We start from the raw sequence: 56,408 nt of genomic DNA on the forward strand, positions 1-56,408 counted from the left end.
ATGGCGCCGATCGATCGGCGAACGCCCGATTACCCGAATGCGCAGCCGACCTATAACATGGACAGCTGGGCCGCCTATCCGGGACCGCGCGAACGAATACTGGCCCTGTTCGACCGGCACAAGGGCGGCAATGTCGTCGTGGTTACCGGCGACGAACATCAAAATTGGGCGATCGACCTGCAACGCGACGGCAGGACCGTGGCGAGCGAATTCGTCTCCACATCGATCACCAGTGGCGGCGATGGCCACGACCTGCGCCCGGGCAATGAAGAGATCATGCGCGACAACCCGTTCCTGCACTGGACGAACGACCGGCGCGGCTATCTGCTCAGCGATATTACCCGCGATGCGTGGACCGGCCATTTCCGCGTGGTCGATGCGATCACCCGCCGCGACGCGCCGATCGCCACCGCCGCGCGCTGGGCGGTGCAATCCGGACAAGCAGGGTTGGTCAGCGCCTGATCGGGAACGGGCGCGAATGAAAACGGCGTGCCGGGGTTTCCGACACGCCGTTTTTTTTACCCTGTCGCCCGGGGAGGCTGCGATCAGATATGGATCGGCTTGCCCGTCACCGCCATCGCCGCTTCCTTGACCGCCTCGCTATGCGTGGGATGCGCGTGGCAGGTATAAGCGATATCCTCGCTCGTCGCGCCGAATTCCATCGCCTGCGCGGCCTGAGCGATCATCGTGCCCGCGACCGATGCAATACACCACACGCCCAGCACGCGATCGGTTTTGGCATCGGCAATTACCTTCACGAAACCGTCGGGTTCGTGATTGGTCTTGGCGCGGCTGTTCGCCATCATCGGGAACTTGCCGACCTTCACCTCGCCCTTTTCCTTTGCCGCTTCCTCGGTCAGGCCGACGCCAGCGATTTCGGGCCAGGTATAGACCACCGACGGGATGATGTCGTGGTTCACGATGCCCGTTTGCCCCGCGATATTTTCGGCAACCGCGATGCCCTCATCCTCGGCCTTATGCGCGAGCATGGGGCCGGGAACGACATCGCCGATCGCCCAGACGCCGTCGACGCCGGTGCGGAAGTCGTGATCAATCGCTATCTGGCCGCGCTGGTTGGTCTTCAGCCCCGCCTTGTCGAGCGCAAGGCCATCAGTGTTCGGACGCCGCCCGATCGAGACGAGCACGCAATCGGCCTCCATCGTCTCGGCATCGCCGCCCTTGGCAGGTTCGAGCGTGAGCGTCGCCTTATCGCCCTTCACCGCGACCTTGCTCACCTTGGTGCCGAGCTTGAAATCGATGCCCTGCTTCTTGAAGATCTTGTTCGATTCCTTGCGCACATCGCCGTCGAAGCCGGGGAGGATCTGGTCGAGAAACTCGATGCAGGTGACCTTCGCGCCAAGCCGCCGCCACACGCTGCCAAGCTCAAGGCCGATCACGCCGCCACCGATAACCACCATGTGTTCGGGCACCTTGGGCAGTTCCAGCGCGCCGGTCGAATCGACAACCACCTTCTGGTCGATCTCGACACCGGGAAGCGGGGTCACCGACGATCCGGTCGCGATGACGATGTTCTTCGCGGTGACGGTGTCGTCGCCGACCTTCACCTTGTGCGCGTCCTCGAACGCGGCGCGGCCCTTCAGCCAGGTGACCTTGTTCTTCTTGAACAGATATTCGATACCGCCGGTAAGCTGCTTGACCGCATCCTTGCGCTGGCCGTGCATCGTGTCGAGATCTAGTTCGGGCGTCACCTTGATGCCCAGCTTCGCCATCCGGCCCGAGGCGGCTTCGTCGTACAGTTCGGAGGCGTGAAGCATCGCCTTGGACGGAATGCACCCGACATTGAGGCAGGTTCCGCCCAGCGTTTCGCGGCTTTCGGCGCACGCGGTCTTCAGGCCAAGCTGTGCCGCGCGGATCGCCGCGACATAGCCGCCGGGGCCGGCACCGATCACCAGAACGTCATAGTCGTACTTGTCTGCCATCATCTACCTCCTTTGCGCTCCTGCGTCCGCAGGAGCCCAGGGTTCCAACAAGGCACCGTTTGCGGCTCTGGTCTCCTGCGTTCGCAGGAGTACGGCGCTTCAAAACAGCGTCTCGTACAAGTCCCTCCACTGCGGATTGTCAGCCTCGATCAGTTCGAGTTTCCAATCGCGTTTCCACTTTTTCATATGCAGTTCGCGGCGGCGCGCTTCCTGCAGATCGTCATGCGTTTCGAACCAGACAAGCCGTGTGCACCCGTACCGCTTCGAAAAACCGTCGACCAGCCCGTTGCGATGCTGATGAATGCGGGCGATCAGGTCGCTGGTTACGCCAAGATAAAGCGTTCCGTTTCGTCTGCTGGCCATCAGATACACAAAGCCGGTCTTCGTTTGCCTTCTCGCTTTCGTATTCCTGCGAAAGCAGGAATCCAGAATTCGGATTCAAGCCTTCGCGTTTAACGCTCTGGGCTCGTGCTTTCGCAGGAACACCGGTCTTACAGATCGATCAGGATGCGGGTCGGGTCTTCGATCGCGTTTTTCAGCGCGACGAGGAAGGTCACCGCTTCGCGTCCGTCGATCAGGCGGTGGTCATAGGTCAGCGCCAGATACATCATCGGGCGCGCCACGATCTGACCGTCGCGAACCACCGGACGTTCCTCGATCCGGTGCAGGCCGAGCACCGCCGCCTGGGGCGGGTTGACGATCGGGGTCGACATCAGCGAACCGAACACGCCGCCGTTCGAAATGGTGAAGGTGCCGCCCTTCATTTCGTCCATTTTCAGGTCGCCCGACTTGGCGCGCTTGCCGAAATCGCCGATCGTCTTTTCGATCGTTGCGACGCTCATCTGATCGGCGCTGCGGATCACCGGCACGACCAACCCCTGCGGCGCGGACACCGCGACCGAGATGTCGGCATAGTCGTGATAGACGATTTCATCGCCGTCGATCTGCGCATTGACCGCCGGAACGTCCTTCAGCGCCATGCACGCGGCCTTTACGAAGAAGCCCATGAAACCCAGTCGAACGCCGTGCTTCTTTTCGAACAGTTCCTTGTACTTCGACCGCGCTTCCATGACCGCGGTCATGTCGACATCGTTGAAGGTGGTGAGCAGCGCCGCCTCGTTCTGCGCGCCCTTCAGCCGCTTGGCTATCGTCTGGCGCAGACGCGTCATGCGCACGCGTTCTTCGTTGCGCGCCCCGCCCTCGGCCGGGGCAGGGACTGGCGTAGCGGCGGGAGCGGGTGAGGGGGCAGGCGTGCCAGCGCCCTTGTTCTCCGCCGCTGCCATCACGTCTTCCTTGGTGATGCGCCCGTCCTTGCCGGTGCCCTTGATCGTCGAGGGGTCGACGCCGGTTTCCAGCACCGCGCGGCGCACCGAAGGCGACAGCGCAGCAGCTTCGACATCGCCGTCCGCCGGCGCCTGCTGCCCCGCTTTTTCGGGCTTTGCCGCATCGTCCTTTGCCGCGGGCTTGGCTTCGGGGGGCGTGGGCGCGGACTTCGCGCCGCCTTCGCCGCTTTCGATCGATGCGATCACCGCGCCGACCTCTACCGTATCGCCGACCTGAACGCTGTAATCGCCCATCTTGCCCGCCACCGGCGATGGCACCTCCACCGATACCTTGTCGGTTTCGAGGCTGGCGATCGGTTCGTCGACCGCGACATCATCGCCGGGCTGTTTGAGCCATTCGCCAAGCGTCGCTTCGGTGATCGATTCGCCCAGAGTGGGGACTTTGACTTCGGTTGCCATTTCCTACCTCGTCATTCCGGCGGAGACCGGAATCTCCAAATTATCAATGCGTCCCCGACCTGCGCCGGGGCATGGTTGCAACATCAACCCTGCCGCGTGCGGCGGATTTCTTCCTTGGCGCTATGACCCAGCGCTTCGGCGACCAATGCGCCCTGTTCGGCCTGATGCCGTTTCATCAGGCCCGTTGCGGGCGACGCCGCAGCCGCACGGCCGGCATAGCTTGCGCGCGCCGGCTTCACGCCGGCATCGCCAAGGCACTGTTCGATATAGGGTTCGACGAAGAACCACGCGCCGTTGTTCTTCGGTTCTTCCTGACACCAAACGACCTCTTCGAGATTTTCCATCGCCTTCAGCCGCTTGGTCAGCGGCTCGCCGGGGAAGGGGTAAATTTGCTCGATCCGGATGATCTGCGTGTTCTTGTCGCCCGCCGCATCGCGCGCTTCGATCAGGTCATATGCGACCTTGCCGGTGCACAGCACGACGCGTTTCGTATCCTTGTCCGCCGGCGCCGACGGATCGGACAGAATGCGCCGGAAATGGCTGTCGCCCAGAAAGTCGTTCGTTTCCGACACCGCCATCTTGTGCCGGAGCAGCGATTTGGGTGTCATGATGATCAGCGGCTTGCGGAAGCTGCGGTGCATCTGCCGACGAAGCAGGTGGAAATAATTTGCCGGGGTGGTGCAGTTCGCGACCTGCATATTGTCCTGTGCGCACAATTGCAGATAGCGTTCGAGCCGCGCCGAACTGTGTTCCGGTCCCTGCCCTTCATACCCGTGCGGCAACAGCATCACCAGGCCATTGGCGCGAAGCCATTTCGCCTCGCCGCTCGCGATGAACTGGTCGATCATAATCTGCGCGCCGTTCGCGAAATCGCCGAACTGCGCTTCCCACAGCACCAGCGTTTTGGGGTCAGCAAGCGCATAGCCATATTCGAAGCCGAGCACGCCATATTCGGACAACGGGCTGTCGAGCACTTCGAACCGGCCATGTTCGATTCCGTCGAGCGGGATATAGCCATGCCCGTCCTTCTGATCGACCCAGACGGCGTGCCGCTGGCTGAACGTGCCGCGCCCCGAATCCTGGCCCGACAGTCGGACGCCATAGCCCTCCGACAGCAGTGATCCGAATGCCAGCGCCTCACCGGTCGCCCAGTCGAACCCTTCGCCGGTTTCGAACATCTTGCGCTTGGCATCGATGATCCGGCGAAGCGTCTTGTGCATCTCCAGATCGTCGGGAACGCGGGTCAGCGTGCGGCCGAGCGAATCAAACAGCTTCCGGTCCAGCCCCGAATCGACACTGCGCCGCCCGCTTTCGGCATCGGCAGGAACCGACAGTCCCGACCAGCGGCCGGCGAACCAGTCCGCCTTGTTCGGCTTATAGCTTTCGCCCGCCTCGAACTCGCCTTCGAGAAGCGTGGTGAACTGGTCCACCTTCTCGCCGACGAAATCGCCGTCGATCACACCTTCTTCGGTCAGGCGCTTTCCATAGATTTCGCTGACCGGCGGATGCTTTCTGATCTCCGAATACATCAGCGGCTGGGTGAAGCTCGGCTCGTCGCCTTCATTGTGACCGAAGCGGCGATAGCACCACATGTCGATCACGATGTCGCGCTTGAAACGCTGACGGAATTCCATCGCCATCTTGCAGGCGAAGGTGACGGCTTCGGGATCGTCGCCATTCACATGGAAAATCGGTGCCTGAACCCCCTTCGCCACGTCGGAAGGGTAAGGCGAGGAGCGCGCGAATTGCGGACTCGTAGTGAAACCGATCTGGTTGTTGATGACGAAATGGACGCAGCCGCCGGTATTATAGCCGCGAATCCCCGAAAAGCCGAGGCATTCCCACACGATCCCCTGCCCCGCAAAGGCCGCGTCGCCGTGGATCAGAACGGGCAGCACCTCCTCATGTTCGGCCAGATCGTCGCGATAGGTCTGGATCGCGCGGGTCTTGCCGAGGACGACCGGATCGACCGCTTCAAGGTGCGAAGGGTTGGCGACCAGCGACATATGCACATTGATGCCGTCGAATTCGCGGTCGGTGCTGGTGCCGAGATGGTATTTCACATCGCCCGAACCACCGACATCCTCCGGATTGGCCGAACCGCCCGAAAATTCGTGGAAGATCACGCGGAACGGCTTCGCCATCACATTGGCGAGGACGTTCAGCCGGCCGCGATGCGCCATGCCGTAGACGATTTCGCGTACGCCGTACTGACCGCCATATTTGATGACCGCTTCGAGCGCGGGAATCATCGATTCGCCGCCGTCCAAGCCGAACCGCTTGGTGCCGACATATTTGCGGCCGAGAAATTTTTCCCACTGCTCGGCTTCGATCACCTTGCCCAGAATCGCCTTCTTGCCGGTCTCGGTAAATTCGATCGCCTTGTCCTTGCCCTCCATGCGTTCCTGGAGGAAGCGGCGCTCATCGACATCGGCGATGTGCATATATTCAAGGCCGACATTGCCGCAGTAATTGGCGCGCAGGATATCGACCATCTCCCGAACGGTCGCGGTTTCCAGCCCCAGCGCGCCACCCAGATAGACGGGCTTGTCGATCTCGCTGTCAGGAAAGCCGTGATATTCGGTGCGCAGATCCTCGGGCATTTCGGACTGGTGCGCGCCCAGCGGGTCGAGATTGGCGGCAAGGTGACCGCGCACGCGATAGGTGCGGATCAGCATCATCGCGCGGATCGAATCGCCCGCGGCCTTTGCCACGTCGTCGGTGTTCGGCGCGGCGCCTGCCACTTGCCTGGCGGCGGCCTTGCTCGGCTTGGCGGCAACCGGCTGCGCTTCCATCTGGGTGGGATCGAGCGCGGCGGTCAGCGAATCGGTATCCTTTGGCGGCCAATTCGGATTGGCCCAGCTCGGCCCGCTGACGGCATTTTCCAGCCCGTCGAACCATTCGCGCCAGCCCGATTCGACCGATCCGGGATCAGCCTTGTACTTGCGGTACAGCGTCTCGACGAAAGCGGGGCTCACCCCGCCGGCGATTTCCGAAAAATCCAGGCCTTCGTAACCCATGGCCTTCACTCCATCGCCCCGGCGGAGGCCGGAGCCGTTAGAATCGTCGGCGCGTCCCTTGCGGGCGGGCGGTCCCGGCCTCCGCCGGGACGACGCGCTTTACCCCTTCAATACGTCGACCAGCGTTTCACCGAGCAGCGACGGCGAAGGCGAGACGCGGATGCCCGCTTCCTCCATCGCCGCGATCTTGTCCTCGGCGCCGCCCTGGCCGCCCGAAACGATCGCGCCGGCATGGCCCATGCGCCGTCCCGGAGGTGCGGTGCGTCCCGCGATGAAGCCGACCATCGGCTTCTTGCGGCCCCTTTTTGCCTCGTCCTTCAGGAACTGCGCGGCTTCTTCTTCCGCGCTGCCGCCGATTTCGCCGATCATGATGATCGATTCGGTCGCGTCGTCGGCGAGGAAGAGTTCGAGGACGTCGATGAAGTTGGTGCCGTTGACCGGATCGCCGCCAATGCCGACCGCGGTCGTCTGACCCAGCCCCGCATTGGTCGTCTGGAACACCGCCTCATAGGTCAGCGTGCCCGAGCGCGACACAACGCCTACCGAGCCCTTGGAAAAGATGCTGCCGGGCATGATGCCGATCTTGCATTCGCCGGGAGTCAACACGCCGGGGCAGTTCGGGCCGATCAGCCGCGATTTCGATCCCGAAAGCGCGCGCTTCACCTTCACCATATCGAGCACCGGAATGCCCTCGGTGATGCACACGATCAACGGGATTTCGGCGTCGATGGCCTCAAGGATAGAATCGCCGGCGAAGGGCGGCGGAACATAAATGACGCTCGCATCGGCGCCGGTTTTTTCCTTCGCTTCCGCCACGGTGTCGAACACCGGCAGGTCGAGATGCGTCGTCCCGCCCTTGCCGGGGGTGACGCCGCCAACCATCTGCGTGCCGTATTCAAGCGCCGCCTTGGTATGGAAGCTGCCGGTCTCACCCGTCATGCCCTGGGTGATGACCTTGGTATTCTTGTCGACGAGGATGCTCATCTGGTCCGAAACCTTCCGATTATCTACTTAATTTGCAATGAATATGAGCGAACGCGGCCGTAACGCTGGATAGTCGCGCGGACCGTACCAGCGGCCGTGGCCCAGCTCGCCGCTGCCTTATCGCCTTTGCCCTCCCAGCGCGGTGACCCCAAGCCAAGCACGGTGGCCGCTTGCGCGACAAAGGTCTGCAGGTCAGGCTTGCCTTTTGCCATGGCGGTCACCTGACACGCACGCACGCTGTCGGCGAATCGCGGGCTGGGCGTGACCAGTGCCAACATCGCTTCGCCCTTCTGAAACATCCGCGGCAATACGACATCTCCAGGCAAGCTACTGCCGTGCGGGACCGACGTAGCACGCTCGGTCCATCCGCCAGCCGCAGCGGTTCGTGCGATCGCATCGAAATCGGGGAACCCGGATCGACACGTGTCCGCGAAGCCCGCGACCACTACCTCAGGCGTGTCCACGCCCTTGGGCAACTGCGCGCTTGCCGCTGCAGCCGTTAAGGTCAGCACAACGCCAAGAGCGCCGGCAAGTCTCATGCAAGGCTCTCGTCTATGCCCTTGCAGGCAGCGACCAATTCCTTGACCGCGTCGACGCTGGTCTGGAAATTCGCTTTCGCGCTGTCGTTCAGTTCGATCTCAACGACCTTTTCGACGCCGTTCGCGCCGATCACGATCGGAACACCGACATAGAGGTCATCCACGCCATACTGGCCGGTCAGATGCGCGGCGCAGGGGAGCAGGCGTTTCTTGTCCTTCAGATAGCTCTCGGCCATCACGATCGCGCTGGTGGCGGGCGCGTAGAAGGCGCTGCCGGTCTTCAACAAGCCGACGATTTCGCCACCGCCCTTGCGCGTACGATCGACGATCGCGTCGATGCGATCCTGAGTCGACCAGCCCATTTTGATGAGGTCGGGGATGGGGATGCCCGCGACGGTCGAATATTCCACCACCGGGACCATCGTGTCGCCATGACCGCCCAGCACGAATGCGGTGACGTCTTCGACCGACACGTCGAACTCTTCGGCAAGGAAGTGACGGAAGCGGCTCGAATCGAGCACGCCCGCCATGCCGACGACCTTCTGGTGCGGCAGGCCCGAAAATTCGCGCAGCGCCCATACCATCGCATCGAGCGGGTTGGTGATGCAGATGACGAAGGCGTCGGGAGCGTGCTTGGCGATCCCCTCACCCACTGCCTTCATGACGTTGAGATTGGTCTTGAGCAGGTCGTCGCGGCTCATGCCCGGCTTGCGCGGAATGCCTGCGGTGACGATGCACACATCGGCGCCAGCGATTTCGTCGTACGAGTTCGCGCCTTTGAGGTCGGCGTCGAAACCCTCGGGCGGGCCGGCCTGTGCGAGATCGAGCGCCTTGCCCTGCGGCACGCCTTCGGCGATGTCGAACAGGACGATGTCGCCCAGTTCCTTCATCGCAGCAAGGTGCGCGAGCGTACCACCGATCATGCCGGAACCGATCAGCGCGATCTTCTTACGGGCCATTGGGATCTCCTCAACCTTAGTCGCGCGGGACTCGTGTCCGCGCCGGAAACGCACGCGACTTAGGCGCTTCGACGCGTCGGGGCAACCGCTAACACCCAAAGGTTAACGTGTTTCTTTGCAATTAGTTCGCAGTTGCAATAGACAGTGCGGTCTTGCCACATGCGACGGAAAACACCTCACTCCGCCTTTTGGTTTCCATGCCCCTGGGCAAGATATTCCTCAGACCGCATTTCGTTCAACCGGCTGACGGTGCGTTCGAATTCGAACCGCCCATCGCCTTCGCGGTACAATTCTTCCGGCATCGCATCGGCCGCGGCGAGCAATTTCACCTTATGTTCGTACAACGCGTCGATCAGCGTGACGAAGCGCGCGGCCTCGTTGCGGTTTTCCGGCCCCAGCTTCGGGATGCCGACGATGATGACGGTGTGGAAGCGTCGTGCGATGGCGAGGTAATCGGGCGATCCGCGCGCTTCGCCGCAAAGCCGTTTGAAGCTGAACACCGCAACGCCCTTCAGGCATTTGGGCACATGCATTTCGCGCGCGCCACCGATTGCGAGTTCGCAGGTCGGAACATGCGCCCTATCCTCGACCGGATAGTCGGTCAGGCGGAAAAATGCGTTCGACAGTTCCTCGGTCGCCTTCGCCCCGTTCGGCACCAGCCAGGTGTCCATCCGCCCCAGCCGATCGAGCCTGTAATCGACCGGGCCATTGAGCGGCAGCACATCCAGTCGCTCGGCCAGAAGATCGATGAACGGCAGGAACAGCGACCGGTTGAGACCATCCTTGTATAAGTCCTTCGGCGGCCGGTTCGACGTGGTCACCACGGTCAGGCCGTGCGTCATCATGCGGGTGAACAGACGCGACAGCACCGCGGCATCGGCAGTGTTGTTGATCACCATTTCGTCAAAGGCGAGCAATCGCGCCTCGCCCACCATCGCGTCGGCGACGGGAAGGATGGGGTCGCCCGCCTCCTTCTTGCGCTCCTGCGCCAGCCGTTCATGCACTTCGAGCATGAATTCATGGAAATGCACCCGGCGTTTGCGCCGAATATCGAGATTGTCGAAGAACAGGTCCATCAGCATGGACTTGCCGCGTCCGACCCCGCCCCACAGATAGATTCCCTGCGGCGGGTCGGGCGCCTTGCCCAGCGCGCGCCACAGGATGCTGCCGCGCTTGGGCACTGCCTCCAGTTCCTGCGCCAGCCGGTCGAGCCGTTCGGCGGCCGCGGCCTGTTCTGCATCGGGTTTCAACTCGCCCGCCGCCACCAGCGCGCGATACCGCTCCGCAACGCCGCTCATTTGCCAGTTACCTTGCGCACCGTGCCCGAAAAATTCGCGACATTGCCATGGTCCTGAACGATCAGTCCGCGCAGAAACAGCAACCGCCCGGTTTCGCGAAGCAGCTCAACCCGCGCCTCAATCGGCTCGGCGACGCTTCCGGCCGCCATGAACTGCACGGCAACGTCCAGCGTCACCGCGCCGCCATGATGCAGCACGTCGAATCCGCGCGCGGCAGCGAACATCGCGACATCGACAAATGCGAGCAGTGCGCCGCCATGCAGGTTGTCGGCAAGGTTCGAATGGCGCGTATCGACGGCCATGCGAACCCGCGCGATGTCGCCTTCCACCTTTACCGAAAGCGGACCGAGCGCATCGTTGAAACGGCCCTTCTGGCCCAGCTCCCAGCGCTTCCATCCCGGATGATCGGGGTCATCCGCATATAGGAACCGCGGCGCGTCCTGACGCTCGGTCACTCTCGCCCCGATCAGACGGCGCGTTCGACCATCATCTTCTTGGTTTCGGCGATCGCCTTGGCCGGGTTCAACCCCTTTGGGCAGACATTGGCGCAGTTCATGATCGTGTGGCAGCGATACAGGCGGAAGGGGTCTTCCAGCTCATCAAGCCGCTCACCGGTCATTTCATCGCGGCTGTCGGCGAGCCAGCGATAGGCCTGAAGCAGGATGGCGGGACCCAGAAAGCGGTCCGAATTCCACCAATAGCTGGGGCACGAGGTCGAACAGCAGGCGCACAGGATGCATTCGTACAGCCCGTCGAGCTGGTTGCGCTGTTCGGGCGATTGCAGCCGTTCCTTGCCAGCGGGCGGCGGCGTCACCGTCTTCAGCCAAGGCTGAATCAAGGCATATTGCGCGTAGAAATGGGTGAAATCGGGGACCAGGTCCTTGATCACGTCCATATGCGGCAGCGGCGTGATGCGAATCTCGCCCTTGATGTCTTCCATCGCGGTGGTGCAGGCGAGACCGTTCTTTCCGTCGAGGTTCATCGCGCACGACCCGCAAATGCCCTCACGGCACGAACGGCGGAAGGTCAGCGTCGAATCCTGTTCCGATTTGATCTTGATGAGTGCGTCGAGGATCATCGGCCCGCAATCATCCAAATCGACCGCATAGCTGTCGTACCGCGGATTTTCGCCCGAATCGGGATCGTAGCGATAGATTTTGAACTTCTTCACCCGGCTCGCGCCTTCGGGGGCAGGATATTTGGTGCCCTTTTTGACGACGCTGTTCTTCGGCAGGGTGAATTCGGCCATTGATCCGTTCCGGTTCTTTGATTGCTCGCCCGAAATGGGCGCGACCGCAGACGCGGTCAACCCGCAGCGGGCGATAGCCCAGCGCGCGCCGTACCGCAAATGCGAAGGCGCGCCTTTTCAGATAACGTCGAGGACCAGTTCCAGGTCGCGCGCCTCATCCGCCTCGATATACCAGTTTTCGGGCGCGCGTTCGCGCACCTTTTCGAATGCGATCTTCGATCCGGCGACGAGATCACGAAAACCCTCTTCCTCGATCCGGATCGAATGTTCGATCTCGTGCAGATTGGCTTTCAGCGTGTCGACACAGCTGCGCAAGGGGCCGGACAGGTTCACCGTTTTCGTGATGAGGCGTTCGTGAATCATGATTCGCGTGCCCTTGGTCAGGAACCGCTTTTCCACCGGAAACGCCGCCATGAAGGTCGCGCCGGCCGAATAGACCGCGACCTTGCCCAAAAACAGCGTCTCGCGCCCGGTATAATCGCGCATCAGCCGGACTTCGTCGCCCATCAACCGCGCGACTTCGGGATCGCCGCCCAGCGTCGATATCGCGACGACGAGCGTGCCCTCATCCGGCGCATTGCCCAGCTGTTCGCGAAACGACTGATACATCGCCTGATCCACCGGGCCGGAAAGGTGGACATGCGGATTGGCGAGCAGCGGGTACTGGCTGGCCTTGCTGTCGGGGGCGGTGGTTTCATCGTTCATGGTGCGCGCAACCGGTATGGGCGGCGTTCGGTTCCCGCGCCCGGCACGCAGCAGAGGTTAAAATGAAAAGGGCGGGAGATGCCGCCCCGCCCTTTCCTGTTCTCGATCGCGATGAAACCGTCTTAATATACCCGCTTCTTCGGCTTGATATAGTCGATGTCGTCGGTCAGCGTGTAATCGTGGACCGGGCGATAATCGATCGTGGTCGCGCCGCCCTTGCCGCCCCAGCCGTCGAACGTGGCGACGGTGTGCTTCATCCAGTTCGCATCGTCGCGATCGGGATAATCCTCATGCATGTGCGCGCCGCGGCTTTCCTTGCGGTTGGCGGCCGAGCGGATCGTCACCAGCGCCTGACCGATCAGATTGTCGAGTTCGAGCGTTTCGACCAGGTCGGTGTTCCAGATCAGCGACTTGTCGGTGACGCTGATATCCTCCATCCGCGCATAGACCTTGTCCATATGCTCGATGCCTTCGGCCATCAGTTCTTCGGTGCGGAACACGGCGCAATGCTTCTGCATCGTCTTCTGCATGTCGATGCGGATGTCCGCGGTGGGCGAACCGCCGCTTGCGTTGCGGAAATGGTCAAGACGGGCGAGCGCCATTTCCTCCGACCCCTTGGGCAACGGATCGTGCGCCTGACCGGGTTTCAGCGTTTCCTTCAGGCGGATACCCGTGGCGCGGCCGAATACGACCAGATCGATCAGCGAGTTGGAGCCAAGCCGGTTCGCGCCGTGCACAGACACGCACGCCGCCTCGCCCACGGCGAACAGGCCGGGGACGACGGCTTCGGGGTCGCCATCCTTCAGATGGACGACCTCGCCATGATAGTTGGTCGGGATGCCGCCCATATTGTAATGGACGGTAGGCACGACGGGCAGCGCCTGCCGCGTCAGGTCGACGCCGGCGAAAATCTTGCCCGTTTCGGTAATGCCGGGAAGCCGCTGCGCCAGCACCTTGGGATCGATATGATCGAGGTGCAGCCAGATATGATCGGATTCCTTGCCCACGCCGCGCCCTTCGCGGATTTCCATCGCCATCGACCGCGACACGACATCGCGGCTGGCAAGGTCTTTCGCCGACGGGGCATAGCGCTCCATGAAACGCTCACCCTCGGAATTGGTGAGATAGCCGCCCTCGCCGCGCGCGCCTTCGGTAATCAGCACGCCAGCGCCGTAAATGCCGGTTGGGTGGAACTGGACGAACTCCATATCCTGCAGTTGCAGCCCCGCGCGAAGCACCATGCCGCCGCCATCGCCGGTGCAGGTATGCGCGCTGGTCGCCGACTGGAAGGTGCGGCCATAGCCGCCGGTCGCAAGCACCACCGAATGCGCGCGGAACCGGTGGATCGATCCGTCCTCCAGGCACAGCGCGATCACGCCGCGGCACCGGCCGTTTTCCATGATGAGGTCGAGCGCGAAATATTCGACGAAGAAATCGGCGTCGTATTTCAGGCTCTGCTGATACAGCGCATGCAGCATCGCATGGCCGGTGCGGTCGGCCGCGGCGCAGGTGCGCTGCACCGGCGGGCCTTCGCCCATATTCTGCATATGGCCGCCGAACGGGCGCTGATAGATGGTGCCGTTATCGTTGCGGCTGAACGGCACGCCCGCATGTTCCAGCTCGTACACCGCCTGCGGCGCTTCGCGGCACAGATATTCGATCGCGTCCTGATCGCCCAGCCAGTCCGATCCCTTGACGGTATCGTACATGTGCCACGACCAGTGGTCCGGGGTGTTGTTGCCGAGGCTGGCCGCGATGCCGCCCTGCGCGGCGACGGTGTGGCTGCGCGTCGGAAACACCTTGGTAATGCATGCGGTTTTCAGCCCCGCCTCGGCGATGCCCATCGTCGCGCGAAGGCCCGATCCGCCCGCGCCGACCACCACCGCGTCATAGCTGTGGTCTATGATCTTGTACGCTTCAGCCATTATGCGGACGCTCCGAAGGCGATTTTGAGGATGGAAAAGACGCCGATCGCGCCGCCGACAAGGATGAAGGCATTGAGCAGCACCATGAACACGAAATGCTTTTCGTCGTGCAGATAGTCCTCGATCAGCACCTGAAGGCCGAGGCGCGCGTGATAGAAGACGCTGAGCACGAGCAGCGCCATCGGAATCGCGACCCAGGCGGACGCCATCCAGTCGTGGACGACGCCATATTCAAGCCCCGGCAACCGCGCGAGCGATACGAAGAACCACGTCATCAGGACGAGGTTCGACGCAGCCGTCAGCCGCTGGTGCCACCAGTGATGCGCGCCTTCGCGCGCCGCGCCGAGGCCGCGCACCCGGCCGAGTTCGGTTCCGTTGCCCATGTTACTTGCCCCAGATCAGATAGGCCCAGAAGGCCAGCGTCGCGAGGACCGAAAACACCATGGTCAGCGTCGCGAACGTCTTGTTTCGTTTCAGTTCGTATCCAGCGCCGGTATCGAGCACCAGATGCCGGATGCCGCTCGCCAGATGCTGGAAGAAGCACAGCGTGAGGCCGATGCCGACGATATAGCCGATCACGTTCATTGCGCCGCTTTGCAGCGTGAAGACATCAAGGAACGTCGCATAGCTGTCCGTCCCACCGGCAAGGGCGGCGAGCCACCACACCACCAGCACGGTACCGACCAGCGCCATCCCGTCGCCGGTCACCCGGTGCAGGATCGAAACAAGCATGTGCGTGCCCCATTTCCAGACGCCGATATGCGGTGAAAGCGGACGCGATTTGGGTGATGCGGTTGCCAAGGCGAAAAGCTCCTTTTCCGGATGCGCTACTTAAAGCCCATGCGCCGCGATGCAAGCGCCGTGGAGCAACAGGCGGACTAACCGGGCGTTAACCACTTCGCCCTAGCATCGATCAATAAGCAAAACCGGTCGACCAATGGGGATTTTCATCCGTGACTGATACCGCAAACGGCAAGGACATGCCCGTTATCGGCGAACTCGCCGCGCGAATCGATCTTGCCGCCAGACTGAAGGTATTCGACGTCGACGGCGCGCTTCAGGAACATGCCAGACAGGCATGGGAAATATTAAGCCCCGACGGCATGGAAATTTCGCGCGCCTATTGGGATCAATGGCAGCGCTGTTTTGCCGATGATCGCACCTGGGCGACGCACGAAACCGAAAAGATGGTCGAAATCGGCTTCACCTTCCTGAAGCACCGCTTTCTCGACACCGCCGGCCGGGCCTGGGTCGAATCGATCGAACGATCGGTCGCCGCGGCCTATGCCATCGATATCGAGCCGATGGCGCTGCTTTCGATGATCAGCGCCAGCGACCGCGCTGCGCTCAACATTCTGGTGCAGCGCGTCGGGCCGGACGATCCGCGTCTTACCGACCTTGTCGACACGCTGATGCGGCTGTCCGCGCTGGAAAGCGATATCACCGTCGATCTGTATGCCGCCTATCGCGCGCATTCGGCGCAGGTGGCGCGCGACCGGCTGGCCAATGAATTTCGCGAACGCATCGCCGCCACGCTGGAACGCGCGACGGCGGAAGGCGGGTCGCTGCGCAGCCAGGCGGGGCAGACCTCTTCCTCGGCGCGCGGCATGCTGGGCAAGGCGAGCGAAGTCGCTGCCGCCGCCGAACAATCCGCCGTCGCCATGCGCGAAGCGGCGCAGACCGCCGCCGGGCTGATCCGCGCGATCGAGGATGCGCGCAGCGAAGTGGAGGGCGCTGCCGAAATCGCCAATCGCGCCTCCGAACAGGCGGGCAAGGCGGTCGGCATGTCCGAAACGCTGTCCGATCACGCCAAATCGATCGAATCGATCCTTGGCCTGATCCGCGACATTGCGGGGCAGACCAACCTGCTCGCCCTCAACGCCACGATCGAGGCGGCGCGTGCGGGCGATGCCGGGCGCGGCTTCGCAGTCGTCGCGCAGGAGGTGAAGAGCCTTGCCAACCAGACGGCACGCGCCACCGACGAGATTGCGGCGAAGATCGCGGCGATCCAGTCCGCCACCCATTCGACCGTCGAAACCAACGCCTCGATCCAGGCGACGGTGACCGAGGTGCAGGATTCGGCGGGGCGCATCCGCTCCGCGATGGAAGCACAGGCGAACACCGTGACCGCGATCACCGCGGCGGTCGACGAAACCGCGCTTGCCGCCGATTCGATGTCGAACACCATCGCCGCCATCCGCGAAGACACCGAAAGCGTCGCGAGCGAGATCGACAATGTCGGTCAGGGATTTGCCGCGCTGGACGAGGAACTGGCCGGACTGCGCACCAGCGCGGGCGATTTCGCGACGAAGGTCGCGGTCTGAGCCGCGCCGGAGCCGGGCCATGACCTATCAGCACAAACGACATACCGGCGACCGGGAAGCGGCGATCGATGCGCTGAAACGCCGGCTCGACGCCTATGACGAGGATGGCGCGGTCGCGCCTGCCTGCACCGAAATACTGGCGCTGATTTCCGATCGGGTGGAATCGGTGGCGTTCACCTTCCTCGACACGCTGGGACGCGACAAGGGCGCCTTCGCGCCCGGCGGGTGGCTTACCGGCGAGCGATACCAGCGGCAACTTCGCGCCTCCGCCGAGTATGTCCGCCTGAAATATTCCTCGCCGCTTGGCCGCGACTGGCTGCACGCGGCGGTGCGCAATGTCGAACTTTGTCAGAAACTGCGCATTCCCATGCACGCCTTTCTGTCGGCAATCGCGATCTGCAATAGTCGGCTGATGGCGATCCTGCAGGAAGAGATCGGCGAAGATTCGCCCCGTGTCGCCCGGTTGTGCGATGTCGTGCAGCGTCTGGCGATGGTGGAGGCCGCGGTGATGGTCGAACATGCCGCCTATGAACGCGATCGCGCGGCACGCGCCGAACGCGAACAGCGCGCCAGCACCTTTCAGCAGGATATCGGATCGACCCTGCACCATACCGCCGATCTGGGCCAGCGCATCCGGGTTCAGGCACAGACAGCGTCGCAATCGACCGGCGGCATGCTGGGCAAGGCGGGCGAGGTCGCGGCCGCCGCCGAACAATCGGCCGTCGCCATGCGCGAAGCGGCACGCACCGCCGCCGGCCTGATCCGCGCGATCGAGGATACGCGCAGCGAGGTGGAGGGCGCTTCGCAGGTGGCGACCCGCGCGAGCGAACAGGCCGGATCGGCGGTCGAACGATCCGAAGCGCTGAACGACCATGCCAAATCGATCGAAGCCATTTTGGGCCTGATCCGCGATATTGCGGGGCAGACCAACCTGCTCGCGCTCAACGCGACGATCGAGGCAGCGCGCGCGGGCGATGCCGGGCGCGGCTTCGCGGTGGTCGCGCAAGAGGTGAAGAGCCTCGCCAACCAGACGGCGCGCGCGACCGACGAGATCGCCGCCAAGGTCGCCGCGATTCAGGACGACATCCGATCGACGGTTCAGATAAACGCGTCGGTCTCCACAACCGTAGGCGATGTCCGCCACAGCGCGGGGCGGATACGCGGCGCGATGGAAAGCCAGGCGAAGACCGTCACCGCGATCACGTCGGCGGTTGACGAAACCGCGCTTACCGCCGATTCGATGGCCAATACGATCGCCGCGATCCGGCGTGATATCGAAAGCGTCAGCGGCGACATGACGGCGCTGAGCGGCGAAACCGCGCAGGTCGACGAACTGCTCGCCCGGCTGAAGGGTGAAGCCGACCGTTTCTCGCAATCGGGCACCGGCTGACCGCCGCCCCCTTTCCCCCGGCCGCCCCGCCGCCTATTGGGCGGGACCATGACACAAAATATCCTGCTGACCGGTGCCAGCCGCGGGATCGGCGCGGCCATTGCCGGGGCGCTCGATACGCCCGACGTGCATCTGGCGCGCCATTCGACCGGGCAAGGCATCGCCGCCGATTTCACCGACGCGCACGCGCCGCAATCGCTATGGTCCCGCGCGCTCGAGATGCTGGACGGGCGGATCGACGTGCTGATCAACAATGCGGGCATTTTCGAAGCATCACCGCTCGATCAGGCGCATGACGACTGGGTGGCCGACTGGGAACGCACGATGCGCGTCAACCTCACCGCTTCCGCCGAACTCAGCCGCCTTGCCGTCCGGCATTGGCAGGATACGGGGCGCAAGGGACGGATCGTCAACATCGCCAGCCGGGCCGCCTATCGCGGCGACAGCCCCGCGCATTGGCACTATGCCGCGGCAAAGGCCGGAATGGTCGCGATGACGAAGACGATCGCGCGCGGCTATGCAGGCGAGGGCATTCTCGCCTTCGCGATCTGCCCCGGATATACGATGACCGGCATGGCGGACGAGTATCTCGCCAGCCGTGGCGGGGCGAAACTGCTTGCCGATATTCCGCTGGGCCGGGTCGCCGCGCCCGAGGAAATGGCCACCATCGCGCGGTTTTGCGCACTCGAAGCGCCTGAATCGATGACCGGCGCAGTGATCGACGCCAATGGAGCAAGTTTTGTCCGGTAGCTGGAAACTCACCCTGAATTGCACCCGCGCCGAAGCCGAATCGATCAGCGCCGACGAATTCGCCCTCGCGATGCTCGAACCCATGCCAGCGCTGATGACCAGCGAACGCGTCGCCGACGATGCGGACCAGTGGCAACTCGACGCCTATTTCGAGGATAAACCCGACGATCAGACGGTAGCTGCGGTGCGCGCGCTGGTGCCGAGCGCGGCCGAGGCCGATATCACCCTGCAACCGGTCGATGAACAGGACTGGGTAACCATCAGCCAGGAAGGGATCGAACCCGTCCACACCAGTCGCTTTTATGTCCATACCAGCGCCAATCGCGGCGAGATACCGCAAGGTGTCCGCCCCCTGCGGATCGAGGCGGGACGCGCGTTCGGCACCGGGCAACATGAAACCACGCTTGGCTGCCTGACCATGATTGAGCGGATGAAGGCGTCGGGCGCGCGGTTTCACAATATCGCCGATGTCGGGACAGGGACCGGCCTGCTGGCCTTCGCCGCACTGAATCTGTGGCCCGCCGCAGCCGTGGTTGCATCGGATATCGACCCGGTGGCGATGGAGGTGACTGAGGAAAATGCGAAGGCGAACGGCGTGCCGCTGGGCAGACTGCCGGGCCAGCTGGCGCTTGCGACCGCCGCCGGGATCGACCACCCGCTGCTTCACCGCCGCGCACCCTATGACCTGATCATCGCCAATATCCTTGCCGGGCCGCTGGTCGAACTCGCGCCCCGCCTCACCTCGGTTCTGGCGGAGGGCGGGACGCTGATCCTCGCCGGGCTGCTGGATCGGCAGGCGGCGACGGTGGCGACCGCCTATCGCCGGCAGGGGATGCGCTTGGCCGGACGGATGGCGGGCGAATGGCCGACGCTTCGGCTGGTCAAGCGGACGCGCTACGGCATTGGCCGGGTGCGTCGTCCCGGCCCGGACGGCCCCGGCCTCGCCCCCGGTTTCGGCAGTTGGTAAGGATCAGGCCGGTTCCGCCGCCTTCTCCCTCGCATAACGCTGCGTACCGCGAGTGATCACATCGTCTTCTGGCAGGATCGCGTCGATCGCGATGTCGGGTTTGCCGACGATACGTTCATAAACCGGTTCGAAATCGGTTTCGATCGTCACGCGCAGCAATTCATCAAAGCTGGGAATGACGAAATAGCTCTGCTGGAAATCGTCGATCCGATAGTCTGTCCGCATCACGCGTTCGAGGTCGAAGCGGATCCGGTTGGGGCTGGGATCGTCAAGCGCGAAGGTGCTTTCCGAATAACTCGACACGATGCCCGAACCGTAGATGCGAAGCCCCTCCGGTTCGTCGATCAGCCCGAATTCGACCGTATACCAGTATAGCCGGGCAAGCTGTTTGAGCGCGCCTAGTTCCAGCGCGCGAAGCCCGCCCCTGCCATACGCCTCCAGATAGTCGGCGAAACGCGGATCGGCGAGCATCGGAACATGGCCGAACACATCGTGAAAGACATCGGGTTCCTGCAGATAATCGAGCTGGTCGGGTCGGCGGATGAAATTGCCCGCCACGAAGCGCCGGTTCGCCATATGATCGAAAAACACATCGTCGGGCACCAGCCCCGGCACCGCCACTACCTGCCAGCCGGTCAGCGCCATCAGCCGGTCGGACAATTCCTCGAAATCGGGGATGCCCGGTTTGGATAGTTTGAGGACGTCGAGCCCGCGCAGATACGACTGCGACGCGCGGCCGGGAAGCAGCTTCGCCTGACGCGCGAACAGCGTATCCCAGGTGCGGTGATCGGTTTCGCTATAGGCGGACCAGTCCTGCGGAACGGTCCAGTCGGGGTTCGCGCCTTCGGGTGGGCGCGTGTCGATGTGCGTTTCCTCTGCCATGCGAAAAGTTTAGCATGATTCGGTGATGCCGGGAAATCATGCTTCGCTCGCCAATGCGCTGCAGCGGTTCGCGCGGACGTTCGCCGCGGTGCTGCTCGGCCTTTCGCTGCTCAGCGCCGCTTATATCGCGGCGGGGCTGATCGGCGGGGTCCTTCCCGCCAACCGGCAGCGCATCGCGCCCGAACGCGGCATTCGCATCTATGTCGAGGATAACGGCATCCATACCGGCATCGTCGTGCCCAAACAGGCGGCGGGGGTCGACTGGTCGACGCTGGTGCGGGCCGGGGATATCGCCGATCCGCGCTATGCCGCTTATGGCTATCTGTCGTTTGGCTGGGGCGACCGCGCCTTTTATATCGGCACGCCGACCTGGAGCGACCTCAACCTGCGCACCGTCGCGCGCGCCGCGATCGGCAGCGACGATACCGTCCTGCATGTCGAGCATATCCCGCCGCCCACGGCGGGACCGCGCGTGCGAAGCATCGTGCTCAGCCCGGCCGAATATCGCCGCCTTGCGGGCTTTATCCGGTCAAGTTTCGCGCCGGGGGCGGTACGGTCGGTCCACGGCTATGGCCGCTATGACGCGTTCTACGACGCGCGCGGCCATTACAGCGCAATCCGCACCTGCAACGCATGGACGGGGGCGGCGCTGCGGTTCGCGGGCGTGGAGGAAGGCATATGGACCCCCTTCCCCGACAGCGTCATGCTGCTGCTCTGACGTGGCCCCCCGCCGCGCGATCAGTCGCCGGTATCACCTGCGGCGGTATAGCCGGTGTAATGGTCACAATCAGAATCGTCGGGATTTTTGGCGCATTTCTTTTCCCAGGCGCGCCGTTCCTTGCCTTCACGCGCTTCCTTCTCACGCATTTTGCGGCCGTAATTCCGGTCGGCCTCATCCTGGCTGGTGGTGGTCCAGTCGACCACCTGACTGCCCGCTTTTACCGGCGCGGTGGCCACGTTCCACGCGGTCTTTGCGACGCAGCCCCCGCTGAGGGGAAGCGCGACCAGAGGAAGCAGATAGCGAATACGCATAGTCATCACCTTGCCTTTTCGAATGTGTCACGGGCCTGAACGCCCAATTCGGGAAAATCGGTGAAGAAACCGTCGATGCCGATACGAAGTTGCTCACGCATTTCCGCCTGCACATTGCCGCGCGCGCGCGGGTTGACCCCTTTGCGATAGGCGACGGGCAAAAAATAATTCTCCGCGCGAAAGGTCCATGGATGGACGCGCAGCCCGGCGGCATGGGCGTTGGCGACAAGATTCAATCCGGCATCGGTGACCAGCGAACGGTTCGGCCCGATGCCCCAGGCATAGGCGGCGATGTCGCGAAGCCCCTGCGGCGTCATCATCGCCGCATAGCCGGGCGCGGCACCATCGGCGGGCGCGCCGCCATCATCGGTCAACTGGATCAGCCGGACCTGTGTCATGCCGTGCAGCTTTTTGAGGTTATAGACCTCGAACGACTGGATGAACACCGGCGCATCCGCGCTGTCCCAGCCCGCCGTCCGCAACTGCGCAACCAGCAGCGGCTCGATCGGGTGACCGATCAACGCGAAATAGGTCGGGTGCTTGGTTTCGGGGTAAATGCCGATGGTGCGTCCCGTCTCCTTCGACGCGCGTTTGGCGAGTGCGATGATCTGCCCAAGCGTCGGGATTTCGAACCTGCCGTCATATGCGGTGTTTTCGGGCCGCAATAACGGCAACCGCTCTTTCGCGCGCAGCGTCTTCAGTTCGGCCAGTGTGAAATCTTCGCTGAACCAACCGGTTACATGCGCGCCGTCGATTACCTTTGTCGTCTTGCGGTCGGCGAATTCGGGATGATCGGCGACGTCGCTGGTGTCGGCGATATTGTTCTCATGCCGGGCGACAAGCACATCGTCGCTGGTCGACACCAGATCGGGTTCGATGAAATCCGCGCCCTGTTCGATCGCTAGTTCATACGACGCCAGCGTGTGTTCGGGCCGGTGCCCGCTGGAACCGCGATGGCCGATGACGACGGGGTCGGAAAGCTGCGCGCTGTGCATCACCTGATCCTTGTGCGCGCCGACGCATCCCGACGCCAGTAGGCCCGTGAAAATAAAGGCAAAGGTGCGAACGACTCTCATCAAGCATTCCTTCGGAAACCCGGTCGGCGTGGCGCGTTGGCTCAACCGACCACGCAAAGGGAAAACCATGCATTTCACCATCAATGGTACCAAATATGACGCCGATCCCGATATCCGCACCAGCCTGCTCGACCTGCTGCGCGAACATCTGGGGCTGACGGGATCGAAAAAGGGATGCGATCACGGCCAATGCGGCGCGTGCACCGTGCTGGTTAACGGGCGGCGCATCAACAGCTGCCTGACGCTCGCGGTGATGCATCAGGATGACGAGATCACGACGATCGAAGGGATTGGGACGCCCGACAATCTGGCACCGCTGCAAAGCGCGTTCGTCAGACATGACGGGTTCCAGTGCGGATATTGCACGCCGGGGCAGATCTGTTCGGCGACCGGCATGCTGGACGAAGCGAAGAAGGGCTGGCCCAGCCATGTCAGCGAATCGCTGGACGGCGATATCGCCCTTTCCGACGAAGAAATCCGTGAACGGATGAGCGGCAATCTGTGCCGCTGCTCGGCCTATCCCAATATCGTGGATGCGATCCGCGAAATCGCGGGAGAAGACGCATGAAAACCTTTGACTATTCGCGCGCCGACACGCCGCAGGACGCGGTTAAGGGCGGCGCGGTCGGCAATACGCGCTTTATCGCGGGCGGCACCAACCTGCTCGATCTGATGAAGCTGCAGATCGAAACGCCCGAACGCATCGTCGATATTTCACGTCTGGCGCTAAACGAAGTCGAGGCGATGGACGATGGCGGGCTTCGCATCGGCGCAATGGTGCCGAACGCCGATCTTGCTGCGCATCCGCAGGTTATCAAAGCCTATCCGGTCCTGTCGCGCGCGCTGCTTGCCGGCGCGTCGGGCCAGCTTCGCAACAAGGCATCGACCGGCGGCAATTTCCTTCAGCGCACCCGGTGCTATTATTTCTACGACACCGCCGTTCCCTGCAACAAGCGTGAGCCGGGAAGCGGATGCCCTGCGAAGGAAGGGTTCAACCGGATCCATGCAATCCTCGGCACGTCGGATGCGTGTATCGCAACGCACCCCAGCGACATGGCGGTGGCGATGCGTGCGCTCGACACAACGCTGGTGACGCTAAAGCCCGACGGCGATCGTCGGCGGATTTCGATCCACGAATTCTACCGCCTGCCCGGCGACACGCCGCATATAGAAACCGTTCTCGAAGAGGGTGAACTGATCACCCATGTCGAACTGCCCCCCGCCCCGGCCGGCAAACAGGCCTATCGCAAGGTGCGCGATCGCGCTTCCTATGCCTTCGCGCTGGTTTCGGTCGCGGCAATCGTCGCGGTCGATGATGGCAAGATCGCCAATGCATCGCTCGCGTTCGGCGGGCTTGGTCCCATGCCGTGGCGCAGCGAAGCGGCAGAGGCGGCGCTGATCGGAAAGGCACCGGAGCGCGAGGCGTTCGAGGCGGCGGCCGATGCCCTGCTTGCCGATGCGAAAGGTTTCGGATCGAACGACTTCAAAATTCCGCTTACGCGCCGCACGCTGATCGCGGTGCTTCGCGACCTGACGGAGGATGCGGCATGAGTGACAAGCACACCCTCACCATGGATAAGCCTGTCGAGAAGAGCCTTCTCGATTCGGGCGCGCAAGGACTGGTCGGCGAAGCACTGGACCGCGTCGAAGGACCGAAAAAGGTTTCGGGTAAGGCCACCTATTCCGCTGAATACCCGATCGAAAACATAGCCTATGGCTTTCTGGTCCGTGCACCCTTTGCCGTCGGCCGCATTACCGAAATCGACATGGATGCGGCAAAGGCGGCGCCGGGCGTTGTCGATGTCGTTACCGATTTCGACCGTTTCATCCGAAATTCGGCGCAAGGCGCGGTGAAGGAAGCGCCGGTGCAGGGCGTTCGCGATGTTGTCTATTTCGGCGAACCGGTCGCAATCGTCGTCGCCGAACGCTATGAACAGGCGCGCGATGCGGCCTCGCTGGTGCGCATCGTGTATGACGAAGGCAAAGGCAGTTTCGATTTCGAGGCCGGCATTTCTCATGCCGATATTCCGCCCGACGGCGCCGCCCCCGCCACCTTTGAACAGGGCAATATCGACAAGGCGATGGCGACAGCCGGAGTTACGATCGATGGCGACTGGACCACGCCCAGCCAGAACAGCGCAGCGATGGAACCCCATGCATCGATCGCGATGTGGGACGATGACGGACTGACGCTGTACGGCGCATATCAGATGCCGAGTTTCGACCGTCCCTCGCTCGCCGATGCGCTGGGGCTGAAGCCCGAAAAGGTGCGCATCATCGCGCCCTATATCGGTGGCGGGTTCGGCGGCAAGCTGGGTATCGCGCCCGAATCGGTGGCGGCGGCGATCGCTTCGAAAACGACCGGCCGTCCGGTAAAGGCGGTGATGACCCGCCAGCAAGTGTTCGACGCGACGGTTCGCCGATCGAATACGAAACAGCGTATCAGGCTGGCCGCAGACAGAAACGGCAGGCTGACCGGCATCGGCCACGAAAGCCATACCAGCAACCTTCCCGACGAAGTGTTCTTCGAACCTGCAGGAATTGCCACGCACTTTCTGTACGGCGGCGAAAATCGCAAGATCACGCATGACATTGTGCGGCTGAACCGGATGCTGGCCGGATCGATGCGCGCACCGGGCGAAGCGGTGGGACTGCTGGCACTGGAATGCGCGATGGACGAACTTGCCGAAAAACTGGGCATGGACCCGGTCGAACTGCGCAAGGTCAATGACTGCGAGCAGGACCCTGAAAAGGACATTCCCTATTCAACGCGCAGCTTCACCGAATGTCTGGACGAAGGCGCGAAGCGGTTCGGTTGGGAGAAGCGCAACACCACCCCCGGCAAGCTGCGCGAGGGCGAATGGCTGATCGGGCACGGCATGGCGTCGGCGGCGCGCGGCAACATGCTGCAACCCTCCGAAGCGCGCGTGGTGCTCAACCCCGACGGCAGCGCGGTAGTGGAAACCGACATGACCGATATCGGCACCGGCACCTACACCATCCTGTCGCAGATCGCGGGCGAACTGCTCGGCCTGCCGATCGACAGGGTGGAGGTACGGCTGGGCGACAATGCCTTTCCGCCGGGATCGGGGTCGGGCGGATCGTTCGGCGCCGGGTCGAGCGGGTCGTCGGTATATCTCGCCTGCGAAAGCATCCGCGAAAAGCTGGCCAAGGCGATGGGTGTTTCGCCCGACGACCTGACGCTGAAGGACGGCGAAGCAATCGCGGCGAACCGCCATGTCGCGCTTCGCGATATCATCGACGGCGCGATCGAGGCGACGGGGCGAATCGAGCCGGGCGAACAGGGCGAAAAGGTGAAGCAGGCGGGCCATGGCGCGCATTTCTGCGCGGTTCGTGTAAATGCAGTTACCGGCGAAGTGCGCATCGACCGGTGGACGGCGGTGTTCGCGGCCGGACGTATCCTGAACCTGAAGACCGCGACGTCGCAATGCTATGGCGGGATCGTGTTCGGTATCGGCGCGGCGCTGACCGAGGAACTGGTGCACGACCCGCATAACGGCAAGATCGTCAATCGCGATCTCGCCGAATATCACCTGCCGGTCCATGCTGATGTGCCGCATCTTGACGTGACCTTCCTTCCCGAACGCGACACCCATGCCAATCCGCTGCATGCCAAGGGGATCGGCGAACTGGGGATCGCCGGGGCGGGCGCGGCGGTCGCCAACGCCATCGCCAATGCCACCGGCGCGCGGGTGCGCGATTACCCGATCACGCTCGACAAGCTGCTCGGTTCGCTTCCGCCGGTTTGAACGCGGGCGGTGCCGTTCCTAAATGAACGGCGCCGTCCAGCAGCTTTGAGGAATATCATCGTGGCCGATCAGGAACTACCGACGCGCGAGCGCATTTCCGTGCTCGATCGCGCGGTGCAGCGCGTGCTGGGCCAGCCGATCGACCGCACCGACGGCCCCGCAAAGGTTACCGGCGATGCGCGCTATGCGTTCGAGATGGCGGCAAAGGACGCGCTGTACGGCCATATCCTGACCGTGCAAATTGGAGCGGGTACGATCCGGTCGATCGATGCGACGGCCGCGCGCACCGCGCCGGGCGTCGTGGCGGTCCTGATCGACGATGACCGGCTTCCCGCCGATGCGGTGAACAGTTTCGACAAGCCGAAAAGCTGGCGGCTGGGCCGGGAAATCGAATTTTTCGGACAGGGCTTTGGGGTCGTTGTCGCCACCAGCGCGGAAGCGGCACGCGCCGCTGCCGCGCTGGTAAAGGTGGATTATGCGCCGCGCACCGGGCGCTTCGATCCCGACCTTTCCAAGCCGGAAGAGCACGAACCGGAGGGGCTTCGTCCCGCCGTCCATACCGGCGACTTCGACGCGGCGTTCGACGGCGCGGCCTATCGCTATGACGCGGTTTTCACCACGCCGATCCACTTTCCCGCAGCGATGGAGCCACAGGCGACGCTTGCCCGGTGGGAGGACGATCGGCTGATCCTTCATTCCAGTCTGCAATCGACCGGCGGCGCGACCAAGGCGATCGCGCGCGCGCTCGACATCAAGGCCGATCGAATCCGCGTGATCGCGCCGTTCGTCGGCGGCGGTTTCGGCGGCAAGACCTCTGTCGGGGCGGAAGCAATCTATGCCGCAATCGCCGCGAAGGAAACCGGCCATCCGGTAAAGATTGTGCAGACGCGGCGGCAGACCGCGCATCTTGCCCATCATCGCGCGCCCACGCGGCAGCGCGTCCGGATCGCCACCGATGCCGAGGGTCATATCCGCGCCTTCGGGCACAACAGCGTCATCGCGCAGCGCCACGACCGCTGGTTCATTGAACCGGTCCATATCGGCACCACGCACCTGTATGCCGGTGCGGCGCGATCGATGGGAGTGGACGTGGTTCGCGCCAACCATCCGACATCGGGCGCGGTGCGTTCCCCCGGCGAAGCGTGCGGCACATTGGCCATCGAAGTCGCGATGGATGAAGCGGCCGAGGCGCTGGGGCTGGACCCGATCGAATTTCGCCGCCGCAATGAACCGGGTGCCAGCCCGGTCGACGGCAAACCCTTTGGCACGCGCAAACTGGTCGAATGTTATGATGAGGGCGCGCGGCGCTTCGGATGGGACCGGCGCAACCCGGTTCCGGCATCGGTGCGCGAAGGCGACTGGCTGATCGGCACCGGCATGGCCGCCGCGATCCGCAGCAACATCACGGTCGAAGCGCGCGCGAACATCACGCTGCACCCCGACGGCAGCGCGCTGGTCGAAACCGACATGACCGATATCGGCACCGGCACCTATACCATATTGATGCAGGTGGTCGCCGAGGCGCTCGGCCTGTCGCCCGACAAGGTCCGCGTGGCGATCGGTGATTCCACGCTTCCGCGATCCGCCGGATCGGGCGGATCGTTCGGCGCTAGCAGTTCGTCGAGCGCCGCCGCGCTTGCCTGTCAGGACATTGCAAGGACGCTCGCCGCGCGGATGGGCGTCGATGCGGGCGATATGACGCTTCAGGAAGGCCATGCGATCGCCGCGAACCGGCGCGTGCCGCTGACCGAGCTTCTGGCGGGCGAAGCGGTGCGCGCCGATGGCCATGCAAAGCCCGGCGACCACACCAATGCGCACGTCTCCGCATCCTATGGCGCGCATTTTGCTGAGGTCGCGGTAAGTGCGACTACCGGCGAAGTGCGCGTGCGGCGGATGACCGGTGTGTTCGATATCGGCCGCGTGCTCAATGAAAAGACCGCGCGCAGCCAGATATTGGGCGGGATGATCTGGGGCATCGGGTCGGTGCTGCACGAAGACGGCATGATCGACGCGCGCACCGGGCAGTTCACCAATCCGGATTTCGGCGAATATCATATCGCGACCCATGCCGATTCGCCGCCGATCGACATCCATTTCATCGAAGCGGTCGACGACCTTGCCAATGAAGCAGGGGCAAAGGGCGTTGGCGAACTGGGCAATTCGGGTGCCGGCGCGGCGGTCGCCAACGCGATCTACAACGCCACCGGCATCCGCATTCACGACTATCCGATCACGCTCGACAAACTGATCGACGCGCTACCCGAGGATTGATTCATGGCCGACAATGATTCCGTGCTGGACGCCGCGCGCAACTGGGCGGGTGCGCCGATGGCGCTGGCGACGGTGGTAAAGACCTGGGGCTCCGCCCCGCGCCCGCGCGGCAGCCATATGCTGGTGCATGAAGACGGCCGGTTCGAAGGATCGGTGTCCGGCGGCTGCGTGGAAAGCGACATCCTCGCCACCGCGGCGCAGGTGATCGATGGTGCGCCCTTTCAGGTGAAGCAATATGGCGTGGCGGACGACGCCGCCTGGGAAGTCGGACTGCCCTGCGGCGGCGAAATAGAGGTGATGGTCCAGCCGGTATCGCCGCTGGGCTTCGACCCCGAATTGTTCGACCGGATCGGCGAAGGGCGAAGCGATGGCAAACCGGTGACGATCACGACCGATCTGGAAAGCGGGGTCAGCCGGTTGCGAACCGAAACGACCGGCCCCGCCTTTATCAACCGCTACGATCCGCCGCGCCGGCTGATCATCGTCGGCGCGGTGCAGATCGCGCAGGCGCTGGCTGGGCTGGCGCGCGAACTGGGCATCGCGACAGTGGTGGTCGATCCGCGCGCGCGTTTCCTGACGGCGGAGCGCTTTCCCGGCGTAGCGCTTGACGATCGCTGGCCCGACGAGGCAGTCGCCGCGTTGAAGCCCGATGCATCGACCGCGATCGTGACGCTGAGCCATGATATCAAGATCGACGACCCTGCGCTGATCGAGGCGCTGAAATCGCCCGCGCCCTATATCGCCGCGCTGGGATCGCGTAAAAGCCACGCCGCGCGGCGCGAGCGGCTTGCCGCGGCCGGGGTGAACGTGGTCGACATCGACCGGATCGAAGGGCCTGCGGGCATTTCGATCGGAGCGATCGGCCCGGCGGAGATCGCGCTGTCGATCGCGGCGGGGATGATTCAGGGCTTTCATGCCGACACCTGACCGTGTCGCGCTCCTTCTGCTCGCAGGCGGGCGCTCGCGCCGGTTTGGCGATGCCGACAAGCTGAGCGTCGATTTGAACGGCGTCCCGCTGGGATTACACGCGGCCAATGCGCTATCCGCCCTCCCCTTTGCCGCGCGGATAGCGGTGGTCGGCGGGACAGCGCTTCGCTTTCCCGGTTTCGAAACGGTGCACAATGATGCCCCTGAAGCGGGGATGAGCCGATCGCTGGCGCTGGGCGTCGCGGCGGCGCGCGCGGCTGATCCGCAGGCGGTGCTGGTCATGCTTGCCGACATGCCGTTCGTCAGCGCGGATCATGTCCGCCGCGTGCTGGCGGCGGGCGATGGCGCGACGGCGCTGGTCGCGTCAAGCGCGGGCGACACGGCGATGCCCCCGGCGCTGTTCGGCGCGGATTATTTCGACGCGCTGGAAACGCAAAGCGGCGATAAGGGCGCGCGCCACCTGTTGCGAACCGCGCATATTGTGACCACTGCGCCCGGCGAACTCGCCGATATCGACACACCCGAAGACCTGGCCCGGTTCACCGGTGCATAGCGCGCTTGCCGGCGTCCTGCTCGGCCTGTTTTCGGCCGTGACACTCGCCTTCGCCAATCTGGCGGTGAAGATGGGCAGCGACATTCTGGTCAGCCGATCAATCCTGTCGATGAGCGCGGCGGCGCTGCTGCTTCCGGTCGCGTTCCTGGTGCCCATGCCCGATGCTGCGACCTTCCACGTCCTCGCCTTCGCTATCCCCGCGCATTTCCTTTACCAGTGTTTCCTGATCCAGGCGCTGGGACGCGGCGACCTGTCGCTCGTCTTTCCAGTGATGCGCGGCGCGTCGCCGCTGATTACCGCGCTGGTGGCGGGAGCGGCGCTTGGCGAGGCGCTGGCTCCGATCGAATGGCTGGGGCTGGCGATCGCAACTGGCGCAGTGATCGTCTTCGCGCTTCCGCCGGGCGGAACGCGACTGGCCGCACACCCCGACAAGACGGCGCTGGGATGGGCGATCGCCACGGCGGGCGGAGTGGCGCTCTACAACACCACCGATGCATGGGGCGTACGCACCGCGCCGGAGCCGCAAAGCTATATCGTCTGGCTATTCCTGTTCGACTGGATTTGCGTCACCATCACCGCGACCGTTCTTCGCCGGGGTGCGCTGTTCGCCGCGATCCGCGAGAAATGGCGCTATGGCGCGGCGGCGGGCGCGCTGTCGATCCTGTCGTTCGGGGCGGCGCTGTTCGCATTTTCCTTCGTCGAAACGGCAAAGGTTTCGGCGCTGCGCGAAACGGCCGTGGTATGGGCTGCGTTGATGGGGGCGCTGTGGCTTCGCGAAGGATTCGGCGCGCGCCGGATCATCGCCGCCATCGTGCTGGCCTCCGGGCTGATGCTGTTGCAGTTCGCTGGCTAGGATGAAATATCGAAGGAACGAACGCGCGCGATAAAAATGGTCGGGGCAAGAGGAGCATCACATGGTTGAAGGGCAGGTCTATCCCGTTTCGGACGAATGGAAAAAGCGCGCAAAGGTCGATGCGGAAGGATATGAACAGCTTCATGGCCGCTCGATCGCCGACCCGGGCAGCTTCTGGCTCGAACAGGCGCGCCGCCTCGACTGGATCAAGCGGCCGGAAATTGCCGGCGACTGGTCGTTCGACGAGGATGATTTTCACATTCAATGGTTCGCCGATGGAAAGCTGAACGTTTCGGCCAACTGTATCGACCGGCATTTGAAGACGCGCGGCGACGCGACCGCGATCATCTGGGAACCCGACGATCCGAACGAGCAGGCAAAGTCCTTCACCTATCGCGACTTGCACCGCGAAGTCTGCCGCTTCGCCAATGTCCTGAAGCGCGAAGGCGTCACCAAGGGCGATCGCGTTACCATCTATATGCCGATGATCCCCGAAGCAGCCTTCGCACTGCTCGCCTGTGCACGGATCGGGGCGATCCATTCGGTGGTGTTCGCGGGTTTTTCGCCCGAAGCGATCGCGGGGCGGATCACCGATTGCGACAGCGCCTTTCTGATCACAGCCGATGAAGGACGCCGCGCAGGCCGCACCGTGCCGCTGAAAGCCAATGTCGACAAGGCGGCGGCGCAGGCGCGCGCGCTGAAAAAGGTGATCGTGGTGCGCGCCACCGGCGGCGATGTGGCGATGACCGAAGGGCGCGACATCTGGTATGACGAGGCGGTTCGCGACGTTGCCGACGATTGCCCGGCGGAACCGATGGGCGCGGAAGATCCGCTGTTCATCCTGTACACCTCCGGTTCGACCGGAAAGCCAAAGGGCGTGCTCCATACCAGCGGTGGCTATCTGCTATGGGCCAGCTTCACCCATGAACTGGCGTTCGATTACCGGCCGGGCGAAATATTCTGGTGCGCCGCCGATATCGGCTGGATCACCGGGCACAGCTATATCGTCTACGGCCCGCTCGCCAACGGCGCGACGACGCTGATGTACGAAGGCGTGCCCAACTGGCCCGACGCCAGCCGCATCTGGCAGGTGGTCGACAAGCATCGGGTCAATACGCTTTACACCGCGCCGACCGCGCTTCGCGCATTGATGGCGGAGGGCGACGAACCGGTAAAGGCGACCAGCCGCGCCTCGCTCCGCCTGCTCGGCACGGTGGGCGAGCCGATCAATCCGGAGGCCTGGCGCTGGTATCACCATGTCGTGGGCGAGGATCGCTGCCCGATCATCGACACCTGGTGGCAGACCGAGACGGGTGGGCACATGATCGCCCCCCTGCCCGGCGCCCACGCGCTCAAACCCGGCTGCGCGACCAAGCCGATGCCGGGGATCGATCCGCAGATCGTCGATGCCGACGGCAATGTTCTGACCGGCGAAGCGCAGGGCAATCTGGTGATCGCGAGAAGCTGGCCGGGGCAGATGCGTACCGTCTGGAACGATCAGGAACGGTTCTTCCAGACCTATTTTGCGACCTATCCGGGCAAATATTTCACCTCCGACGGGTGCCGCCGCGATGCGAACGGCGATTACTGGATTACCGGCCGCGTCGACGACGTTATCAACGTGTCGGGTCATCGCATGGGCACCGCCGAAATCGAAAGCGCGCTGGTGCTGCACGAAAGCGTGGCGGAGGCGGCGGTCGTCGGCCGCCCGCACGACGTGAAGGGGCAGGCGATCTATGCCTATGTCACGCTCAATTCGGGGGTCGAATCCTCTGAAGAATTGCGCGATACGCTGATCAAATGGGTACGCAGCGAAATCGGGCCGTTCGCCGCGCCAGAAGCGATCCAGTTCGCGCCCGCGCTGCCCAAGACGCGGTCGGGCAAGATCATGCGCCGCATCCTGCGCAAGATCGCGGAGGGCGATACGTCGAGCCTTGGCGACACCTCAACGCTCGCCGATCCGGCGGTGGTCGACCATCTGATCGACAACCGGATTTCGTAATCGCGATGAAGGCGCACCAGCTCGAAGAATTGCTCATCAAGACGCTGGTGCGCCGCGCGGGCGGAACGCAGCGGCGCTGGCGGATCGTGCTTGGGCCGCTGCGCGTCTATGATCCGGCAACCCATCCGCACTGCAACTGGCATGTCAGCCCGTCGGGCAATTCGGCAGAAAACGACGTTGTCGAAACGCTGCTCGACGAAATGCGCGGCAGCCATCCACGCGTGGAGACGGGATGACGCAGTTACCGACATCGCAGGGTGCCGAAGCGGGCACTCGGGTCGCGGAAACCGGGCGGCTGGTGCGCGAAGCGGGCGGCTTTGTCCTGCAATGCGAACATGGCGGCAAATTGCCGTTGCTGCTGCCGCGAACCCCGGTGGATGAGGTGGAAAAGCGCGTGGCGCTGACCGGGATACTCGAAGGAGACGGGATGCTGGCGGTCGAAACGATCCGCCTAGCCTGAGCCGGCTCGACACCGGCACGGCTTTTATCGCGTCCGCGAGGTGGAGGAACGCGGGCCGGGGAACACGCTGCGTATGTTCGATCCGGCCCGCCGTTCCGACGATGCGATCAGTCGCGCATTTCCTTCCACGTATCGCGCCCGGCGGCCTGCGGTTCGGCCAGTTCGCTTTGCCCGGCCATTGCGCGGTCGCTGTCTTCCTCCAGCGTGTCGAGATGCTGCAGTTTCTTGATGAACGGCGATATGATCAGCACGGCTAGCCCGATGCCGAAGGCGACCCAGCCCACGGTGTTCCATACCTGCAGATACAGTTCCTTCGCCGCTTCGCCGCCTTCCGCGCCATCGGCCCCGGCAAGCGCCGAAATCTGCCCGGCGACGAAATTGCCGCCCGCGGTTGCGAAGAACCAGCCGCCCATGATCAGCCCCGCCATGTGCCAGGGCGCAAGCCGGTTCATCGCCGACAGTCCCACCGGCGACAGCGAAAGCTCCCCCATGGTGTGGAGCAGGTACAGCAGCACGATCAGCCACATCGATGTCTGCGCATCGACGCCCATCGCCTGCGCTCCCCAGTTCAGCACCATGAAGCCAAGCCCCACCTGAATGATGCCAAGGCCGAACTTCGCAGGGGTCGACGGTTCCAGCCCGCGCCGGCCCAGCGCCGTCCACGCCCAGGCAAAAACCGGGCCGAGCAGCAGAATAAAGGCCGAATTGACCGACTGGAACCAGGTCGCGGGAACTTCCCAGCCGAACAGCATCCGGTCGACATAGCGGTCGGTGTACAGGTTCACCGACGCACCCGCCTGTTCGAACAATCCCCAGAATACGGGCTGGAGGATCAGCAGGAAGATGATGACAAAGATACGGTCCCGGGCATGGTGTCGGGTGTTGGCGGCTTCCTTTACACAAGTCGCAATGATTAGCACCAAACCGGCCAGCGCAATGAGCGCGAACACAATGTTGAGCGGATTCCACAAATAGAGGATCGATCCAATCGTCAACAGCGCTACCCCTCCGCCATAAAGTTGGAGAGAGGATTTAGGACCGTTGCCGATTTTGCCGTAAGGAAGCTGGAACAAAGCTATTGCGAGAATGTAGCTCAGCAACGTGATGCCAGATAGCATCAGCAGCCAGCCGACCACCGCCTGAAGCTGGATCAGCACCCACAGCACGCCGATCGCAGCCACGCCCGCACCGTAAAGCAGCCATTCGCGCGGCACGCCCGCGACGCGCTCCTTCAACAGCGCGGGGGTGTGCGCTTCGCCCTTGCCCAGCAGCAGCGGCTTTCCCAGCACGAATACGACCAGCCCCAGCAACATGCCGATGCCCGCAGCGCCGAAGCCGTAGGACCAGCCATATTGTTCGCCCAGATAGCCGGTAATCAGCACCCCGATCAGCGAGCCGAGGTTAATTCCCATATAGAAGATCGTGTACGCGCCGTCGCGGCGAACATCCTTGATCGGATAAAGCTGTCCGACAATGACGGAGATGTTCCCTTTCAGAAACCCCGATCCGACGATGATGAAGCTTAATGCCAGCCAGAAGATATTGATCGTCGGATCGCCCTGACCGCCATTTCCTTCGAACGCCATCAGCAGATGGCCGAGCGTCAGCACGACCGCACCAAACATCACCGCCTTTCGCTGACCCAGATAGCGGTCGGCCAGCCATCCCCCCAGTACCGGGGTGATATAGACGAGCGAGGTATAGGCGCCGTAGATGACCGACGCGTCGCTGTCCGAATAGAGCCAGTGTTTGGTGAGATAGAAGATGAGCAGCGCGCGCATCCCGTAAAAGGAAAAGCGCTCCCACATCTCCGCGAAGAACAGGATGATGAGCCCGAGCGGGTGACCGAGAAAGGTCTTTTCCGTCATCGGGGTCGCATTGGCATTCGCCATCGGGCGGAAACTCCCTGAATTATATATTGTCTCCGCGCGGAAAAGACGCCCCATCATGCGCGGATGAAAGGGGGCAGACTAACGGCGAAACGCGCGCTGTGAAGCCCGCTTGTGGCCCTGCGCCGCGCCACCTACATGCCGGGCATGGATTTCAACGACCGCTCCACCCCGCTTTCCCTGCTGTCCACCCGCCGTTCGGGCAAGCCGCGCGACCTTGGTCAGCCAGGCCCCGATGCGGCTCAGATCGATGAAATGATCGCGATCGCGGCGCGCACGCCCGATCATGGCAAACTTGCCCCCTGGCGCTTCGTCATTGTGCCGCCCGACCGGCGAGAAGCGTTTGGCGATATGCTTCGCACCGCATATCGTGCGGGCAAGCCCGATGCGGGACGACTGGAAATCGAAGCGGTCGATCAGTTCGCGCATCAGGCCCCGGCACTGATCGTCACGCTGTATTCGCCCAACACCCAAAGCCATATCCCGTTGTGGGAACAGGAACTTTCCGCCGGGGCGGCGACGATGAACCTGCTCCACGCGGCGCATGCGATGGGCTTTGCGGGGAGCTGGCTCACCGGTTGGGCGGCGTTTGACGATCAGGTGCGCGATGCCTTCGGCAAGGCGCCCGAACGCATAGCAGGCTTCGTTTTCATCGGAACGCCGACACGGCCGCTGTCGGAGCGTCCCCGCCCCGATATCGACACGATCGTTTCGCACTGGGACGGCTGAAAATCTTTTAAGGTGGCAATCATGGGCGATTGCTGTATTAAGTCAGCATGACAGCCTTGGAACATGAAGAAGGCCCGGTATATCTGCGGCTGCGCGCGCAAATCGCGGCGGCGATCCTTCGCGGCGAATATGCGGCGGGCGATCAGCTTCCTTCGGTCCGGGCGCTGGCCGCCGACTATGGCGCCAATCCGCTGACCGTGGCGAAGGCGTATCAGACGTTTCAGGACGATGGCTATGTCGAGGTTCGTCGCGGCGTCGGTATGTTCGTTCTGCCCGGCGCGGTCGAGCGGCTTCGCACCGCCGAGCGCAACCGGTTTCTTTCGAACCAGTGGCCGCGAATCCGCGAACAGATGGCCCTGCTGGACCTCGATCTTGAAAAACTTATGAGTCGCGAAACCGCCTGAACCGGTCGCCGCAAAAGCCGTGCGAATCCTTGGAAAATCGATCTATTTGCCTGTTGCGGATGCGCAACAGTTGCCTTTGGCTTGCCGTCAACTTCCATTCGTCGCGGGAACAAAACGGACTGGCGCTAAGTTATTTCATCGAGTTTCGAAGGAGCAACCGCGATGTACCAGTTTCGAGAACCTGCGATGCCTGCGCGCACCGGCTATCGGATTTCGTATCGCATGAATGAAGTCAATCATTGCCCCGGATGCGGCAATACGCACTGGATCATCGGCCGATCGATCGCCGAATGCGCTTTTTGCGAAACCGCGCTGCCGCTGAACGAGGGCGGCTCGACGGGAACCGGCCTCATTCGCGGCACGAGGAAGACGCAGCTTGAACCGCTTGCCGCCTGATCAGGCGGCAAAGTTTTCGGGGTCGATCGCGTACAATATTTCGGCCCCGGCAACGGCGGCGGCTTTCAGACCAAGCGCTTCGGGCACGATCTGATCGCCGTAGAACCGGGTAGATGCGCGTTTCATCTTCGCAAAATCGGACATTTCGGCGGCATCGACCGCCCGGTGCTCACGCTCCATCAGCCAGCCGCAAACCGCCACCGACAACATGGTTAGAAACGGATAGGACCCGGCGAGACGATCGTCGATCCCGGCGCTGAGCATATATTCGCCAACCGAATTGCACGCATCGATCAGGTCTTTTAGCGCCTCGCCCTGCGCATCTTTCCGCATATCGCCAATCAGCGCATTCAACGTGGTGCCGTTATCCATGCTCAGCTTTCGACCGACCAGATCGGCGGCCTGAATGCCGTTCGTCCCCTCGTAAATCGGGGTGATGCGCGCATCGCGGAAATGCTGCGCCGCGCCCGTTTCCTCGACATATCCCATGCCACCATGAACCTGCACGCCGATGCTGGCCACTTCGTTGCCAAGGTCGGTGCCGTGCGCCTTGGCCAGCGGGGTCAGCAGGTCGAGCCGCTTCTTCGCTTCGGCATCACCCAGATTGGCCCGGTCAACCTGCCCCGCGGCATAATAAACCAGCGCGCGCGCGGCCTGGGTCTGCGCCTTCATCCGCAGCAGCATGCGCCGGACATCGGGATGATCGATGATCCTGACGGGATCGCGGCTGGCTGATCCCGCGCGCGCCGACTGAACCCGTTCGGCGGCATAGGCAACCGCGCGCTGCGTGGCGCGCTCCGCCACCTGCACCCCTTCCAACCCGACATTAAGCCGCGCATTGTTCATCATCGTGAACATCGCAGTGATGCCGCCGCCTTCCGCGCCGATCAATTCGCCGATACAGTCGCCATTATCGCCGAAGGACAGAACGCAGGTGGGCGATGCGTGCAACCCCATCTTGTGTTCGATCGAGACGACCTTGATATCGTTGAACGTCCCCGGATTGCCCTCGGCATCCAGCCGGTATTTGGGCACGAGAAACAGCGACAGCCCCTTGGTCCCCGCCGGTGCGCCGGGCGTTCGCGCCAGCACCAGATGGACGATATTGTTGGTCATGTCGTGATCGCCGAACGAGATGAATATCTTCGTTCCCCGGATCGACCATTTGCCATTATCGAGCGGCTCCGCCTTCGTCTTCAGCGCGCCGACATCCGATCCCGCCTGAGGTTCGGTAAGGTTCATCGTGCCGGTCCATTCGCCGGTGGCGAGGTGGGGCAGATACAGCCGCTGCTGTTCCCCGGTCCCGTGATGGGTCAGCGCCTCGATCGCGCCGACGGTGAGCGTCGGAGCGAGCGCGAAGCTCATATTCGCGCCGCCAAGCGTTTCGAGCACCGCGGTCGCCAGCGCATAAGGAAGCCCCTGCCCGCCAAATGCCTCTGGCGATCCGATCGTGCCCCATCCGCCCTCGACATAGGCCTGATACGCTTCGCGATAGCCTTCGGGCATGACGACGCCGTCCTCGCTCCAGCGAGCGCCCACCGTATCGCCCCTGCGGTCGAGCGGCGCCCATTCGCCAGCGGCGAACTGCCCCGCCCCCTCCAGCACGGCCTCGACGACATCGGCCGATGCCGCAGCGAACCGGTCATTTTTTGCCAGTTCGTTCAGGTTCACGATGTGATCGAGCACGAAACGCTGATCGGCGACGGGTGCGGTGAAGGTCATAGATCCTCTCTTGCCGGAATTTTGTCGGCGCTATAGCCCCCCATAAGTGAACACGCCAAATCCCCGCATGGTCACGCGGACCTTACGCTACGGCGAGCAAGCGCTTGGCGAAGCCGCGCGCATCATCGCTGCGGGGGGATGCGTCGCGGTGCCGACCGAAACGGTGTACGGCCTCGCCGCCGACGCCACCGATTCGCACGCGGTCGCGGGCATATATGCCGCAAAAGGCCGCCCCGCCTTCAACCCGCTGATCGTCCATGTGCCCGATCTGGCGGCCGCGCGGACCATCGCCGAATTCGACTCCGACGCGCTTACGCTTGCCGAAGCGTTGTGGCCGGGGCCGCTGACGCTGGTGCTACCGCTTCGCCGCGATGCACGAATTGCCGCGCTGGTCACCGCCGGGCTTTCGACGATCGCGATCCGCGTACCGGCGCACCGGGCGATGCGGGGGCTGCTGAAAGCGACGGGCAAGCCGCTCGCCGCGCCCAGCGCCAATGCCAGCGGATCGATCAGCCCGACCCGTGCCGATCATGTCGCGCGCTCGCTCGACGGGCGGATCCCGCTGATCCTTGATGACGGCGCAACGCAGGCGGGGCTTGAATCGACCATCGTCGCGCCCGGCGATCCGCCCCGCCTGCTGCGTCCGGGGCCGATTGCGACGGATCGGCTTACGATGCTGCTCGGCAGAGAAATCGGCGCGGGCGGGGATGGTATCGAGGCCCCGGGTCAGCTCGCCAGCCATTATGCGCCGGGCAAGCCGTTACGGCTGAGTGCGTCCGAACGGCGGCCCGACGAATGGCTGATCGGTTTCGGGACGGTGAGGGGCGACGACACGCTGTCCGCGGGGGGCGACCTGATCGAAGCGGCGGCGCGCCTGTTCGGGGCGCTGCATCAGGCGGACGATGCACAGCCGGAAAAAATAGCGGTAGCGCCCGTTCCCGAAAGCGGAATAGGTGCGGCGATCAACGACCGTTTGCGCCGCGCGGCCGCACCGCGCGATTGATCGCAACGGTAGGCCGCAAACGCAGGCGTTACAGGATAAGGCGCGAAATCCCGAATACCGCTGCCCAGGACAGGACAAGCCCCGCACCATAGATAAGCGCCCGGACGCGGCGCGGATAGCGCTGCGTAACCGGGGGATGGGCGGCGAAATCGGCCGTATCGGTCCCGGGCCATGCAATGACGGTGTCCAGTCCCGCTTGCGAAACCTCCTGCTCGGTAAGCGGCTGAAAGAATTCGCAGCCATATTCGTCACCATCGCGGCGTCGCACCACGGCGCGATGCGCGGCGACGCCGGGAATGCCGATTGAAAATTGCTCGCCGATATCGAGTTCGACCGCCGTACGGATCAAAAACCCGCTTTGCGACAGATCGATCAGCGTCAGTTCGACCGGATACCCCGCATCATCGCGCAGCGTGGCTTCGGTATCCAGCCGGACGCGCGGGGCGCGGTCGGCATCGCGGAAAATAACGGCTTCAACGGACAAATCGCGTCCCCCCTTTCGGTGCGACAATGCCCGTTTTTCCTTAAGGAAGCGCTAACGCAAGGTCGACCCTCGCAGGGTTTTAGAACGGTACGTTTCGCCGATATGTCCGCGCCGCGCCGCACAGCGACGCGCAGTCAGCCCTTTGCCCCCTGCGATTTGGTGCGCTCGGCAAAGCTCCTGCGCAGCTTTTGCAGTTTGGGCGGGATGACCGCCATGCAATAGGGGTTTCGCTGCCCTTCCTTGTCCCAATAGCCCTGATGATAGTCCTCGGCCGGCCACCATGTCCCGCCATCCTCTATCGTCGTCACGATCGGCGCGGGCCAGTGTTCGGCGTTGCGTTCGATTCCCGCTTCGGCCGCCGCGCGCTGATCGTCCGACGCGGGAAAGATCGCCGAGCGATATTGCGTGCCGACATCATTGCCCTGCCGGTTGAGCTGGGTGGGATCGTGCGTCGCGAAAAACATGTCGAGCAGATCGTCATAGCTGACCTTTTCAGGATCGAAGCCGATGCGGATCGCCTCGGCATGACCGGTGTCGCCGCCGCATACCGCGCGATAGGTCGGATTCTCGGTATGGCCGCCGATATAGCCGCTTTCGACGCTTTCCACGCCGATCACATCGTTGAACACCGCTTCCACGCACCAGAAGCAACCGCCTGCCAGCGTCGCATATTCCATCAATATCTCCTTTTGCCCGGTTACATAGGCGCGCATCGGCGCTAGGCAACGGATCGGCAGTTTTGAATGCGGGGAAACATGCGATGCGCGAAGGCACGGTAATGGTAACGGGCGGGGCGGGCTATATCGGCAGCCACGCCGTTCTCGCGCTGCTGGATGCCGGATGGCGGGTAGTGGTGGTCGACAATCTCGTCACCGGCTTTTCCTGGACGGTGGACGAGCGCGCGACCCTGATCGAGGCGGATATTGCCGACGAGGATGCGGTGCGCCGCGCGATGCGCGACCATGGCGTGATCGCGGTGATGCATTTTGCCGGGTCGATCATCGTGCCCGAATCGGTGTCGGACCCGCTCAAATATTATCGCAACAATACCGCAGCCAGTCGGTCGCTGATCGAAAGCGCGGTGACGTGCGGGGTGAAGCATTTCATCTTCTCCTCAACCGCCGCCACCTATGGCGTGCCCGAAAGCGTGCCGGTTGCCGAAGACGCGCCCAAGGTGCCGATCAATCCCTATGGCACGTCGAAGCTGATGACCGAACTGATGCTGCGGGACGTCGCCGCCGCCCATCCGTTGAATTACTGCGCGCTGCGCTATTTCAACGTGGCGGGCGCAGATCCGCAGGGACGCAGCGGCCAGTCGACCGCCGGCGCGACCCATCTGATCAAGGTCGCGGTGGAAGCAGCGACGGGCAAGCGCGACAGCGTGGCGGTGTTCGGCACCGATTTCGACACGCCCGACGGCACCGGCGTTCGCGATTACATTCATGTCAGCGATCTGGCGGCCGCGCACATCGCCGCGCTCGACCTGCTGATCGACCGGCCGGAGAAAAGCCACACGCTCAATTGCGGCTATGGCCATGGCTATTCGGTGCTCGAAGTGCTCGACGCGGTCGACCGGGTGACCAACCGGACGATCGATCGCCATATGGCGGGGCGGCGCGCGGGCGATCCGCCAGCGCTGGTCGCCGACAATCGCGCCATCCTGAAAACGCTCCCCTGGCGGCCGCAGCACGACGATCTGGAAGGCATTGTGCGCGACGCGCTGGCCTGGGAACGCAAGCTGGCCGAGCGGGAGTAACTGCGCCGCAGCGTTACAGCGCGGCGATCTCGTCATCCGGAATCGCGGCGTGGTGGTGGATGCGAAGCCATTTGCCGATCCGCCACCACGCAAGCGCCCAAAGGGTGCCGAAGCTCCACCCGGCCAGCACGTCCGTGGGCCAATGCACGCCCAGATAGACTCGGCTGACGCCGATCAGCGTCACCAGCGCGGCGACCACTGCAAACAGATAGGTGCGCCGCGCATCCGCCCCCGTCGTCTGGGTCAACAGGGTGGCGATGGTGAGATAGATGATCGCGCTGTTCGCCGAATGGCCACTCGGGAAACTCTGCGTCGTCACCTCGACCAGATGGGGGACGACTTCGGGCCGGGGACGTGCGGCGATCTCCTTCGCGGTGCTGACGGCCAGCGATCCGCTAACGGTGCCCGCAGCGACCAGCAGCGCCGTCGTCCATTTGCGCGACACCAGCAGCATACCCACGGTGATCAGCACCACCAGCGTCAGCACGGTCCCACCGCCAAGCGCGGTGATGTCGATCATCGCGCCTTTCAGCCACACCGGCCCCATCGGCACCGCCGGCGCGTCGGGATGGCGAAGCGCGCGCAATATCCATGCATCAAAGGCATAGGGCTGCGCCGGGTTGATGACGAACCCCAGTACCAGCAACACCGCGACAGAGGCAGCGGCGAACCCCGCCCCCCAGAAAAGATGCGGTACTTGCCGGACGGGATCCGATGCCGCCGTCTGGATTTTCGTGGCGGTCATTTTGCTTTGCAACCCTTTGGACAACTCTGGTTATCGCACGAACCGGACCTGTCGGGTTTGCGAAGCCGAAAGACGCCGCGCCCACCCTGTCTGATCTTCCATATCGAGCAGCGCGATCATATCGATGTGCGGCATATGCTTCATGCCCGGCGTACCATGCGCGCATCGCTTCAGGAAAGCGGCGACTGATTTTCCGCACCGAAAAGGTGGTGAGCCCTGCTGGGTTCGAACCAGCGACCTACTGATTAAAAGTCAGTTGCTCTACCGACTGAGCTAAGGGCCCGTCACCGGGGGGCAGCAGGTAAGCGGGCTTTGGCCCGCGGTCAACTGTTGGTGTGCATATCCTTTGGGTCAGGCGCGGTAAGGCGCGAGGCGGGCGAGCAACTGGCGCATGGTGCGGCGCGAAATCGGGTCGCGCCATCCGGGGGCCAGCACGGCAAGCGGGCCGAGCACGAAGCGGCGTTCGCGAAACGCCCGGTGCGGCACCGTAAGCCTCGACGACGCCCATGCCCCGCCTGACCACAGGACGATATCGAGGTCGAGCGCACGTTCGCCCCAGCGGCGACCCGCTCGCCGCCCGAAATCGCGTTCGATCGCCTTCAACCGGGTGAGCAGCGCATCGGGCGTCTCGTCGCTTCGCACCAACGCAACCGCATTGGCAAAGCGACGACGCGACGGCCCCAGCGGCGGCGTTTCGATGATCGGCGATACGCGCTCCACCCCGCCCAGCATCGCCAGCGCCGCGTTCAGCGTGGCGCGCGGCGATCCGTATCGCGTGCGTCGGTTCGATCCGAGCGCGATGGCATAGCTTGCCCCGTCCATTGCACGTCCCTATCGCGCGACCATGTTTGCCGCCAGTCCCATCCCCGACACCGAACCGCCCCACGATTGCCCGCGCTGCCCCCGGCTGGTCGCGCTGCGCGAGGAATTGCGCGACGCCCATCCCGACTGGTGGAACGCGCCGGTCAACGCGTTCGGCGATCCCAACGCGTGGCTGGCGATCATCGGGCTTGCGCCCGGCAAGCACGGCGCGAACCGCACCGGACGGCCCTTTACCGGCGATTATGCGGGCGATCTGTTGTTTGCGACGCTCGACAAATGCGGGCTGTCGCGCGGCAGCTATGATTCGCGGGTCGATGACGGGCTGAAACTGGACGGTGCGATCATCATCAACGCGGTCAAATGCCTGCCGCCGCAGAACAAGCCGACGCCTGAGGAAATCCGCACCTGCCGCCCCTTTCTGGAACGCCAGCAGGCGGTACTGCCGAACGCCCGCGTCTTCCTTGCGCTGGGCAAGATCGCGCACGACAGCGCGCTGAAAATGTTCGGGATGCGTCAGGCGGATGCGAAATTCGGCCATCTTGCCGAGCATCGCCTGCCCGATGGCCGCTGGCTGATCGACAGCTATCACTGCTCGCGCTACAACACGAACACTGGCCGGCTGACGTCCGATATGTTCGAGGCGGTGTTCGCCCGCGCGGCGCAGTTGCGCGGGATCGACTGAGCCTCAGCGCGCGCGCTCCAGCGTTACGAAGCTGAAGCCGGGCCGGTCGCCGTCGGGAACATGATCCTCGCGAAAGGTTTCCCGCCATTGCGGCGCGGCAAAGGCGGGGACGCACGTATCGCCATGCGGACTGCAATGCACTTCGGTCAATTCGACCCGGTCTGTGCGGTCGCGGTACATGGCGAATATCTCCGCCCCGCCGATCACGGCGACCTCCGCAGCATAACCGGCCAGCGCGAGGGCTCTTTCCGCGTCGTGCGCCACCTCCGCCCCCGGCGCTTGCCATTCGGTATCGCGGGTCAGCACGATATGACGGCGCCCCTTCAGCAGCGCCGGGAACCCCTGAAACGTCTTTCGGCCCATGATCATCGGTTTGCCCATGGTCAACGCCTTGAACCGCTTCAGGTCGGCGGGAAGGTGCCATGGCAAGCCATTGTCCATGCCGATCACCCCGTTATCGGCGCGGGCAAGGAAAAAGGTGATCATATCGCCACCGGCGCCTTGATATGCGGCTGCGCGGCATAATCGTGCAGCACGAAATCATCGAATGCATAGCCGTCGATCGAATCGGGTCGGCGCGTGATTTCCAGCCGGGGAAGCGGGCCGGGCGTACGCGCCAGCTGCTCGCGCGCCTGATCGAGATGGTTCGAATACAGGTGGCAGTCGCCGCCGGTCCAGATGAAGTCGCCCACCGCCAGGTCGCATTGCTGCGCCAGCATATGGGTGAGCAGCGCATAGCTGGCGATATTGAACGGCACGCCCAGGAAAATGTCCGCCGATCGCTGGTACAGTTGCAGCGACAATTTGCCATTGGCGACATGACACTGGAACAGGCAGTGACACGGCGCGAGCGCCATTGCGCCAAGTTCGCCCGGATTCCATGCCGTAACCACATGACGGCGCGAGGCGGGATTGGATTTGAGGTCAGCGACCAACCGGCGGATCTGGTCGATATGGCTGCCGTCTGGCGCTTCCCAATCGCGCCACTGCTTGCCATAGACCGGCCCCAGATCGCCGTTCTCGTCGGCCCATTCATCCCAGATGCTGACCTTGCGTTCCTGCAGCCAGCGGACATTGGTATCGCCGTTCAGGAACCAGAGCAGTTCGACGATGATCGAACGAAGGTGCAGTTTCTTGGTGGTCAGGACGGGAAAGCCCTCGCCCAGATTGAACCGCATTTGATGGCCGAAGACGCTTTGCGTGCCAACGCCCGTCCGGTCGTCCTGCCGCGCGCCGTGGTCGAGCGCGCGCGCCATGAGATCAAGATATTGCCGCATCGCCGACTGACCTAGCCGCTCCGCCGCCGCGCGCCAAGCATGCGCGATCGATCCGGATCGGAGGAATGTAGCATGCAATCCCGATCAGCTTCGCCATGCCCCCGGCGCGAAGCCGTGCAACGAACAAAGCATGATCGCGCTAGCCGGCATCGTTCCCGATCCGGGCACCCTTCCCCATTTCTTCGCGCCACTTGCCAAGGCGCGGCGGGAAATGGCGGTTTTCGCGTATCGTGACCGGCGCGGCAGCCTGATCGGATTGCGTCATTGTCATGGCGGGCTGGACGAAACGATCTTGCCGCTGCGATCGGTGGTCCGCGACGCGCTGGCCCTCAACGCCGCGTCGATCGTCATCGCGCACAATCACCCGAGCGGCATTTCTGAGCCGAGCCGCGCGGATTGCGAAACGACCCGGCTGATCGCGCGGACGTTGCGCCCAATCGGCCTGTGGCTCGCCGATCATTGGGTAGTGGCGCAGGAGGATGCGTCGAGCTTCCTGGCACTCGGCCTGCTCTGACGCGGGGTCAGGCGGGGCTTTCGCCCGACAGGCGGCACGGCCGGATCGCTTTGGGGTCGGGGCGCGCTCCGGCACGTTCGAAGACCGCCATATAGCCACCGGCCGACGGCATGTCGTCGATCCGCACCAGCCGATACCCGACCGCGGCAAATTCGCATTTGAGCAGCGCGGGCGGCGTGCCGTGATGTTGCGTACTGCGATTGGCATCGACCACGATCACCTGCCCCCCGGCGCGAAGCGATGGCCGCATCCGCCAGAGAAATTCATAAGGCTGCGCGATTTCGTGATACATATGGACCAGCAGGATGCGGTCGAAACTATTGTCGGGCAGCTTCGGATCGGCGGGTTCGCCAAGGCGCACCGATACATTGTCCAGCCGGTCACGCGCCACCCGCTGGGCCAGCGCATCGCGGACATCGGGCACGATATCTTCCGCCAGCACCCGGCCCTTGTCCCCGACCCGCCTGGCGAGACGCACGGTGTAATAGCCCTCGCCCGCGCCGATATCGGCAACGGTCATTCCCGGCGCGATGCCCGATTTGTCCATCACCTCGCCCGCTTCGTTCAGGCGGTCGCGCGCTTCCTCTGTCGACCAGCGGCTCGACACGATATTGGCGACCGGCCGGTCGGGCGCGGGAAACGGTCCCGCTTCCTGCGAATGATGTTCGGGCACGCGCGGCGGGCCGCCGTCGCAGGCCGCCAGCATCGCCAGGCCTGCGAACAGCAATGCCGACGACGCGCGGCGAAACATCAGTCCACATCCTCCACCTCGACCGCCTCGCCGGTCACGCGCTGCGACAAGGCGGCGGCCATGAACGGATCGAGATCGCCGTCGAGAACGTCCGACGGCGCGGTGGAGGTGACGCCGGTGCGAAGGTCCTTCACCAGCTGATAGGGCTGAAGCACATAGGAGCGGATCTGGTGCCCCCAGCCGATGTCCGATTTCGATGCATGGATGTCCATCGCCGCTTCCTCGCGCTTGCGAAGTTCCGCTTCGTACAGGCGCGCCTTCAACATGCTCATCGCGGTCGCGCGGTTCTTGTGCTGCGACCGGTCGTTCTGGCTGGCGACGATGATGCCCGAAGGGACATGGGTGATGCGCACCGCCGAATCGGTGGTGTTGACGTGCTGCCCCCCCGCTCCCGATGCGCGATAGGTGTCGATCTTCAGGTCGCTCTCGTTGATGTCGATATCGATGTCGTCGTCAATCACCGGATAGACCCATACGCTGGAAAAGCTGGTGTGACGCCGCGCGGAACTGTCATAGGGTGAGATACGCACCAGCCGGTGGACGCCGCTTTCGGTCTTCGCCCAGCCATAGGCGTTCTCGCCCTTCATCAGCAGCGTCGCCGATTTGATGCCCGCCTGTTCGCCGGCATGATAATCGACCAGTTCGACCTTCAGCCCGCGCCGTTCGGCCCAACGCTGATACATGCGCTGAAGCATCTCCGCCCAATCCTGGCTTTCGGTGCCCCCAGCGCCCGCATGGATTTCCAGATAGGTGTCGTTGGCATCGGCTTCCCCGGCGAGCAGCGCCTGGATCTTGTCGCGTTCGGCGCGCTCGGCAAGCGCTTTCAGCGCTTCGGTGCCCTCGCTCGCCATGTCGTCATCGCCCTCGGCCTCGGCCATCTCGATCAGTTCGGCGGTGTCGCTCAGTTCCTGCTGAATCGCCCTGGTCGCGCTGATCGCTTCATCCAGATGACGGCGTTCGCGCATCACCGCCTGCGCTTCCTTGGGATTGTCCCAAAGGCTCTGGTCCTCGACCCGCGCATTGAGTTCATCAAGCCGCCGCAGCGCCTTGTCCCAGTCGAGAAAGCGGCGCAGCAGTTCGAGCGCGTCATTGATCGTGTCGGCATATGCCTGCGCTTCGGCGCGCATGTCTTACTCCAAATCTATCATCGCCGTTCGGCCCTTGCCGCCATGGCAGGGCCGGCCGGCGGATCAGTAAATTCCGCCCTGCTGTTGCAGGAAGTCGCTGTCGCTTTGCGTCTCCCGCCGCTTGGGCGCTGCCTTTTTGGGCGCGGACTTTTGCTCATCCTGTCGGCGAGCGGCGCGGCGCGGCTCGTTTTCGGGCTTGAACGCTTCCCAGATCACCGACGCCAGCGGCTCGCCCGACGGCCACGCGCCAAATACCGGCTTGCCGCTCCTGCGGTCGATTCGCACCATGCGGATGCCCGCCGGCGCGCGGAACGGCACTTTTGGCAAATCCTTCAGCGCTTTTTCCAGAAACTGCTTCATCACCGGCGCCGCGATCGAACTCCCCTGTGCATAACGCCCAAGATTGGTCGGATTGTCATACCCGACATACAGCCCGCCGATCATCTGCGGTGTGCCGCCCATGAACCAGACATCGGTGGGACCGGTGGTCGTTCCGGTCTTGCCCACCATCGGCCGGTCGAGCGAGCGAAGCCGCACGCCGGTGCCGCGCTGAATCACGCCTTCCATGATATGCACCATCTGGTACGCGGTCAGCGGATCGACAACCTGGCGCGAATGCGAAACCGGGCGTGGCATCGCCTTTCCGTTCCAGTCGGGCGCGTTGCAGCCTTCGCATGGCCGCCAGTTTTCGGGCCAGATCACCTTGCCGTGCCGGTCCTGCACATAATCGACCAATGTGGGGGTCAGCTGCCTGCCATGATTGACCAGCGTCGAATAAGCGTTGACCATCCGCATGACGGTGGTTTCGCCCGCGCCCAGCGAATAGGACAGATAGGGCGGGTATTTGTCGCGGCTGACGCCGAGGCGCTGGATGATGTCGACGACATGATCCATGCCCGTTTGCGCTGCCGCCCGCACCGTCATCAGGTTGCGCGACTGTTCGATCGCCCAGCGCAGCGTATGCGCGCCCGACCCGCCTTCATGCGCGAAGTTGCGGAAGCATTTCTGGCCCAGACGCGCGCCCTGATACACGCAAAAGGTCGTATCCTGAATCAGCGAAGCGGGCGTCATCCCCTGTTCCAGCGCGGCAGAATACACGATCGGCTTGATCGTCGAACCCGGCTGGCGCTGCGCTTGCATCGCGCGGTTGAACGCCTGGATGCGCGAATCGAACCCGCCCTGCATCGCCATGATCCGGCCGGTACTGGGGTTTTCGACCACCATGCCGCCCGACACTTTCGGAATGCTCTGCAATTCGTAATCGCCGCCGTCCGAAGGCGACACCGCGATCACATCGCCCGTTTTGAGCGCCGAAAATGCAGCGCCCCCCTTGCCGCGCACCGGCATGGTCGCGCCCGATCGCGGCAGGGTGCCGGTCGTACCATCGATAAAGCCGAGTTCAGCGCTCGACCCTTCGGCCGAAATAACGATCGCCGGCCGCCAGTCGCGATAGTCGAGACCGACATTGGTGCCGATCAGCGCGCCGCGCCAGTTGCCGCTCTTTATCTCCACCTCGCGGATTGGGCCCGACCAGCCATGACCGCGATCATAGCGGACCAGTCCATCGCGAAGCGCTTCCTGCGCATATTGCTGCAGCCGGGTGTCGAGCGAGGTGCGCACCCACAATCCGCCAGCATAGACACTGTGTGGCCCGTCCTTGTCGGTTTCACCGAATTTGTCGACCAGCTGCCGCCGCACCGCTTCGATGAAATAGCCGCCGACCTGCTTGTCGTCGTCGCTCGGTTCGACTCGGGAAATCGCGCCCAGCGGCTGCGACACCGCATTCTGATATTGCGGGCGCGTGATGAAGTCGTTCTTCAGCATCTCGCCCAGCACCCAGTTGCGCCGTTCCAGCGCGCGCTCGGTATCATGTTCCGGGTCGTAATTGGCCGGCCCCTTGGGCAGGATGGCAAGATACGCCATCTGCGCCAGCGTCAACTGGTTCAGGTCCTTGCCGAAATAGGCATGGCTGGCCGCTTCCACGCCATAGGCGTTGCGACCAAGGAATATCTGGTTGAGGTACAGCTCCATGATCTGCTGCTTGGTCAGCGCATCCTCGATCCGCCAGGCAAGGATCGCCTCCTTGATCTTGCGGACATAACTGACTTCGTTGGTCAGCAGCAGATTCTTCGCCACTTGCTGGGTGATGGTGGAGGTGCCGCGCGGCGTGCGCCCCTGAATGGCCCCCTGCACGGCGGCGCGCACCAGACCGGGAAAATCGACGCCGTGATGTTCGAAAAAGGTCTTGTCCTCCGCCGACATATAGGCGCGAACGAGCAGCGGCGGATATTCGTCATAGGACAGTTCGACCCGCCGTTCGCGCGCGAAACTGTGCAGCGGTTCGCCGTTGATCGCGCGGATATTGGTCGGCAGCGGCGGTTCATAGGTTTTGAGCTGATCGACCGAAGGCAAGCCGCGCGCGAAGAGCAGCCAGAGCAGAAATGCCCCCACTCCGGCGGCCAGCGCCATCCACGCGAGCACCCTGAACCACCAGCGCGAACGTATATGCCGAACCCGCGCGCCGAATCCGCCGCCTTCGCGTTTCAGCCGGTATCTGGTCGTGGACTGGTCTGTTTCCGCCATATCGTCGGGCGGTCTAGCAGGATTTGACCGCCTTTCCAGTCATTCGCTGTCACCTTTGCGCATTGGCCGGTGCCCGGTCGCCTTGCGCGGCATATTGCCGGGCGAAATGAATCCGCACCGCGCGCGCGACGCTTTGCGCGATTTTGCGGCGGCCCGCCTGCGAATCGATGAACGCCGCATCGTCGGGATTCGAGATATAGCCGGTTTCGAACAATATCGACGGCATGTCCGGCGCCTTCAACACGATCAGCGAGGCCATGCGGTGAAATCTTGTCCTGATCGGGATCAGCGGCTTCGCCTCGCGCCCCAGCAATCCGGCGAATGCCGAAGCGGTGTTCATCGTCTGGCGCTGGGCAAGGTCGATCAGGATCGACGAAATATCGGGCGCCTGCTCGTCCAGATCGATGCCGGCGATGACATCCGCCTTGTTCTCGCGCGCGGCAAGCCGGGCGGCCTCCTTGTCCGACGCAACCTCGGACAGGGTATAGGCGGTCGCGCCGCTTGCCGCCGGGTCGCCCGCGCTGTCGCAATGGATAGAGATAAACAGGTCCGCGCCCAGCCGGCGGGCGATGGCATAGCGTTCCTGCAGAATCAGGAAATGATCGTCCTCGCGGGTCAGTGCGACGCGCACTCGTCCCGAATCGATTAGCGCATCCTTTATCGCTTCCGCCGTTTTTAGCGTCAGCGTCTTTTCCATAATCCCGCCCGCACCGATCGCGCCGGGATCATGCCCGCCATGGCCGGGATCGATGACGACCAGCGGCAGCGAGGCATCGTCGCCATAAATTCGCGGCAGCGGTTCGGGCGCGGCGGCGGCGGGAACCGCCACTTTAACGCTGTAATCATGGCCCGCCCGGTCGTCCGCGAAGCCGAATGGCGGCAGGAAGCGCATCCTGCGCTGCGCGGCGGCACGGGCAAGCCGCGAATCGTCGATGCTCCTGACCAGCAGCGTTACCGTGGCATCGCCCTCGCCAAATCCGCGTTCGGTCACGATCGCGGGGCGGGAAAGGTCGAACACGACACGCGCCGACCCGCCCCCCGCATCGTCGCGATCCCCGCCGCGCATGAACAGCGCGCGCGCATCATCGAACCGCGGATCAAGGCGGATGACCAGCCCGTCATCGGCGATCCGGACGCTTTGCACCACGGACACCAGCGCGGGCGTCGCGTTGAACCAGGCGGCGATCAGGGCGATCAGCAATCCCACAAACCATGCTATGCCAAGCCGACAAGCGCCCGGTCCAGCCAAAAAGGCGCGGGCGCGCCGATCGACCGCGCCGGTGTTGCCGCGCCGCGCGGGCGGTGCTAGGCGTTGGTCCAACCGGCTTGGGAAAAACCCGTATATGCTTTTCCCGAAAATCCCGCCGGTCCCGTTTCGCCGCGGCGCCGCCCCATTTCGGGCCAGGGCCGTGGCAAAGTCAGGTTGACGCTGCATGAGGCAAGTTCCGTTCCATCCGCAACGCACCGCCCTTTCGGGCAGGCGCGCGGGCGCGGAAGCGCCGGACCACGGGTCCGGCCGTGCCCTGGCAGCAACAGCATTTCAAACAACCCGCGGACGCCACGCCATCGTATCGGCCGGGCTCCGCCTACCCAATTTCGCGCCGAACCCGCTTATGCGACGGCGCGACCGGAGAATTACAAATGACCATGCGTATGCTGATCGACGCCCGCCACCGGGAGGAAACCCGGGTGGCCGTCGTCAAGGGAAACCGGATCGAGGAATTTGATTTCGAATCCGCCGAGCGCAAGCAGCTAAAAGGCAATATCTATCTCGCCAAGGTAACCCGCGTCGAACCGTCGCTTCAGGCGGCGTTCGTCGATTATGGCGGCAATCGCCACGGCTTCCTCGCCTTCAGCGAAATCCATCCCGATTATTACCAGATTCCAAAGGAAGACCGCGACGCGCTGCTCGCCGAAGAGGCCGAGCATGCCGCCGAGGAAGCGGCACTGCGCGCCGAGGCGGAGGCCGAGGAAGACGAAGGCGGCGATGTAGAGGTGCTTGAGCGTTCGAACGACGAGGACGATTCCGACGAGGAAACGGCAAGTCGCGGGCGCAAGGGCAACAAGACCGAAAACGCGGTCGAAGCGCTTCGCCAGCGCCGGATGAGCCTGCGCAAACGCTATAAGATTCAGGACGTGATCCGCCGCCGTCAGGTGCTGCTGGTACAGGTCGTAAAGGAAGAGCGCGGCAATAAGGGCGCGGCGCTGACCACCTATCTCAGCCTTGCCGGGCGCTATTGCGTGCTGATGCCCAATACCGCGCATGGTGGCGGGATCAGCCGCAAGATTTCGAGCGCCGCCGACCGCAAGCGCCTGAAGACCATCATGGCCGACATGGACCTGCCGCCCAGCATGGGATGCATCGTGCGCACCGCCGGGTTGCAGCGCACCAAGACCGAGATCAAGCGCGATTTCGACTATCTCGCCCGGCTGTGGGACGGGATACGCGAGGATACGCTGAAGGCGACTGCGCCCGCGCTTGTCTATGGCGACAGCGACCTGGTGAAGCGCGCGATCCGCGACATCTATAACCGCGATATCAGCGAAGTCATCGTCGAGGGCGAAGACGGCTATCGCGCAGCGAAGGATTTCATGAAGCTGCTGATGCCCAGCCATGCCCGGCGGGTGAAGCAATATGCCGATGCGGTGCCGCTGTTCCAACGCAGCAACGTCGAGGATCAGCTCGCGGCGATGTACAACCCCGTGGTCCAGCTGAAATCGGGCGGCTATCTGGTCATCAACCCTACCGAGGCGCTGGTGTCGATCGACATCAACTCGGGCCGGTCCACCAAAGAGCATAATATCGAACAGACCGCGACCGCGACCAATCTGGAAGCGGCACAGGAAATCGCCCGCCAGCTTCGTCTGCGGGACATGGCCGGGCTGGTCGTCATCGACTTTATCGACATGGATCACAATTCCAACGTCCGTAAGGTCGAAAAGGCGATGAAGGAGGCGCTGAAATCGGATCGCGCGCGGATTCAGGTCGGCCGTATCTCCGCATTCGGCCTGATGGAAATGAGCCGCCAGCGGCTGCGCACCGGTGTGCTGGAAGCGTCCACCATCACCTGTCCGCATTGCGAAGGCACCGGGCTTATCCGCACGCCCAGTTCGTCGGGTCTGTCGGCACTTCGCCTGATCGAGGACGAGGCGGCGCGCGGCAGCGGATCGCTGCTGACGCTGCGGTGCAGCCAGGAAGCGGCGTTCTACGTCCTCAACAAGAAGCGTGCCGATATCGCCGAGATCGAGGACCGCTATGGCGTCAGCGTCGAAATCACCTCGGACGGGGACATGGAAGGTGCGCGCATGTCGGTTGAGGCATCCGGTCCGCCGCCCGCCTATGCGCCGCGGTTCGACGCGATCGTCGAGGAGCAGGACGAGGATCTTTCCGAAGAAGCCGAAGACGGTTTCGAGGAGGAAGAGGCCGAAAGCGATAGCCGCGACGAAGGCGATGAAAATGACGGCGAGGGGCGCCGCAACAAGCGTCGCCGCCGCCGGCGGGGCCGCCGGGGTCGCGGTCGCGACGAACAGGGCGAGGCGCAGGGCGACGATTCGTCCGACGATGAGGGCGAAGAGGCGGACAGCGAAGCCTCTGACGACAGCGGCGAGACCGGCAGCGATCGCGAGGAAGACGGCGATAAACGCCGCCGTCGCCGTCGAGGCAAGCGCGGTGGCCGCCGCAAATCGGGCGAAAATCGCGGCGATGAGGGCGAGGCTCAGCCAGCTGATCGTACCGAAAGCGATGCAGTTGAAATAGAAGCGCCGACGCCGGTCGAGGCGGAAGCAACGCCCGAACCCGCCCCCGAAGCGGAGGCGAAGCCCAAACGCGCCCGCCGCCGTCCCAAGGCGCGCGATGACGACGAGGGCGCGGCTGCCGCCGAACCGGCAAAGGTTGCGGATGCGGCGGAGACCCCGGCCGAAAAGCCGAAGCCCAAGCGCACCCGCCGTAAAAAGACCGAGAGCGAGGCGGCTCCCGCCGAAGCCGCGATGTCCCCCGCTGCCGCTGACGAAACGGCCGAAAAGCCCAAACCGAAGCGCACGCGTCGTAAGAAGACGGAAACCGCCAAACCTGTCGCGGACGCTGCCGAGGCGAGCAGGCCCGACACCGGCGAACAGGATCTGGAACCTGCCGCGCTGACCGGCCCTGTCGAAACAACCGCGACCGATGGCGCCGTTCCCGCCGATGCGGCCGCCGCCGGTGGCCAGGATGCGGAAAGCGAAGACCGCACGCCGCGTCGCGGCTGGTGGCAGCGCACGTTCGGCGCGTGATCGCACTCGCCCGCCCCGGCAGCACGCTGGGGCGGGCGCCCTGCATTTCGTCATCGCAAGTTCAGGTCGCGCCTGCCATATTGGCATCCTTCGTCCGCAACTTCGTCGTTGCGAATCAAGGGGAACGGCCGCAACCATGACCATATTCAGGCGCGTCGTCGCGATCATGGCCTTTGCCTGCCTGTTCGCGGTTCAGCCGGTTCGCGCGCAAACGATCCTGCGCGATGCCGAAACCGAAGCGCTGTTCGCCGACATGACCCGGCCGATCATCGAGGCGGCGGGCCTTTCCCCCAAAAACGTTCAGGTCGTCGTCCTGCAGGATCCGGAGATCAACGCCTTCGTCGCTGGCGGGCAGATCGTCTATATCAATTCGGGCCTGATCGAGGCAGCGCAAAACGCGAATGAGGTTCAGGGCGTGTTCGCCCACGAACTGGGCCATGTCGTCGGCGGTCACGCCCCGCTTTCCGGACGCATGGGAAAAAGCGCCACCGGAATCACGATCGCCAGCCTGTTACTGGGCGCGGTCGCCGCCGCCGCCGGATCGGGCGATGCCGCGATGGGCGCGATCATGGCGGGACAGCGCGCCGCGGTCGGCAGCTATCTGGCCTATAGCCGCACACAGGAAGCATCGGCCGATGCCGCTGGCGCCAGTTTCCTGAACAAGGCGAAGGTCAGCGGCAAGGGTATGCTCGACTTTTTCAAAACGCTGCAAAATCAGGAATATCGCTATGCGGTTCCGCAGGATGAGGAATCGTCGTTCAATCGCAGCCATCCCCTGACCGCCGATCGCATCGCCGCGCTGACCCAGACGCTGCAAAGCTCCCCCGCCTGGGGCACGCCGGTCGATCCCGATCTGGAAAAGCGGTTCGAGCGCGTAAAGGCAAAACTGGCCGGCTATGTCGAACCATTCAATGCGGTTATGCGTGACTATCCGCCGAGCGATCCGTCGCTTACCGCCCATTATGCCCGCGCCTATGCCTATCACCGCGCCGGATATCCTGCGAAAGCCGATGCGGAGGCAGCCGCGCTGGTGATGAGCGAACCGGACAATCCCTATTTTCTGGAAGTGCAGGGCCAGATATTGATGGAGGCGGGAAATCCGCAAGGCGCACTCGATCCGCTGCGCAAAGCGGTACGCCTGTCCGACAATTCGCCGCTGATCGCCACCACGTTCGGCCATGCGCTGGTCGCGACCGACGACCCCGCCAATCTGGACGAGGCGGAAGCGGTGCTTCGCCAGGCCGTCGGGCGTGATGACAGCAATCCCTTCGCCTGGGTTCAGCTTGGCACGGTGTACGAACGACGCGGCGACATCCCCCATGCGGCGCTGGCCAAGGCGGAACTGTCCAACCTGACCGGCGACACGCAAATGGCGCTGGTCAGCGCCAAGCGCGCGATGCAGGGGCTGCCCGAAGACAGCGCCGACTGGCTTCGCGCGCAGGACATTTCGATGGTTTCGCAAAACGAACTCGACGACAAGAAAAGGCATTAGCGCAATCCTGTATGACTGATTCCCCCGGTATTTCGCGTTCGCTGCTTGCCGTGTTGCTGATTCTTGCCGCGCTGCTCGGTGCGGGCGGCGCGTTGCTCGCCCAGCGTTTCGTGCCCGTACTTACCACCAATCGCGCCGCGATGGA

Annotated in this window: 55 protein-coding genes and 1 tRNA gene (2 of these 56 cut by a window edge); 26 read left to right on the plus strand and 30 right to left on the minus strand. The window is 63.6% G+C overall.

From position 1 onward, the window contains the following. Positions 1–462 carry the 3' end of an alkaline phosphatase D family protein gene (locus KY084_RS09830; protein WP_219238286.1) on the plus strand. Its footprint begins 1,101 nt before the window's first position, so only the last 462 of its 1,563 coding nucleotides appear in the window; its start codon lies beyond the left edge, outside the window; it ends in the stop codon at positions 460–462. Positions 463–545: 83 nt separating this feature from the next. Here the strand turns inward: KY084_RS09830 and lpdA are convergent, their stop codons facing one another. From lpdA to sdhC, 14 genes are all read right to left on the minus strand, one after another. Then, positions 546–1,940: a dihydrolipoyl dehydrogenase gene (gene lpdA, locus KY084_RS09835; RefSeq protein ID WP_219238382.1), complete on the minus strand. Its 1,395-nt coding sequence runs from the start codon at positions 1,938–1,940 to the stop codon at positions 546–548. A gap of 99 nt (positions 1,941–2,039) precedes the next feature. After that, complete coding sequence (locus KY084_RS09840) at positions 2,040–2,312, minus strand: GIY-YIG nuclease family protein (RefSeq protein ID WP_343227995.1); 273 nt, start codon at positions 2,310–2,312, stop codon at positions 2,040–2,042. Between the two features lie 119 nt (positions 2,313–2,431). Next, positions 2,432–3,682 carry a 2-oxoglutarate dehydrogenase complex dihydrolipoyllysine-residue succinyltransferase gene (odhB, locus tag KY084_RS09845; protein ID WP_219238288.1) on the minus strand — a complete coding sequence of 417 codons (1,251 nt, stop codon included), beginning with the start codon at positions 3,680–3,682 and terminating at the stop codon, positions 2,432–2,434. Between the two features lie 83 nt (positions 3,683–3,765). Next, the gene (locus KY084_RS09850; protein ID WP_219238289.1) at positions 3,766–6,702 is read right to left on the minus strand and encodes a 2-oxoglutarate dehydrogenase E1 component; all 2,937 of its coding nucleotides are present in this window, start codon (positions 6,700–6,702) and stop codon (positions 3,766–3,768) included. A gap of 99 nt (positions 6,703–6,801) precedes the next feature. Beyond that, the gene (gene sucD / locus KY084_RS09855) at positions 6,802–7,686 is read right to left on the minus strand and encodes a succinate--CoA ligase subunit alpha (protein ID WP_219238290.1); all 885 of its coding nucleotides are present in this window, start codon (positions 7,684–7,686) and stop codon (positions 6,802–6,804) included. Between the two features lie 23 nt (positions 7,687–7,709). Beyond that, positions 7,710–8,225 carry a hypothetical protein gene (locus tag KY084_RS09860; RefSeq protein ID WP_219238291.1) on the minus strand — a complete coding sequence of 172 codons (516 nt, stop codon included), beginning with the start codon at positions 8,223–8,225 and terminating at the stop codon, positions 7,710–7,712. After that, positions 8,222–9,184 carry a malate dehydrogenase gene (gene mdh, locus KY084_RS09865; protein ID WP_219238292.1) on the minus strand — a complete coding sequence of 321 codons (963 nt, stop codon included), beginning with the start codon at positions 9,182–9,184 and terminating at the stop codon, positions 8,222–8,224. The genes KY084_RS09860 and mdh overlap by 4 nt, the downstream gene beginning before the upstream one ends. A gap of 176 nt (positions 9,185–9,360) precedes the next feature. Continuing rightward, positions 9,361–10,482, minus strand: coding sequence for a cell division protein ZapE (zapE, locus tag KY084_RS09870; protein ID WP_219238293.1), 1,122 nt, complete (start codon positions 10,480–10,482; stop codon positions 9,361–9,363). Beyond that, on the minus strand, positions 10,479–10,937 hold the full coding sequence (locus KY084_RS09875) for a PaaI family thioesterase (RefSeq protein ID WP_219238294.1): 459 nt from the start codon (positions 10,935–10,937) through the stop codon (positions 10,479–10,481). Before KY084_RS09875 ends, zapE begins: the two co-directional genes overlap by 4 nt. 11 nt (positions 10,938–10,948) lie before the next feature. Beyond that, complete coding sequence (locus KY084_RS09880; protein WP_219238295.1) at positions 10,949–11,731, minus strand: succinate dehydrogenase iron-sulfur subunit; 783 nt, start codon at positions 11,729–11,731, stop codon at positions 10,949–10,951. A gap of 117 nt (positions 11,732–11,848) precedes the next feature. Continuing rightward, positions 11,849–12,436, minus strand: a complete 588-nt coding sequence (locus KY084_RS09885; RefSeq protein ID WP_219238296.1) for an ATP-dependent Clp protease proteolytic subunit — start codon at positions 12,434–12,436, stop codon at positions 11,849–11,851. 122 nt (positions 12,437–12,558) lie between these two features. Continuing rightward, positions 12,559–14,361 (minus strand): succinate dehydrogenase flavoprotein subunit, encoded by a 1,803-nt coding sequence (gene sdhA / locus KY084_RS09890; protein WP_219238297.1) that lies wholly within the window; start codon positions 14,359–14,361, stop codon positions 12,559–12,561. Further along, the gene (gene sdhD, locus KY084_RS09895; RefSeq protein WP_219238298.1) at positions 14,361–14,744 is read right to left on the minus strand and encodes a succinate dehydrogenase, hydrophobic membrane anchor protein; all 384 of its coding nucleotides are present in this window, start codon (positions 14,742–14,744) and stop codon (positions 14,361–14,363) included. Before sdhD ends, sdhA begins: the two co-directional genes overlap by 1 nt. A 1-nt stretch (position 14,745) precedes the next feature. Then, entirely contained in the window at positions 14,746–15,162 is a 417-nt protein-coding gene (gene sdhC, locus KY084_RS09900) for a succinate dehydrogenase, cytochrome b556 subunit (RefSeq protein ID WP_219238299.1), read from the minus strand. Positions 15,163–15,341: 179 nt separating this feature from the next. Here sdhC and KY084_RS09905 point away from each other — a divergent pair, with 179 nt between their 5' ends. The 4 genes from KY084_RS09905 to KY084_RS09920 are packed head-to-tail and all read left to right on the plus strand — an operon-like array spanning position 15,342 to position 19,792. Next, the gene (locus KY084_RS09905) at positions 15,342–16,685 is read left to right on the plus strand and encodes a methyl-accepting chemotaxis protein (protein ID WP_219238383.1); all 1,344 of its coding nucleotides are present in this window, start codon (positions 15,342–15,344) and stop codon (positions 16,683–16,685) included. A gap of 19 nt (positions 16,686–16,704) precedes the next feature. Further along, positions 16,705–18,075 (plus strand): methyl-accepting chemotaxis protein, encoded by a 1,371-nt coding sequence (locus KY084_RS09910; RefSeq protein ID WP_219238300.1) that lies wholly within the window; start codon positions 16,705–16,707, stop codon positions 18,073–18,075. A gap of 48 nt (positions 18,076–18,123) precedes the next feature. Next, on the plus strand, positions 18,124–18,825 hold the full coding sequence (locus KY084_RS09915) for an SDR family NAD(P)-dependent oxidoreductase (protein ID WP_219238301.1): 702 nt from the start codon (positions 18,124–18,126) through the stop codon (positions 18,823–18,825). Then, a complete protein-coding gene (locus KY084_RS09920) occupies positions 18,803–19,792 on the plus strand; it encodes a 50S ribosomal protein L11 methyltransferase (RefSeq protein ID WP_219238302.1) in 990 nt (329 codons plus the stop codon). Before KY084_RS09915 ends, KY084_RS09920 begins: the two co-directional genes overlap by 23 nt. A 3-nt stretch (positions 19,793–19,795) precedes the next feature. Here the strand turns inward: KY084_RS09920 and phhA are convergent, their stop codons facing one another. Continuing rightward, positions 19,796–20,674: a phenylalanine 4-monooxygenase gene (phhA, locus tag KY084_RS09925; protein WP_219238303.1), complete on the minus strand. Its 879-nt coding sequence runs from the start codon at positions 20,672–20,674 to the stop codon at positions 19,796–19,798. 25 nt (positions 20,675–20,699) lie between these two features. On the opposite strand from phhA, the gene KY084_RS09930 reads away from it, so the two are divergent. Then, positions 20,700–21,392 (plus strand): TIGR02117 family protein, encoded by a 693-nt coding sequence (locus KY084_RS09930; RefSeq protein ID WP_219238304.1) that lies wholly within the window; start codon positions 20,700–20,702, stop codon positions 21,390–21,392. Positions 21,393–21,412: 20 nt separating this feature from the next. On the opposite strand, the gene KY084_RS09935 is transcribed toward KY084_RS09930, so the two are convergent. Next, entirely contained in the window at positions 21,413–21,706 is a 294-nt protein-coding gene (locus tag KY084_RS09935; protein WP_219238384.1) for a hypothetical protein, read from the minus strand. A gap of 5 nt (positions 21,707–21,711) precedes the next feature. Then, complete coding sequence (locus KY084_RS09940; RefSeq protein WP_219238385.1) at positions 21,712–22,701, minus strand: glycerophosphodiester phosphodiesterase; 990 nt, start codon at positions 22,699–22,701, stop codon at positions 21,712–21,714. A gap of 148 nt (positions 22,702–22,849) precedes the next feature. On the opposite strand from KY084_RS09940, the gene KY084_RS09945 reads away from it, so the two are divergent. From KY084_RS09945 to KY084_RS09990, 10 genes are all read left to right on the plus strand, one after another. After that, positions 22,850–23,350, plus strand: coding sequence for a 2Fe-2S iron-sulfur cluster-binding protein (locus KY084_RS09945; RefSeq protein WP_219238305.1), 501 nt, complete (start codon positions 22,850–22,852; stop codon positions 23,348–23,350). After that, positions 23,347–24,333 (plus strand): FAD binding domain-containing protein, encoded by a 987-nt coding sequence (locus tag KY084_RS09950; protein WP_219238306.1) that lies wholly within the window; start codon positions 23,347–23,349, stop codon positions 24,331–24,333. Before KY084_RS09945 ends, KY084_RS09950 begins: the two co-directional genes overlap by 4 nt. Further along, positions 24,330–26,552: a xanthine dehydrogenase family protein molybdopterin-binding subunit gene (locus KY084_RS09955; RefSeq protein WP_219238307.1), complete on the plus strand. Its 2,223-nt coding sequence runs from the start codon at positions 24,330–24,332 to the stop codon at positions 26,550–26,552. Before KY084_RS09950 ends, KY084_RS09955 begins: the two co-directional genes overlap by 4 nt. Positions 26,553–26,612: 60 nt before the next feature. Beyond that, the gene (locus KY084_RS09960) at positions 26,613–28,823 is read left to right on the plus strand and encodes a xanthine dehydrogenase family protein molybdopterin-binding subunit (protein WP_219238308.1); all 2,211 of its coding nucleotides are present in this window, start codon (positions 26,613–26,615) and stop codon (positions 28,821–28,823) included. A 3-nt stretch (positions 28,824–28,826) separates the two neighbouring features. After that, a complete protein-coding gene (locus KY084_RS09965) occupies positions 28,827–29,750 on the plus strand; it encodes an XdhC family protein (RefSeq protein ID WP_219238309.1) in 924 nt (307 codons plus the stop codon). Then, on the plus strand, positions 29,737–30,303 hold the full coding sequence (locus tag KY084_RS09970; protein WP_219238310.1) for a nucleotidyltransferase family protein: 567 nt from the start codon (positions 29,737–29,739) through the stop codon (positions 30,301–30,303). The genes KY084_RS09965 and KY084_RS09970 overlap by 14 nt, the downstream gene beginning before the upstream one ends. Beyond that, the gene (locus KY084_RS09975) at positions 30,296–31,156 is read left to right on the plus strand and encodes a DMT family transporter (protein ID WP_219238311.1); all 861 of its coding nucleotides are present in this window, start codon (positions 30,296–30,298) and stop codon (positions 31,154–31,156) included. The genes KY084_RS09970 and KY084_RS09975 overlap by 8 nt, the downstream gene beginning before the upstream one ends. 61 nt (positions 31,157–31,217) lie before the next feature. Next, entirely contained in the window at positions 31,218–33,158 is a 1,941-nt protein-coding gene (gene acs, locus KY084_RS09980; RefSeq protein ID WP_219238312.1) for an acetate--CoA ligase, read from the plus strand. A gap of 5 nt (positions 33,159–33,163) precedes the next feature. After that, a complete protein-coding gene (locus KY084_RS09985) occupies positions 33,164–33,394 on the plus strand; it encodes a hypothetical protein (RefSeq protein ID WP_219238313.1) in 231 nt (76 codons plus the stop codon). Beyond that, positions 33,391–33,618 carry a DUF5818 domain-containing protein gene (locus KY084_RS09990; protein WP_219238314.1) on the plus strand — a complete coding sequence of 76 codons (228 nt, stop codon included), beginning with the start codon at positions 33,391–33,393 and terminating at the stop codon, positions 33,616–33,618. Before KY084_RS09985 ends, KY084_RS09990 begins: the two co-directional genes overlap by 4 nt. Before the next feature lie 107 nt (positions 33,619–33,725). Here KY084_RS09990 and KY084_RS09995 read toward each other — a convergent pair whose 3' ends face one another. Beyond that, positions 33,726–35,486 carry a peptide MFS transporter gene (locus KY084_RS09995; RefSeq protein ID WP_246587043.1) on the minus strand — a complete coding sequence of 587 codons (1,761 nt, stop codon included), beginning with the start codon at positions 35,484–35,486 and terminating at the stop codon, positions 33,726–33,728. 159 nt (positions 35,487–35,645) lie between these two features. Between KY084_RS09995 and KY084_RS10000 the strand changes: the two genes are divergently transcribed. The 3 genes from KY084_RS10000 (at position 35,646) to KY084_RS10010 (ending at position 37,036) form a co-directional block, all read left to right on the plus strand. Beyond that, positions 35,646–36,236 (plus strand): nitroreductase family protein, encoded by a 591-nt coding sequence (locus tag KY084_RS10000; RefSeq protein WP_219238386.1) that lies wholly within the window; start codon positions 35,646–35,648, stop codon positions 36,234–36,236. Positions 36,237–36,283: 47 nt separating this feature from the next. Then, positions 36,284–36,640 (plus strand): GntR family transcriptional regulator, encoded by a 357-nt coding sequence (locus KY084_RS10005; RefSeq protein ID WP_219238316.1) that lies wholly within the window; start codon positions 36,284–36,286, stop codon positions 36,638–36,640. A 162-nt stretch (positions 36,641–36,802) separates the two neighbouring features. Next, on the plus strand, positions 36,803–37,036 hold the full coding sequence (locus KY084_RS10010) for a hypothetical protein (protein ID WP_219238394.1): 234 nt from the start codon (positions 36,803–36,805) through the stop codon (positions 37,034–37,036). Here KY084_RS10010 and KY084_RS10015 read toward each other — a convergent pair whose 3' ends face one another. Next, positions 37,037–38,758, minus strand: coding sequence for an acyl-CoA dehydrogenase (locus KY084_RS10015; RefSeq protein ID WP_219238317.1), 1,722 nt, complete (start codon positions 38,756–38,758; stop codon positions 37,037–37,039). A gap of 67 nt (positions 38,759–38,825) precedes the next feature. On the opposite strand from KY084_RS10015, the gene KY084_RS10020 reads away from it, so the two are divergent. Further along, positions 38,826–39,761 carry an L-threonylcarbamoyladenylate synthase gene (locus tag KY084_RS10020; protein ID WP_219238318.1) on the plus strand — a complete coding sequence of 312 codons (936 nt, stop codon included), beginning with the start codon at positions 38,826–38,828 and terminating at the stop codon, positions 39,759–39,761. A 28-nt stretch (positions 39,762–39,789) separates the two neighbouring features. Here KY084_RS10020 and KY084_RS10025 read toward each other — a convergent pair whose 3' ends face one another. Together KY084_RS10025 and msrA are read right to left on the minus strand one after the other, a co-directional pair. After that, positions 39,790–40,245, minus strand: coding sequence for a PilZ domain-containing protein (locus KY084_RS10025; RefSeq protein WP_219238319.1), 456 nt, complete (start codon positions 40,243–40,245; stop codon positions 39,790–39,792). Between the two features lie 134 nt (positions 40,246–40,379). After that, the gene (gene msrA / locus KY084_RS10030) at positions 40,380–40,922 is read right to left on the minus strand and encodes a peptide-methionine (S)-S-oxide reductase MsrA (RefSeq protein WP_246587044.1); all 543 of its coding nucleotides are present in this window, start codon (positions 40,920–40,922) and stop codon (positions 40,380–40,382) included. Positions 40,923–41,005: 83 nt separating this feature from the next. Here msrA and galE point away from each other — a divergent pair, with 83 nt between their 5' ends. Next, positions 41,006–42,001 (plus strand): UDP-glucose 4-epimerase GalE, encoded by a 996-nt coding sequence (galE, locus tag KY084_RS10035; protein WP_219238320.1) that lies wholly within the window; start codon positions 41,006–41,008, stop codon positions 41,999–42,001. Between the two features lie 13 nt (positions 42,002–42,014). Here the strand turns inward: galE and KY084_RS10040 are convergent, their stop codons facing one another. The 3 genes from KY084_RS10040 to folK form a co-directional block, all read right to left on the minus strand. Further along, on the minus strand, positions 42,015–42,746 hold the full coding sequence (locus KY084_RS10040) for a phosphatase PAP2 family protein (protein WP_219238321.1): 732 nt from the start codon (positions 42,744–42,746) through the stop codon (positions 42,015–42,017). Positions 42,747–42,953: 207 nt separating this feature from the next. Continuing rightward, positions 42,954–43,029 (minus strand) — tRNA-Lys (locus KY084_RS10045). 68 nt (positions 43,030–43,097) lie between these two features. Next, positions 43,098–43,568 carry a 2-amino-4-hydroxy-6-hydroxymethyldihydropteridine diphosphokinase gene (gene folK, locus KY084_RS10050; protein WP_219238322.1) on the minus strand — a complete coding sequence of 157 codons (471 nt, stop codon included), beginning with the start codon at positions 43,566–43,568 and terminating at the stop codon, positions 43,098–43,100. Between the two features lie 22 nt (positions 43,569–43,590). On the opposite strand from folK, the gene KY084_RS10055 reads away from it, so the two are divergent. Further along, the gene (locus KY084_RS10055; RefSeq protein WP_219238323.1) at positions 43,591–44,250 is read left to right on the plus strand and encodes a uracil-DNA glycosylase; all 660 of its coding nucleotides are present in this window, start codon (positions 43,591–43,593) and stop codon (positions 44,248–44,250) included. A gap of 3 nt (positions 44,251–44,253) precedes the next feature. Here KY084_RS10055 and KY084_RS10060 read toward each other — a convergent pair whose 3' ends face one another. Further along, a complete protein-coding gene (locus tag KY084_RS10060; RefSeq protein ID WP_219238324.1) occupies positions 44,254–44,736 on the minus strand; it encodes a dihydrofolate reductase in 483 nt (160 codons plus the stop codon). Next, the gene (locus KY084_RS10065) at positions 44,733–45,527 is read right to left on the minus strand and encodes a thymidylate synthase (RefSeq protein ID WP_219238325.1); all 795 of its coding nucleotides are present in this window, start codon (positions 45,525–45,527) and stop codon (positions 44,733–44,735) included. The genes KY084_RS10060 and KY084_RS10065 overlap by 4 nt, the downstream gene beginning before the upstream one ends. A 130-nt stretch (positions 45,528–45,657) precedes the next feature. Between KY084_RS10065 and KY084_RS10070 the strand changes: the two genes are divergently transcribed. Further along, positions 45,658–46,041: a JAB domain-containing protein gene (locus KY084_RS10070; RefSeq protein WP_219238326.1), complete on the plus strand. Its 384-nt coding sequence runs from the start codon at positions 45,658–45,660 to the stop codon at positions 46,039–46,041. 7 nt (positions 46,042–46,048) lie between these two features. Here KY084_RS10070 and KY084_RS10075 read toward each other — a convergent pair whose 3' ends face one another. The 4 genes from KY084_RS10075 to KY084_RS10090 all read right to left on the minus strand — a co-directional run bounded on the left by KY084_RS10075 (position 46,049) and on the right by KY084_RS10090 (position 51,709). Further along, a complete protein-coding gene (locus KY084_RS10075) occupies positions 46,049–46,792 on the minus strand; it encodes a class I SAM-dependent methyltransferase (RefSeq protein ID WP_219238327.1) in 744 nt (247 codons plus the stop codon). Further along, the gene (prfB, locus tag KY084_RS10080; RefSeq protein ID WP_219238328.1) at positions 46,792–47,919 is read right to left on the minus strand and encodes a peptide chain release factor 2; all 1,128 of its coding nucleotides are present in this window, start codon (positions 47,917–47,919) and stop codon (positions 46,792–46,794) included. The genes KY084_RS10075 and prfB overlap by 1 nt, the downstream gene beginning before the upstream one ends. A 63-nt stretch (positions 47,920–47,982) precedes the next feature. Then, positions 47,983–50,502, minus strand: a complete 2,520-nt coding sequence (locus tag KY084_RS10085) for a penicillin-binding protein 1A (protein ID WP_219238329.1) — start codon at positions 50,500–50,502, stop codon at positions 47,983–47,985. A 49-nt stretch (positions 50,503–50,551) separates the two neighbouring features. Continuing rightward, a complete protein-coding gene (locus KY084_RS10090) occupies positions 50,552–51,709 on the minus strand; it encodes an N-acetylmuramoyl-L-alanine amidase family protein (RefSeq protein ID WP_343227996.1) in 1,158 nt (385 codons plus the stop codon). A 434-nt stretch (positions 51,710–52,143) separates the two neighbouring features. Between KY084_RS10090 and KY084_RS10095 the strand changes: the two genes are divergently transcribed. The 3 genes from KY084_RS10095 to KY084_RS10105 all read left to right on the plus strand — a co-directional run. Further along, positions 52,144–54,771, plus strand: a complete 2,628-nt coding sequence (locus KY084_RS10095; RefSeq protein WP_219238331.1) for a ribonuclease E/G — start codon at positions 52,144–52,146, stop codon at positions 54,769–54,771. A 136-nt stretch (positions 54,772–54,907) separates the two neighbouring features. Beyond that, positions 54,908–56,263 (plus strand): M48 family metalloprotease, encoded by a 1,356-nt coding sequence (locus KY084_RS10100; protein WP_219238332.1) that lies wholly within the window; start codon positions 54,908–54,910, stop codon positions 56,261–56,263. A gap of 11 nt (positions 56,264–56,274) precedes the next feature. Continuing rightward, positions 56,275–56,408: the beginning of a DsbA family protein gene (locus tag KY084_RS10105; protein ID WP_219238333.1), read on the plus strand. 610 nt of this gene lie beyond the right edge of the window; the window shows 134 of its 744 coding nt (coding positions 1–134); the start codon lies at positions 56,275–56,277; its stop codon lies beyond the right edge, outside the window.

Origin of the sequence: Stakelama flava (genome assembly GCF_019351405.1) — a bacterium.
GTDB lineage: Bacteria > Pseudomonadota > Alphaproteobacteria > Sphingomonadales > Sphingomonadaceae > Sphingomonas > Sphingomonas flava_A.

Bases quoted from the DNA above. Each gene is read 5' to 3' on its own strand.
- lpdA (WP_219238382.1), bottom strand. From the start codon at position 1,940: ATGGCAGACAAGTACGACTATGACGTTCTGGTGATCGGTGCCGGCCCC.
- odhB (WP_219238288.1), bottom strand. From the start codon at position 3,682: ATGGCAACCGAAGTCAAAGTCCCCACTCTGGGCGAATCGATCACCGAA.
- KY084_RS09850 (WP_219238289.1), bottom strand. From the start codon at position 6,702: ATGGGTTACGAAGGCCTGGATTTTTCGGAAATCGCCGGCGGGGTGAGC.
- sucD (WP_219238290.1), bottom strand. From the start codon at position 7,686: ATGAGCATCCTCGTCGACAAGAATACCAAGGTCATCACCCAGGGCATG.
- KY084_RS09860 (WP_219238291.1), bottom strand. From the start codon at position 8,225: ATGAGACTTGCCGGCGCTCTTGGCGTTGTGCTGACCTTAACGGCTGCA.
- mdh (WP_219238292.1), bottom strand. From the start codon at position 9,184: ATGGCCCGTAAGAAGATCGCGCTGATCGGTTCCGGCATGATCGGTGGT.
- zapE (WP_219238293.1), bottom strand. From the start codon at position 10,482: ATGAGCGGCGTTGCGGAGCGGTATCGCGCGCTGGTGGCGGCGGGCGAG.
- KY084_RS09880 (WP_219238295.1), bottom strand. From the start codon at position 11,731: ATGGCCGAATTCACCCTGCCGAAGAACAGCGTCGTCAAAAAGGGCACC.
- KY084_RS09885 (WP_219238296.1), bottom strand. From the start codon at position 12,436: ATGAACGATGAAACCACCGCCCCCGACAGCAAGGCCAGCCAGTACCCG.
- sdhA (WP_219238297.1), bottom strand. From the start codon at position 14,361: ATGGCTGAAGCGTACAAGATCATAGACCACAGCTATGACGCGGTGGTG.
- sdhD (WP_219238298.1), bottom strand. From the start codon at position 14,744: ATGGGCAACGGAACCGAACTCGGCCGGGTGCGCGGCCTCGGCGCGGCG.
- KY084_RS09905 (WP_219238383.1), top strand. From the start codon at position 15,342: ATGCCCGTTATCGGCGAACTCGCCGCGCGAATCGATCTTGCCGCCAGA.
- KY084_RS09910 (WP_219238300.1), top strand. From the start codon at position 16,705: ATGACCTATCAGCACAAACGACATACCGGCGACCGGGAAGCGGCGATC.
- KY084_RS09915 (WP_219238301.1), top strand. From the start codon at position 18,124: ATGACACAAAATATCCTGCTGACCGGTGCCAGCCGCGGGATCGGCGCG.
- KY084_RS09920 (WP_219238302.1), top strand. From the start codon at position 18,803: ATGGAGCAAGTTTTGTCCGGTAGCTGGAAACTCACCCTGAATTGCACC.
- phhA (WP_219238303.1), bottom strand. From the start codon at position 20,674: ATGGCAGAGGAAACGCACATCGACACGCGCCCACCCGAAGGCGCGAAC.
- KY084_RS09930 (WP_219238304.1), top strand. From the start codon at position 20,700: ATGCCGGGAAATCATGCTTCGCTCGCCAATGCGCTGCAGCGGTTCGCG.
- KY084_RS09935 (WP_219238384.1), bottom strand. From the start codon at position 21,706: ATGCGTATTCGCTATCTGCTTCCTCTGGTCGCGCTTCCCCTCAGCGGG.
- KY084_RS09940 (WP_219238385.1), bottom strand. From the start codon at position 22,701: ATGCACAGCGCGCAGCTTTCCGACCCCGTCGTCATCGGCCATCGCGGT.
- KY084_RS09945 (WP_219238305.1), top strand. From the start codon at position 22,850: ATGCATTTCACCATCAATGGTACCAAATATGACGCCGATCCCGATATC.
- KY084_RS09950 (WP_219238306.1), top strand. From the start codon at position 23,347: ATGAAAACCTTTGACTATTCGCGCGCCGACACGCCGCAGGACGCGGTT.
- KY084_RS09955 (WP_219238307.1), top strand. From the start codon at position 24,330: ATGAGTGACAAGCACACCCTCACCATGGATAAGCCTGTCGAGAAGAGC.
- KY084_RS09965 (WP_219238309.1), top strand. From the start codon at position 28,827: ATGGCCGACAATGATTCCGTGCTGGACGCCGCGCGCAACTGGGCGGGT.
- KY084_RS09970 (WP_219238310.1), top strand. From the start codon at position 29,737: ATGCCGACACCTGACCGTGTCGCGCTCCTTCTGCTCGCAGGCGGGCGC.
- acs (WP_219238312.1), top strand. From the start codon at position 31,218: ATGGTTGAAGGGCAGGTCTATCCCGTTTCGGACGAATGGAAAAAGCGC.
- KY084_RS09985 (WP_219238313.1), top strand. From the start codon at position 33,164: ATGAAGGCGCACCAGCTCGAAGAATTGCTCATCAAGACGCTGGTGCGC.
- KY084_RS09990 (WP_219238314.1), top strand. From the start codon at position 33,391: ATGACGCAGTTACCGACATCGCAGGGTGCCGAAGCGGGCACTCGGGTC.
- KY084_RS09995 (WP_246587043.1), bottom strand. From the start codon at position 35,486: ATGACGGAAAAGACCTTTCTCGGTCACCCGCTCGGGCTCATCATCCTG.
- KY084_RS10000 (WP_219238386.1), top strand. From the start codon at position 35,646: ATGCCGGGCATGGATTTCAACGACCGCTCCACCCCGCTTTCCCTGCTG.
- KY084_RS10005 (WP_219238316.1), top strand. From the start codon at position 36,284: ATGACAGCCTTGGAACATGAAGAAGGCCCGGTATATCTGCGGCTGCGC.
- KY084_RS10010 (WP_219238394.1), top strand. From the start codon at position 36,803: ATGTACCAGTTTCGAGAACCTGCGATGCCTGCGCGCACCGGCTATCGG.
- KY084_RS10015 (WP_219238317.1), bottom strand. From the start codon at position 38,758: ATGACCTTCACCGCACCCGTCGCCGATCAGCGTTTCGTGCTCGATCAC.
- KY084_RS10020 (WP_219238318.1), top strand. From the start codon at position 38,826: ATGGTCACGCGGACCTTACGCTACGGCGAGCAAGCGCTTGGCGAAGCC.
- msrA (WP_246587044.1), bottom strand. From the start codon at position 40,922: ATGGAATATGCGACGCTGGCAGGCGGTTGCTTCTGGTGCGTGGAAGCG.
- galE (WP_219238320.1), top strand. From the start codon at position 41,006: ATGCGCGAAGGCACGGTAATGGTAACGGGCGGGGCGGGCTATATCGGC.
- KY084_RS10040 (WP_219238321.1), bottom strand. From the start codon at position 42,746: ATGACCGCCACGAAAATCCAGACGGCGGCATCGGATCCCGTCCGGCAA.
- folK (WP_219238322.1), bottom strand. From the start codon at position 43,568: ATGGACGGGGCAAGCTATGCCATCGCGCTCGGATCGAACCGACGCACG.
- KY084_RS10055 (WP_219238323.1), top strand. From the start codon at position 43,591: ATGTTTGCCGCCAGTCCCATCCCCGACACCGAACCGCCCCACGATTGC.
- KY084_RS10060 (WP_219238324.1), bottom strand. From the start codon at position 44,736: ATGATCACCTTTTTCCTTGCCCGCGCCGATAACGGGGTGATCGGCATG.
- KY084_RS10065 (WP_219238325.1), bottom strand. From the start codon at position 45,527: ATGCGGCAATATCTTGATCTCATGGCGCGCGCGCTCGACCACGGCGCG.
- KY084_RS10070 (WP_219238326.1), top strand. From the start codon at position 45,658: ATGATCGCGCTAGCCGGCATCGTTCCCGATCCGGGCACCCTTCCCCAT.
- KY084_RS10075 (WP_219238327.1), bottom strand. From the start codon at position 46,792: ATGTTTCGCCGCGCGTCGTCGGCATTGCTGTTCGCAGGCCTGGCGATG.
- prfB (WP_219238328.1), bottom strand. From the start codon at position 47,919: ATGCGCGCCGAAGCGCAGGCATATGCCGACACGATCAATGACGCGCTC.
- KY084_RS10085 (WP_219238329.1), bottom strand. From the start codon at position 50,502: ATGGCGGAAACAGACCAGTCCACGACCAGATACCGGCTGAAACGCGAA.
- KY084_RS10095 (WP_219238331.1), top strand. From the start codon at position 52,144: ATGACCATGCGTATGCTGATCGACGCCCGCCACCGGGAGGAAACCCGG.
- KY084_RS10100 (WP_219238332.1), top strand. From the start codon at position 54,908: ATGACCATATTCAGGCGCGTCGTCGCGATCATGGCCTTTGCCTGCCTG.